Here is a 57671-nt window from a genome sequence, read left to right on the forward strand (position 1 = left end):
AAGGCATCGGTATTTTCTGGATTGCAGGTATATATTACATGATTTCCCAAACGTAGGCAGGTCACGGAACTTTCTTAAATAATAGCTATGAAGCTTCTTTGACGGACTTAGGCAATCCGGACAACGGCAGATCCTTTGTCTGCTCTGTACATAGATATTAACAAAGTCGGCCTGGTTATCCACTGAAACTACTTTAAAGGGATCAATTGATGAGAAAATCAGTTTGGTAAGATTCATTATTTCTTAACGAATAACAACCAGACTTATCATGGAAAACCACCAAAATTGGGGAAGAACCAGTTTAGAGCGAAACGGCTTGTTAGTTTAAACGCGGAACATGTGACCATTTTCGATGAAATACCCACTGAGAAAGTTTAATTAGGTCGTTCCGCACTTTCAGAGAGGTGGTCTGAGTGGCTCTAAACTGGACAGTGAAATGCTCGATTTCTTCTTTAGGTTTATCCAGAAATGTTTTCTTGTAAGTGAACCAGGCGATCAGCAGGCCAAGTATGCCAATGGTGATTTCTATCATGCAGGCGTTAGTTATCGTTCTTTATCAAAGATTTAATTTATGTTCAACTTTTCAAAGATAATTTTATCTCGATGAATAACGCAATCTACACATCGAAGCTTGTTGACCCGCGGATGAAGATCGTTTTAGTGCGGTCTATTAAGCACGCAATTAAACCCCAGCATTAAGGTGGTGAAACCGTTGGTTACCGTGGTGAAATGGGCAATAAGCACCGTAAAATAATGCAATAACCTAAAATCTACCTGATTATCTACCTGACCAAAATGTGCTTAGGGTGCCTCATTCCAGAGCTTTTTTCCACCAAAGTCTATATCATTAGATAAATGACAGTAGCCGAATTAACAGTTGAAGTTTTAGCTGAAAAGTTACTCACCCAGTTCGATAGCAAAAAGTTTGTTGAATGGGCAGTAAGCGCTTTACAGCTGGGCTGTGAAAGTGAACATCTTTTTGTTTTGGCAGGCCTGGATGGTGAGCCCACTGAGGAACGGGAAAAATATTTCTGGAAATCAGTGCAAGACCTCGATATTGAGGTAGCAAGAACCGAAGGCGAACTGAACTATTGTTATGCATTGATGATTGCAGATAAGGCCATTAAAAAAGAAATCGGTATTGATTATGCTTTCAGCGAGATGCTCAAAATCGTTTATGCTTCTGATTATGAACACCGCTACCTACCTTTTTTAATATTAATGAAGACCTGGATTATATAAAATATGATCATTCAATTTGGATAACCTCTGGGCTGACGGCTGAAAATTCAAATGAATTTATTTTAGAGGAATTTAAGATCTTCATTGAAATGGAACGCTTAATGATCCCATGCGGGGAGCGTGACAAATGTTATTGTGAGCGGTGTAAACAATTAAACACGCCATTAACCAAGACCAAATACCAATTGAGAAAGCCCTTTAAATACCTGGTTTGGAGCTGTGGTTTTTGCCGCTCAGATAAACTGATATTCAACAGCAGGCACGAGGTGAAAAGGATGATTATCGAAGTATTTAAGCACCAGGTAGCCCATTTATAGCCCACAAACACTAAAGCTTTAACTATCCTGCTTTTACCCTTAAAACTCTTTTCTTATACTGCCAATACACAATAAGGTTCGCAGCGCTGAGTAAAAACACAAGAACTGATGATAGTTCCAATAATTCACATTTGCTCAACGATTCTTTCCATTCTTTTATTTTCGGATCCCATAGCCTCCAATATTCTTGCTTAGTGATGGCATGGATTTGCAATTCAGCCCAGAGTTGTATCCTGTAAACATCGAGTTCCCTGTTCCTTTTATAGTAATGGTAATAAAACCCACATACCAATACGCATAGGGCAAAAAGGAATAACTGTATTTTACGATGAGTTGCTTTTGTCATTTGAGGTAGTTGATTTGCAAAGGTAAATTATTATTTATCTCTCCCATGATCAATCATCTCTGTCCCATTGCCTGGCCAGTTCCTCTACATAATCCACAAAACCTGCTATGCTAATCTAGATTTGTGTTTTGAACAAGGTTAGGTAATTCTCGATTTGAGATAGCTGATAACATTTGACAAATTTAATTGCAAAACTACTTGTTGTTACAAAATTAGGGTTAATTAGTGAATATTTCGTCACAGAATTAGGGTTAATTAATTACTTTTCTGTCACAGAATTGGGGTAAATGTAATTAATAATTGTAATAGAATTAGGGTAAATGGATGTGTTGTTGTTGCTGAAATGTTCGCGAAAATCATTTATTAATTTTCTTGATATTTTGTAGCTGGTTGTATTTAGATGATTTTTCTTGTGTTAAACGAATTCATTTTGTAAATTTGAGTGTTAACATTTGAGCCCAAAAACAGTCATTTTGACAGTTAGTGAGTTGGGATTGTATTTTGCAAGTAATTGCTAGTCAGAAGGTTATTTAAATAAAACTTGTTCTGGTTTCGTCGGATTGTTACATAATCTATTGATTTTTAGCTAATTGACGTCTTTGTCTCAGCAAAAAGATGATATCATTCGTTTTGGCACAATGACAAACTCTTCAATTGCTACATTTAGCTATATTTCAATAAATTTTAGCTATAAATTATTTCTATAGTTATTAGTAAGATTATAGATGAGCAATCTTCAATTGTAAAACACTTAATAACCATGACCTTCCAATACGCATCTGATTTACATTTAGAATTCCTTGAAAATTATGATTATCTGAATAAATTCCCAATTCAATTTAAGGCTGATGTATTGATTTTAGCTGGCGATGCAAAGACTTTAAGCTTCACAGGGCCTTTTAACACATTTCTTCTGCTAGTAAAAAAAGGTTAAATTCTGCTACATTTGCTTTATTAACAAACTGCGCCCTCACCATGTTTCGATTACTGTTCTTGTTGTTATTCTTATCAACCTTTGGCGTGGTCCATGCGGAGATATTTACGGTGAGCAGTCAACTCGACAGCGGGCCGGGCACGTTGAGAGAAGCTTTAGAAAAAGCGGGCGCCAATGGAAGTGCTGAAACTGACTATATACATTTTGCGGCTACAGCCAGACTCATTAGTTTGAAATCGCCACTAATACTTTCTTCTCATCTTGTTATTGACGGGACTACCCTACCGGGTGCGGCGCTTGGTTTATCTGATGCCAAAGTAACGATCGAAACCGTGATTCCCTATACCGATTATACGGACCGAACGGCGCTGAAAGGGACTGCTATTAACCATCTTGAAATTTATGGTTTAAGTTTTTCAAATTTTTCGGCTGGAGGCCGTGGCGCTAGCCCGATCTATATTGCACAATGCACCAATATTACCATTGGAGCTGTTGGAAAGGGTAATATTTTCTTAACCTGCGATTATGATGTTTACTTGTTTAAATGTAAAACCGTTAAAGTTTCGGCCAATTGGTTTGGTATTGCAGCAGATAAAAAAACAGCGGTTGGCCCTGCCTTTGGTGGTACGCTTAATTTTAGGTTATGTGATGATATAATGGTTGGAGGCGACACGAAGGAGGAAGGAAACCTCTGGGGTTTTCGAGATTATGGGGTGATGATATCGGGGATTAACCCCACTACACAAGCTGTAGAGGCTACCGGCGAGAAGTGTATCGTTAAAAACAACAGTTTTGGGGTAGAGAGCGTAAGTGTAGGTATTGGTGCCCGCGGATATATTCAGGATTTTAGAAATGTAGAACTCATCAATAATACCTTTTTGGGGAGTGGTGGTTTCGATTTCAAAAATATCTACAATTCTGGAAAGATACAGGGAAACCGGATGGGGATAGGAAGTGATGGAAGCAAATCGTATGTTTACAGTACAATAGACTTGGAAAACTGCTCCAATATGATCATTGGTGGGAAAAATCCTGGTGAAGAGAATGTAATGGCCAACCGGGTAAGCTTTGGTCCAGGAACACCTGGTGTAAGCGCAAATAACTGTGGCGACATATTATTGCAACGAAATGCGATTTATTGTATTTCATCCATGCCCATTACCTATAAATCAGAAAAATCGAAAGTAGAAATCCCGGTTATTAAAATTGATGAATACGATAATGGTACTTTAAAGGGAACCGCTACGCCTAATGCAGAGATTGAAGTGTTTTCGGATGGAGAATGTTACCAGTGTGATGCAAAGAAATATTTAGGGAGTACTTTTGCTGATGCGCAAGGAAACTGGAAGATGACCATTCCGCCCAATGTAGGCTTTACGGCATCGGCTACGTTAAACAACCGTACCTCAGAGTTTTTAGGGATGGGTTTACAAATGGGCAACTATATTATTAAACAGCCTACTTGCGGGCAGGCAAATGGTTCAATTACCGGAATTGTGGTACAGGGTGCTACAGCCATTGAATGGCGAAACGCAGAAAAAAAGTTAGTGGGTACCAATGCCGATTTAAAAGGCCTGCTGCCTGGAACCTATTCTTTTACTGCATTTTTGGGTACGGCCTGTAAAACACAAACTTTTACCTGGGAGCTAAAAGATATTACGCCCCAGTTGTATACCGCTTTGATGAAAACACAGCCTGCTACCTGTAGCCTGGAAAATGGTGGAATTAGCAATGTTTTTTTATCAAATTTGGAAACCGCAAAAACGAAGTCTATTAGCTGGTTAAATGATGCAGATGAGGTTAAGGGAACTGCGCTTGCTTTACAAAATGTTAAAGGGGGTAATTACAGGCTGAAAGTGGTTACCACCGACGACTGTACAGTTGTTTTTGGCCCCTTTAATATCCCTGCGGAAGGCGCTCCGGTTGCAGACCTTACAAAAATGCTGACTGAACATGCAGATTGTGATCGCAAAAATGGCAGCATAACGGGTTTGATTGGTTCGGGAAAAGGAGCCATAACCTTTATATGGAGAAATGAAAAGCAGGATATTGTGGGTGCTGAGGCAGATTTACGTGGAGTACCTGCTGGTAAATATACCGTTGAAGTTAAAGATCAGGGTACTTGCGGATCACTTTTTTATTCCTTTATCATCGAGGAAAAAAATGGAATAACGGTTGATGATTCGGCATACGATTTAAGAAATGCAGGATGTACAACCAATGATGGCTGGATAAAAAACCTGAAGATTAGTTCTTCTGATCGGTTAACCTACAAGTGGACAAATGATGCTGGATTGGATATTGGCCATCAAATAGATGTTGTAAACCTTTCGCCAGGTAAGTATAAATTAACCATTGCAAATACTTACTGTATCAAAACGCTAGAGTATAACATCATCAGGCAAAGTGCAAAGATTTTTCCAGAACTGACTTACAAGATTACAGATGCCGCATGTGGTGAAGATTCGGGTATGATCACGGTTCAAACTTCGGGTATTGATGCAGGAACAAAACTGCGGTGGACGGATGCAACAGGCGCTACCATTGGCCATACAAATACGATAATGGGATTGAAAACCGGTAAATACAGTTTGTTTTTAACGGATGAAAAAGAATGTGAACAGCACTTTAAAGACTACACAGTTTTGCGTATTGAACCCTTGGTGATGGATTTAGCTGAAGTAAATAACCAGGCCGACCATTGCGCCATGGGCCTTGGAGCGATTAGTAATATTATGATTAAGGGCGGGGTTGCGCCTTATCAGTACGAGTGGCTGAACGACCGAGAAGAGGTTGTGGGCAGGCTGCCAATATTAGCAAATATACCATACGGATTTTATAAACTCAGAGTAACTGATAACAGCGGTAGCATCTGTAATTTTGTAGAAAAAGGATTTGTAATAGAGAATATTGGAGAGGAGATTGAAGCACCAGCAGTAGCTGATGTTAAGCTGTGTAGCGAAGGCGAGGGAACTATAAGGGTGTTAAACCCTGTTGCAGGCAACTATAAACTTTATCAATTTGAAACTGGCGGCCAGGCATTGATGGAAAACAATACGGGTTTATTTACATTGGAAATGGTAAAATCTAAATCGTATTTCCTGAGTTTGGCTAATGGAAATTGTGAAAGCAAACGTACTGCAGTGCCGGTTACTTTTGCCGAGAAAGCGGTAGATGTTCCTTCATCATTTTCACCAAATGGTGATGGGGCGAATGATACCTGGATAATTAAGAATATTGAACAGTATCCTCAAGTCATAATAAAGGTTTTTAACCGTTTAGGCAATGTGGTATTTAATAGCAGGGGTTATGGAATCCCATTTGATGGGCAAAGTAATGGTAAAATCCTTCCTGTGGGGGTATATTACTATACTATTCATCTGGCGACAAACTGTAAAAGTATTTCTGGTAGTTTGATGTTGATGAGGTAGGCCTTGTTTTTATGGCTATCTATTATAAAATGATTGCATAAAATCTTAACATAAATTGTCTCTGTGCAGACCGTAAAGCAGTAGAAAATCTATAGGATGTTAGAATACTTTAAAGCTATATTTATATCTGTTTGGATGGTTTAAAGAATCTAGCTGTTGTGGTCTGTGAAACCTGCAAAGTGCTTTAAGATTCCCGCCTGTATGAGGATGATGGGATTTGGTTGGATGGGATTACATACGTAAACGAGCAGATTGTCGCAGTCAGCGGAAGGCGCTTCCTTCACAATGACGGCTTTAGGGTTAAGGATGACGGAGTGGGTGTTGAGGATGACAGATTGAATAAATCCTAAATGTTCTTGAGGCCTTAATGGTTAATTAAAGCTTTGGTTAATTTCCTTCTCCGTTTAAGATCCTCGCCTACACGAGGATGATGGAGTTGGTTTTGATGGAAGGAAAAAGAGAAACTTATATGTTCTATATGCAAATATGGTTTTTTAGTCTATTGGCTGCTTTTCGTAAAAGAACAGATTGCCGCATCGTTCCTCCTCGCCTGCCTGCGATAGGCAGGCAATGACAGACTTACTCTTTTGAAAAAATTCGTGCAAACTGCTAATCTAGATTTGTGTTTTGAACCAGGTTAGGTAATTCTCGATTTGAGATACCAGATAATAAGGGAGATTTAATAGTTTGTATTTCTTTCCGCCGGGGGTAACGGCATCAGTAATGTGCAACGAGCCTGCATAAAATCGGATGGCCATATTATGTGGGGACAGATCCATAAACATATGCAAAGATTTTAATTTACCTTCAGCTCCTGATTTCACTTCTACCGGAATTAGTTGCCCTTCAAAAGGTACAACGTAGTCCACCTCCGCACTTGAAGTAGTTTTCTCCCGTACCCAAAAATGGAGTGCACTTAAGGACTTAAACTGTGTGGCTAATAACTCCTGGCCAACCAAGTGCTCAATTAAGGTCCCTTGATAAACTTTATTTAAATCATCAGTTCCTAAAACCTCTGTCTGTATACCAGCAAAATAATTAAGCATTCCAGTATCCAGCACCTGAAGCCTTGGAGATTTCCGATAGTCTGGCAGCAAAGGCAATTTTACATCACTTGACGGGTAAATGAGCTCAATTAACAGCGCCTTTTCTACCGTTCTTAATGCTTCTCCCATATCCCTGGACCGGTAGGGCGAATTTCCGAAACCTTCAAACTTAATACGCTGACCGGCCTGTCCAAATGATGCCCTTATCGCATGACCTATATGTAATGCCTGTGCATTTGTGCCAGCATATTTCTCAACATCGTCCATATATGCCGTAATCAACGAATCGAAGATTGATGACAATTCCAGTAAATCTTTATTTTTACTATACGCTGCAATAACTTCCGGCATTCCCCCTATAAGTGCATAGGTATGAAATAGCTGCATGAGTTTATCATGTGTAAAGGATGGTGCGGGTACCTGTTGTAAATAATTTATCGCTTCCCGCTCATCCATAGCACTCAAAAACTCGGGAAAAGAAACAGGTCTTAAAACCATATATTCCACTCTACCAACCGGAAAGCTAATGTTTTTATCAAATAAAGTTTCGAGCATACTGCCCGCGGCTATTACCGCAATCCCTGGTTGGTCTTCATAAAAATAACGTAGAATGTTTAAAGCCTCAGGCACTTCCTGTATTTCATCAATAAACAAAAGTGTATCGTTTCTTTGGGTAAGTGACTGATTTTTAATAAAAAACAAAGACTGCACGAGTAATTCGATCGTTGTGAACTCTTCAAAAGGCTTTCTGTCAACAGCAAGCTCCAGATTGAGATAGATATACTGCTTAAATTTTTTTGAAAATTGCCCAACAACGGTCGTCTTACCTACCTGTCTAGCGCCTCTTATCACTAATGGCTTACGATTTGATTTGGTAAGCCATTTTTCTAACTCTGTAAATATTATCCTATCGAACATTTGACAAAAACTTTAATTGCAAAACTACTTGTTGTCACAAAATTAGGGTTAATTAGTGAATATTTTGTCACAGAAATAGGGTAAATTAATTACTTTTCTGTCACAGAATTAGGGTGAATTTTATTGATAATCGTAATAGAATTAGGGTAAATATATGTGTTGTTGTTACTGAAATGTTCGCGAAAATCATTTATTAATTTTCTTAATATTTTGTAACTGGTTGTATTTAGATGATTTTTCTTATGTTAAACGAATTCATTTCGTAAATTTGAGTGATAACATTTGAGCCCAATAACAGTCATTTTGGATCGTTAGTGAGTCGTAATTGTGTTTTGCAAGTAATTGTTAGTCAGTAGGTTGTTTAAATAAAACTTGCTCTGGCTTCATCGGGACCACTAAGTAAAATCGTAAACCCTTGTCAGTTAATTGCTTGCAAGGGTTTTGTGTTTGGTGATTTACACTTTTTTAGAACTATATATTCTTAAAGACTACACAAATTTCTAAAAGCTGTATTAAATAAATTATAATCAGATCATATTATTTGTCGCTATATCGCTCCATTGTACTTTTAATTGTTTTTACTTAATAAAGATCCTGCTTGCTTTTGCCCAATATCAAGTTTCCTAAAATAAAGTCGAACATATAATTTTCGGCTTTTTCCTCTTTGCATTCTATATTTGGTCCAAGTTCGGGATGCAATAAACTGATTTCATAGGAAGTCAATATTTTGTCGTCTTCTATTATTGTCCACTTCCAAAGCGGTGTATCATTAAATATTAATTTAAGTTCCCGATTTTGTTATTTAAATTTCTGGTTAAAACCAAGTTTTATATCTACAATCGTTTCGCCGCGATCATCAGATATCAGATTACTATTTTTACGGAATAGCCCGGAACGATTTTCAATTTTGTAGTGTTCTGAATATATATTAAAAGTTGTGGGTGGCTTGGCCCAATCATCTCCTCTAATTAAAGTTCCAATTTCCTTTTCGTTGTGGTAGAGCGAGAAAGAAATTTTGTCAAGTTGTATCCATATTTTGTTCATAAGGCCATCGATTATTTATACAAGTTATAAATTCCCTTTACTTAATATCTGTTCAAATATAGACGCTCCATTCTGCCAATTATTAAGATCCGTTATTGGATGAATTTCTCGATATAAGTTACATAGATTTCATCATCTTTAATTTTTCTATTATCTAAGATAAGATTTTCTTTCACCCAACTTTCATACTATTTTTCGAATTCATGTAGTTTTTCAACGGAATATTCATGCCCAGTTCGAGCAAGATAGTAAACGGGATAGTTGGCACTAGCGCAACAAGCTTAACGGTATTTACATTCAGGTGAAGACATAAATGTTTACACAAATGCTTTTTGCAGCTGCCTTACACCCTGTCCCTGTTCTACTCCGACTGGTATCTGGAAAGCTTTCTGATCTGGTAAAAAAAACGCTCAATTAACCGTAAGTCCTGTGTTACAATTTCGGCATTTCCCTTTAACTCATTATCGAAAGGAAGTGTTTTCTGATAAGAAGTTTTCAGGCCCCTAGGAAGTACAACATCTACATAATAATTGCCTTTTTCGTCGGGCGTGAAAGATATATTTTGCACCCTCCCCTCTATAATGCCATATTCCTGATAGCGGTAATTGTCGAGTTTGATTAAAACTTTTTCTCCCCTGGCAATTTTCCCCGAATTGGTTGCAGCCACAAACATTTTACCTATAAGCGCCTTTTTCTGGTCGGGTAAAATAGATAAAACAGGATCGCCACGTTTTACAATTTGATTTTCGCCCCAAAACTGCTGAAAACTGATTACCCCATCTGTAGAAGAAACCACCAGGTAGTTTTGTTCCCATGCCCTTAACGAACGCCTTAACTGCTCTAGCAGCTGTAAGGTTTGCGATGCGAAATTGATTTTATCTTTCTCTGCATTTATGGTTGTACCGCTTTTTGTTTTATTGAGGTTAAAAATGGCTTCATCTGTTTGCGATAAAGAGATATCGAGGTTTTCTAAGTTCTGTTGCGCCTGTAAAAATTTAATTTTTTCGTTTTCAAATTCCAAAGCCGAAATTACCTTTTGGTTTAGCAGCAGCTGGGCGCGCTGGTAATTCTTTTTTACCAGCTCAAATTTTAAACCTTCAAATGTTTTTTGCCTTTTTAACGCAATTATCCTGCTTTTATTTATCTGAATATTTTGAGCTGTCGCTACATTTTCAGGCGCATAGGGTTTAAGCCTGGCAAACAGCTGCTCATCCTGAAATGCTTTCGCAAAATTATTGTAATCGCCCTGTAGCTCACCTAATTTAAAACGCGAAACTTTATCAACCGGAAACGAAAATAGCTGATCGGGAGAAATGGAATCTATAATGCTTTTAAGCTGTAAAATGTCTTTATAACTTGCGGTAGATTGTAAAACCATTAATATTTCGCCTTTTTTTATCTTTTGATGATCGCTGATGAATATTTTTTCAATTTTAGAATCGGTTCTGATCTGTAATTTTTCTGGTGGATTCTGCGAGGTAACCACAATTGTTGCAGGTACAAACTCAGGATATTTAATGAAATAACTCATTAGTAAAATCATTAAAAGGATGGCCAGGATAACCACACTCCCCCAGCGGAACATCCAATGAGGCGGTTCTGATAAAATATCCTGCACACCTTCCGAGCGCAGTTGCACCTCGTCCAGTTTATCTTTTTTAGTTTCCAAGTTCGAGCTGGTTTTTTATTAATCTGTAATATTCTCCTTTTTTTGCCACCAGTTCACTGTGGTTGCCTTCTTCTACAACCATTCCCTTATCCAGTACAATAATTTTATCTGCATGTTTAACCGTAGATAACCTGTGGGCAATTACAATGGCCGTTTTACCCTTAAAAAACTGGTTCAGGTTTTCGATAATTATCTTTTCGTTGTTGGCATCTAATGCACTTGTGGCCTCATCGAAAAAGATGTATTCGGGCGATTTATACACGGCCCGGGCAATAAACAACCTTTGCTTCTGTCCACCGCTAACGCCCATACCCTCGTTACCAATTTTGGTGTTGTAACTTAAAGGCAGGCTTTCTATAAAATCCTGTATGTTGGCAATTTCTATGGCTTTTCTCAGTTTTTGTTTATCAATCGCATCTTCGCCAATGGCGATATTATTGGCAATACTATCGTTAAATACATAACTCTCCTGCATCACTACACCGCAATGGTCGCGCCAGTACCTGGGCGAAATATTTTTCATATCGGTGCTGCCAATTTTTATTTCGCCTCGATCGGGTTCGTAAAATTTGGTCAACAGCTTTAAAAGCGTTGTTTTTCCGCTACCGCTGGCCCCAACTATAGCCGTGGTTTTTTGAAAGGGGATAACAAGGTTTAAATCCTGAAAAACAGGCGAATCGGCCCCAGTATACCTGAACGATACAGCCTTTAGTTCGATGTCTTTCTGCGCAATTTCGGTAGCATATTGTTCTTCGCTGCCTTCTTCGTTGTCTTTATCATGAATTTCCTGTAACCTTTCGAGCGAAATTCTGGCATCCTGTGTTTGTTTGATAAATTCTATGAGCTGCATTAAGGGGCTGTTTAGCTGCCCGATGATATATTGTACCGAAAGCATCATGCCCAGGGTAAGGTTACCACTCAAAACCAGTTTTGCGGCAAGGAAACTAACCAGGATATCTTTTATCTGATTAATAAAACCACCACCTACAGATTGCCACTGCTCTAACGAGAGTGCCTTTATTTTTATCTTAAATAACTTTACCTGTAAAAATTCCCAGCCCCAGCGTTTCTGTTTTTCGGCATTATGCATTTTTATTTCCTGCATGCCATTAATCAGTTCTATCACCGTGCTCTGCTCTTGCGCAACCTGAGCAAACATTTTATAATCGAGTTCTTTTCTTCTTTTAAGGAAAAAAACTATCCACCCCACATACAAAAGCGCGCCCAGCAGGTACACGATAAATAAACGGTAATCGTAAATGAAGAGTATAATGCTAAAAATAAGTAGGTTTACCATCGAAAAGAGGGTATTGAGCGAGGAGCTGGTTAGCAATTGTTCTATCCGGTGGTGATCATTAATGCGCTGCATGATATCACCTGTCATCCTCGTATCAAAGAAACTGATCGGCAGTTTCATCAGCTTGATAAAAAAGTCGGAAATGATTGAAATGTTAATCCGGGTAGAAAGGTGTAGCAAGATCCAGCTCCTAATTATTTCAATGCCCATTTTACCCATAAAAAGCATCACCTGGGCCAGCAAAACCAGGTAAATAAAGTTAATGTCCTGGTTTTGTATGCCTACATCAACAATACTTTGGGTAAGGAAAGGAAAAATAAGCGATAATAAACTTCCGGCCAGTAAGCCAATGGCCAGCTGGATAACGAGCGATTTATATTTTAGTAAATACCTGGAGAGGAAAGAGAAGCTTGTTTTCTTTTCAGTGTCTTCAAAATCACTGGTGTAAAATGCAGGGCTTGTTTCTAAAATAAGGGCAATACCTTCTTCTGTATTTTCGTGGGCATTATCGCCGATCCAGTATTTTATAAATTCGGCTTTGGTATAGGTAATTAAGCCATAACCTGGATCTGAAACATAAACCTTACCGGCTCTGTCAATTTTATAAACTACAACATAGTGGTTTTTATTCCAGTGTACAATGCAGGGCAATGGTGCATCGGCCAACAGGGTATTAAAATTTATTTTAACACCTAGTGTTCTAAAGCCTAAAGCCTCTGCTGCATTACTAAGGCCAAGCAAACCACTCCCTTCCCTGGTGGTTTCCGCAAGGGTTCTGATTTGCTGCAACGCAATGCCCTTCTTATAGTGTTTAGCTATAATACGCAGGCAGGTTGGCCCGCAATCCTTATTGTCGGGCTGTTTATAAAAGGGGAAAGATTTCATGTTAAACAGACCAGGCTCTATTAAAATGATCTGATAATTTTTGCTGATTTATAACGCATCCCGTTGCGGAGATGGCAACACCAGAATCCTTTAGGTTAATATAATTTTCTTCATCATCCCATTTGGATAAATAAGGATTGTAAGCACATTCAGCTTGATGATACCATTTCTCATCACCCTTAACAGGCACCCGGCTATCAACACACATGTACCTAAATTCACAATCGCTGCAAACAAGTGTATTGTTTTTGTTGATATTTCCTAATTCGCGGAACTTATCCGAGCGGATGGTATTTAAAAACAGATCTTTGGTTAACAGTTTTACATTACCAAAGCTATACGTATTGTTTAAACCATTTTTAACGTTCCCTTCCCGATCTATGTATACTTTTCCGTAATAATAAGAATGAACGTTGTAGGCCTCTAAAAAATGTTCGTTATTTAACGACAGTTTATCTGTAGTTAGTTTGGTTTTATAGGTCGCAAATTCTTCTTCAAAAAAGTTAAAATAAACATTTTGATAGCGTTGTGTGGTTTCTGTTTGGCTGGTTGAATTGAAGAAATTAACTGAAAAAATTAAGCGGTGATTACTGATCAGCTGACGTGTTGTTTCATAACTTTCCTGATCAAAGTTTTCAATGTACAGGTAAACACTATCTATTTCGAGCGTATCTATTTTTGCTAAAAGTGTGAGCAGATGATCATCTATCTGAGGCGCTATAACTGATACGTTTAAAAGGTATTCATCTTTAATAAAATCAAAAAAAACAGGGTCTGTATCCGAATGCACAATTGCATTAGTGAGCAGGTTTGGTTGCGCAAGATTTCTGTTTAAACTTTTGAAACGGTTTTTCTGGTTACGGTCAGCTATTTCGAATATGATTTCTTCCCTAAGTAAAAAATCTACGAGCTCCTCTTTTTCCTTCTGATCGGTAATTTTATTAAAATTAATTACATCGTTGGTATCCAAAATAGCATAATGCGGGTTAGGGATAAAAAAATAATCTTTCCGAATAATATCATAAATAATTGCCCTATTGTAACCCATAACAGGAATGCACAATTGATTTCTTAAAAATAATTTATTCATAACGGCGATTTATAAAGTAGGTCTAACTGTAAACTTTTGGTGCAGAATAGTTTAGATTCTCTGGTTTTGATTAAATACTTCGGTTTTTCTTTTTTAACTAAAGATTTTAAATGAATGGGCGCATTTCCACTTTGAATTTCCTGGCTGATTTTTTTCATGTGATTATAGATTTAAAGCAATTTCCTTTTCCAGGTTGTAGTTGCAAGGGCTGGAAACCATTCCGAACTGACCAATAGGATTGAGGTCTAAAAAGTAATATTGCTGATCTTCTTTGGATAAAACGACATCAAAAGAAGCGCAATTCAATCCCATATTATCCAACAAGCCTTTAATTTTCCGCTCGTAATATTTTGGAAACAGGTAAGGTGTTATTCTATTGGGTTTCGATCTGTCGTAATTTCTAAAGTCGACCTTGGTTTTACTATTGTTTTGAGAAAAAATTGCCATCGCGTAAAAATTGCCATTGAGGTAGAAACACCTTATTTCATAGCTTTTTAAAATGTTTTTCTGGAAAAATGTAGGGACAAATTCATTTGGCAATGCTTCAATATCAGCTACTGTTATTTCGGTTGTATAGGTTAAATGAATAAAATCATCAGTATCAAAAATAGAAAGAGGTGCGTTTAAGGGTTTAGAAATGATATTTTTTTCCTGCTTATAAAATTCAAGTAAGGCTTCTTTATTCCCGGTAACAATAAAATTTGGTGCCGGTATTTTAAGTTTACTGCATAAATCCAACAAATGAAGTTTGTTTATATCTCTTGTTTTAAAATTATTTATGCCGTCTTTTTTATCGAAAGTGAAATGAATGTATTCCATTAAACTTGCATTTTCTGCCGATAGGTAATTACTGATATGTTGACTGTTAAAGTTTTTTACAAAGTCTATATCCCCCCGCCTGTACCATATTTTGGTTATTTCATTACTGTGAATGGTTTTTCCATTAATGTTGATTATAAAATCCTTTTCAGTAATCGAAATCAGTTTTGCATCTGTATCCTCATTAATGCGGATAAATTTCTTTTTCAGATGTAATAACCAGTTAATAACCATAGCGGTAGAGTAATCATCAGTAATGGAGAAAATCAGGATCATGCTTAATTGGGGTTAACTTATGTTTTGTTTAATTTGGTGAAAAAATGGAGGCTGTTAATCCTCCATTTTTTAATCAGAGCAGCTTTAATCAATAGAGCTGGAAAGGCCTTGTACTGTTCTTACACTTCTCACACTTCCATCATCATTGTAATAGGTATACTGGCCATCGGGCGAATTGGTTGTGCCGGTTCTTACCCAACATGAACTCATGCAGCCTGCGGCGAGTTTGCCTCCATTGATCTGACTATTTTTTAAATCAATTCTTTTTTCAAATAAACCTTTCATATTATTTATTTTATTGGTTAACAGATATTGTAATTTTTGTTTTTGGTATGATTAGCAATTGTAATCAGTACAAACCTGTATGGTTTTATAACTATCGTCTTTAACGGTATAACGTACATCGGAACAGCCGCCCGAGCAAGTTTCGGTACGGATGGTCGCTTGCGATTCAGCTAACCTTCCACCATTGATTTGACAATTTTTTAAATCAATTCGTTTTTCAAATAAACCTTTCATATTATTTGTTTTATTGGTTAACAGGTATTGTAATTTTTGTTTTTGGTGTTATTAGCAATTGTAATCAGTACAAACCTGTATGGTTGTTTTATTGTCGTCTTTAACGGTATAACGTACATCAGAACAGCCTTGTGTACAGGTTTCTGTACGAACTGTAGTGTTAGATTCGGCTAATCTCCCGCCATTGATTTGACAATTTTTTAAATCAATCCTTTTTTCGAATAACTTGTTGTTTGTTTTCATAATAAAATAATTTAATGTAATAGATAAACTTCGCCATCTTAACCCTGGCGTTTGGGTTTTTGCTGATCAGCTATTCATAATCACATTTCTTGCACGTCTACAAAAAACGTAATGGTATAAATCTTATTAGGCAGTTTATATTGGCTGCTTAGTGATTGCAACTGGTTAATTAATTTTAAAATTGGAAAGAAACTAAAGGCAATGCAAGGAGTAGTTGATATGTGGCAGGGTTGAGCCAATATTCGTAAAAGTTTGGTGCTTATGCGTTAAACGGCTGCCACCGCTTAGCACTTAATCATTTAATTTTGCGATGTATTATAAAATACTGCCTGATGGATGGAATGGGCTTTTTAGCTTAAATAGACTTATGTTTTAGGCCATTTAAGCAAGTTTTTAGTTGCTGCGCTATTTAAACAGAAAAATTGATTAGCTGTTTCCCAGATAATTGTTTAATTGATACAAATATGGAGCGAAAGCCTGCATATATTTACCAGTTGTTTTTTTTGAAACCGACTATTCATAAATTTAACCATTAAATAATTTACGCTTAAAGGGAATAAAATACATATAATTCAATTTCTGTTAATGAATACTATTGCGAAAACCCTGATTACCCTTTGTACCATTTGTTTTCTTATTATTCCCGCTTGTAGAAATAAGGAAAATACCACTAAGGTTGAACGTCAGCCTGTTAAAAAACCTGCTTTCCGGGATAACTTATCGCTTATCCTGTCTTTCGATACCTTATCAGCTGCTGCGGTAAAAAAAATAGTTTACCAGCAAGACAGCCTGTTGGGCGAGGATCCTGATAAAGAATCAAACCCTTATTATCATTATTTCCATGCCAGAAAATATGTCTTTCAAAAGCAAAGGGATAGTGGCTTAATTGCCTACCAAAAAATGAAAGGGCTAAACCCGGATGATGATATTGAGTTATTGAAAACCTCTCGTATTTTAACCCATAAAATGGCCGACGGATCGATGGTAACGCCTGCTTTAATGGGGCAGATTTTTGCGGCTTTGAAAATTTCCGAACAGCGGCATAGCCGGTTAACGCATTATTTTTATGATTTGCTGGCACAGGCCTATTTTCAGAACGGTAACGAAAAAAAATCAATTGAGTACGCTGCTATTTACTTTAAGCATAATCCGTTTAATACACATCTGGTAGTTAAACAGCGTTATTTTGATATTTCGTTCCTGCTGGCATCACGGTTGGGCGATTTTAAAAAAATGGCACATTATAACGCCCAGGCCCGGCGTTTGGCAGAACAGGTTGGCGATAGCCTGGCAATAGCCCGCACTTACGATAACGAAGCACAGGTTTACAGCCTGCAATTGCAAACTGCCAAAGCCCTGGCCTGCAGTAAAATTTATTTCAATTACCTTAAAAAAAGCAATAACCTGAATGGTATTGCCTACAACAACCTGGCTACCGCATTTTCTCAAAATAAACAGCCCGATTCGGCCATTAAGTATTATAAAGCAGGTATAGCTTTCGAAAAACGCGACACATCGGTAAGGCAAAAGGAAATCTATTACAACGGCCTCATCGAAGCCTATAAAATGAAGGGCGATTTTGCCCATGCGCTTCAGGCTGCAGATTCTGCCTATTCTATCGAACTGCGTAATTATAAAGCGATCGAAGCTGTTAAGGTTGCCGAAATTCATGAAAAATATCAGACAGAAAAGAAAGACCGTAATATAGCAGAGCTAAATAGCCGCAATAAACTGAACGAAACCATTATTAAACAGCAACGCTGGACACTTTTTTTAGCCCTGATCATTTTCCTTAGTTTAGTTTCTTTCTTTTACAGTTTCTACCGCCAGCAGCGTTTAAGAGAAAAGAATAAATTATTAAAGTCAGAAAACCAGCGACTAAGTGTGGAACAGAAAATGTTACAGGCACAATTAAACCCACATTTTATCTTCAATGCCATCGCCAATTTACAAAGCCTGATTGCTTCGGGGCATGCTGACGAGTCTGTGTGCTACCTCAGGTCATTTTCGGAGTTGTTGCGTAGCACGCTGGAGCAGAATAGAAAAGATTTTATCGAAATTGATGAAGAAATTGCTTCGCTAAACAATTATCTCCGGTTGCAGCAAATGCGTTATGCCGATGTTTTCGATTATAAAATTATAGTTGACGATCAATTGAATCTAAACGAGACACTGATTCCGCCCATGCTTGTTCAGCCCTTTGTAGAAAATGCAATTGAACATGGTTTTAGAAATATAGGGTATAAGGGTTTGCTAACCATATCTTTCAAAATTAAAGACGGTTTGCTGGCAATCGAAATAGATGATAACGGAAGTGGACTAGGCCCAAAGCCTAAAGAAAATCCAAAGAAACAATCGCTTGCCCAGGTGATTTTAAAAGAAAGAATCGATTTGCTTTTTACTGCCAACGGGCAGCAGGCCCAATTTAAAGTAAGTAATAAACGGACAAATGCTGTAACAGGTGTATTTGTTGAAATACTGATCCCAATAGTTAATGATTAAATAAGATGTTATGAAACTTTATATTTTAGAAGATGAGATCCGGATTTTACAGCACATCTTACAAATTGTTAAAAAAATCGACTACCTCGAAATTGTAGGCTTTGCCGGAGAAATCGCAATTGCAAAACAAGAAATTCTGACCTTAAAACCCGATATTATTCTGGCCGATATCCGTTTAAAGGATGGCGATAGTTTCCACCTGTTTGATGAAATGGGTGTTACCGATTTTCAGGTTATTTTTCTCACCGCCTACGATCAGTATGCCATACAGGCACTTAATTTAGGTGCCTTTGGGTATTTACTTAAACCAATTGATGAGGTAACATTAACCACGCATTTAAACAAATGTTATCATCACCGTGAGCAGGAAACTTTAGGACAGCAACAGCTTGCCATTGCCAAAGAACATTACCTTGCCCAGGGCGTAGCCGCCGCTAAACGAATTGCCTTAAAAAGCCTTGAATATATCGAGGTAGTAGCCATTGAAGATATTATGTACTGTAAAAGTGATAAGGGTTACACCACATTTTATTTAAATGGCGGCAGTGAGATCCTGGTTTCGAAGGGCTTAAAGGAATATGAAAGTTTGCTTACACCATTTGGTTTTTTAAGGTGCCACCAATCGTTTCTGGTTAATTTTAAATACGTTAAAAAATATTACCGCGAAGGGTATTTACAAATGGAAAACAAAGAAAACATATTGGTTTCGAGCAGAAAAAAAGAAGAGGTATTAAGATACCTTGAAAATATTGCATAGTACTTACATCTAATTCACATGTCCATCCTCCATATTTGTTATGCCAACCTGTTTGCCAAATAATTCAAGTACCTGATTTACCTTATCTAACCTTAAGCTCTGTTTTCCCTGTTCCGGTTCCCGGAGGAAACGAAGCTCTACGCCAGCCTTGAATGCCAATTCCTCCTATGAAAGTTTAACCAGCTTGCGTTGTGTTTGTACAAATGTTGATAATGGATCACTCATATTTATGCCCTATGGGGTATAAATAATGATTTGTTTTGCTCAAATATACCCTATTGGGTATAGCCTGCTGTGTTTAAAAATCGTCCTGTTCATAATATACAAATAAAATGGACTTCGCTATACTTTTAAATAGAGCCGCCAGCGAAGAATGAGTATAACCACAAACGCTGTGTTTAATGCAAGTCCGGATGGAAGTTGTAACGGGTTCGTCTAGAAATTACAGGCGTTGGTCTAGCGGTTACCAACGCTGGTATAATATCAGGTTTTTGCCTGCAACGTTTGGTGGGCCGTTGCGTCTTAATAACAAACAATAGCAAAAACCTAAAATATAAAAGATATGAAAACTTTAGCAAAAACAATATTCGCATCAGCATTAACAGCAGTATTATTTACTTCATCAGCCATGGCAACATTTGCCGCTGAGCCAGTTAAAGCAGAAACAAAAACTTCTTCATTATCAAAGTTCAACAGGATCTGGGTGAGCGGGAACGTGAAAATCATCTTAACACAAGGCAACAAGCAAAACGTAGCCGGTGCGAGCAACTATGATGCTGCAAAAACCTCCGTATCAACTGATGGACAAACCTTATTTATCAATTCATTAGAAACAAGCCAGGTAATACTGAATATTACCGTAAAAGATTTAGAAAGAATCGAAGCTTATGGTCAATCTGTTGTGGTTACCAGCAATAATTTCGATGTAAAATACCTTCAGTTATTTTTGGGTCAAAGTGCTACAGCGAAAATCAAAACTACAGCAGGCAGTTTATATACCATCGTTAAGGATGATGCGGTATTAAAATTAAATGGTACTGCCGATGAAAGTACAATGATTGCAAGCAACATAAAAAATGTAAAATTAGCTGACTTTGCCAGTTTTAAATCAGCATCATATGCTTCTGAAGCAATTATGGAAGCGGAACAAAATACAATGGTTTTAGCCAAATAAAAAATATCAATCAGATAAGTTGAAGCTGCCCATTTGGGCGGCTTTTTTTGTATTCAGCAAAAGTGATATTGGGCAATAATGATTTCCGTTCTGTTTTGCCCTTCAACTTTGATCTTTGCAAAAATCACCGTGAGCTAAAGGTTTAATCAAGCAAAACCCATATTTTTTACGCTTAATGATTAGCCATGATAATAAATATTCTCTTCAAATTGTGTTTCTTGTAAATCGAATATTAAGGCAATGCCTATTCGCATTTGTGGTAATTAACCCGCCTAGTAAAGCGAAAAAGCCAGCTTATTCGTTAGAGATGAACGCCTTAAGCTAAACGTTAGTGTAAAAAAAATTTGCCCTTATTGCCAGAACAGCTTTAAAAGAAAACGGGAACCATCAAATAGACGGTCCCCGTTTTAATCTAAATTAACGCTCTCGGTATATAATACGGATATTGGGATGAATTATTGCCCTACAGGTATAATAATTTAAAAATTTCCAGGTGTCAGGGTTCTTTTTCCAAATTAGCAACATAAAAACCGGGAGTATGCAAAGAAGTATCTGCTTTAACTTCTAATTTCCCTGCGCATAAAAAGGTAATAAGCAATGGCAAAACAACCTGTACTGGCGGCAATCATCCCGCTTAACTGGGGCCATACAATCATCAGGCTCTCTTTTACCGGCAGCGGACTGGGAATGGCACCTGCCATTTGCTCCATGCTCATGGGGCCGAGGCTCCGTACCGATGGCATCAATAATGTGGTGGCCGCATCAGTATAAAGCTGGTTGGGTGCTATCCGCAGCATATCTAAAATAAATTCATTGTAACCCATTACCTGTGCCTGCGTAAGGTAAGCAGGGTCGGGTAAAAAGGCCCTTATAACCAGGTTAACAATAATCTGATAAAAAACAGTAAAGAACAGCCACAGCCCCAGGGCGCTCAGCGCTGCAGTTGCCGGTTGCCTAAAAACAATAGAAAGCAGAATCGATAAACTTAAATAGAAAGCAACGTAAAGAAGGGTTACAAAAACAAAGCCCATTATCCTGATCAGTTCCTGAGCTTCTAACCTAACGCCTGTTAACACCAGCCCGCCACCAATCATCAGTAAGGTGAGCGAAAGAAAAAGCATGCCTACTATCAGTATTGCACTGCTAAACTTAGCCAGCAGCAGGTTATCCCTGTAAATCGGCTGAGCCAAAAGCCGGGTTAAAGTTCCGTTGTTCTGCTCCGAGTTAATGGCATCAAAACCCATGCTAATGCCAAGCAGCGGTGCAAGAAAGCTGAGCAGCACATGGAAAGGCGGCATCGAATTATCTGTTGATGTAAGTAGCTTTAGGTACATAAAAGCATGGTCGGGATCGTTTGTATTGGTAAAGGCCGTTCTAATATTGCTTACCGATACATATAAACAAGCCACAAAGGTTAACAGCACTAAACCAACCAATACCAAAAAGCGCCAGCTCCTGATGTGGTCTGCAATTTCTTTTCGGATGATTACCCCAAAGGCCCTGTTTGGCTGAGATGGACCTGTGTATTTCTTATCTTTTGTGCTGCCCGAAGAAAGCGCGCTTAAAGATACCGCTTGATTTTCCATGATTTAGATTTTCATTAAAACTACTTTCAAAATATTTCTGATAGATCTCGTCCAGGCCATACTCTTTACGGCTTACCTGTAAAATGCCGTAGTCCTTTTCCACCAAATGGCGAACAATGCGGGGGGTAATATCGTGTTGGGTGGTAAACTCCAGTGTATCAGCAGAAATGTCAATGTCTGTAACTTCTCCCCATTGCCTCATTTCCGCCTCCAAGGGCCATGGCTGCTCAATTAAGTGCGCTGTTTTAATCGTGGTAACCGCTCCTTCTTTGCCAAAAAGGTTAGCAGAAAGCGAGGCTATATCGCCCTGGGCCAACAGTTTCCCGCCAACAAATATGCCCACACGATCGCATACCTGTTGTACATGGTGCAGGTGGTGCGAAGAGAGCAGAACGGTGAGCCCCTGCTGCTGGCTCAGGGTTTTAATCAGGCTTAAAAATTCCTTTACCCCTGCCGGGTCTATGCCGAGCGTTGGCTCGTCGAGAATAATTACCTCAGGGTCTTTGATCAATACATCTGCCAGGCCCAGCCGCTGTTTCATGCCCCGCGAAAAAATGCCGGCTTTTTTATCCATGCTGCCCGCAAGCCCCACTATATTAAGCACTGCTTTGGCCCGGTCTTTTAATGTACTTTCGTCCAGGTTGTTCAGCCTGCCCAAATAAATTAAATTTTCTAGGGCCGTCATATGGTTATAAAAGCCCACACTATCGGGCATATAGCCCACCTTTTGTTTTACTGCAATGGGGTTTTTGGTGGCATCATATCCGCAAACATGCGCAGTACCGCTGTTGGGGTCGGTTAGCCCAAGCATCATTAATATGGAGGTGGTTTTGCCTGCGCCGTTTGGCCCTAGCAATCCAAAAATCTCACCCGGGTATACTTCCAGGTTCAGTCCGTCAACCGCCTTAAAGGTTCCGTAGCGTTTGCTTAGGTTCCTCAGTTGTATAATAGGTTCCATCTTGTTTCGTGCTGTTAAAGGATGGATTATCTTCTGCCGTACCTGCGTATAAGGTAGTATACACTGCCAATGGCGAGCACAATCACCATGATGCCGATCCAGCCAGAAAGCAATGAAGTTTTAACAAACATACGGAACGCCAGTTGTGTGTTGGCATTGGTACCCGAAAGGCTAAAGGTTGCAGCATAATCTCCGGCTATTGTTTTATCAGGAACTTTTAAAAAGGCGGTAACGGCTACGCTTTTTCCGGCCTCAAGTTTACTGATCTTGGCCGGCTCAAAACGCACTTCCCAGCCGCTCGGCAGCTGGCTGCTCAGCTCCAGATTGTTCAGCGCCAGTGTTCCGGAGTTTTTAACCTCCAGCTGTATGTCTTTATGCCCGCCAGAGCTTACCTCCTCACTAAGCCTCCCGCTCGGCGTACTCATGGCAACGCCGTATGAGCCTTTTACCACCGCTTCGAGGTTAAGTAAAAGGGTGTCATTGGCCGCAACGGCTTTAAGGGGGATATTGTATTTTTTAGGTGATGCATTTGCACTGGCATTAATCTCCACTGCAATTTCCTGGCTTTTGCCCGCATCCATATTAAGCGAGGTAACCTGGTTGCCCTCTACTTTGTAACTCACCACCCAGCCCTCGGGCAGGGCTGCCTTCAGCTCGTAAATGGCCTGCTTTTTGGTGCCGTTATGCAGGGTAGTGCTGTACCTAAAAACCTCATTCGTGGCCGCCTCAATATTAATCAGCTTCGCGGTAAAAGCCGATGGGCCAGCCTTGGCTTCGTTTAACGGTTGGGCAATAGCGGCCACTGATGGCGCAAAAAAGATGATGAAAAAAAACGCAAATCTTCCTGATAAGCGAAAACGGTTAAATGGTAATGCTGATAACATGATCTAAAATCAAAAAATAAATAATTGCTCTAAAAAATGCTTTCCTGTTTGTTTATCTGATTGGAGGCTCAAAAAAAAACAACAAAATAATATTTTCAAATTCCTTTAACATTTTTTAACAATTGGCCGGTTAAGGCAGGCCAGCGCTGTTGGCTTTTCCGCGTACGGCGTCCATCCATATTGATGGTTATGCAAGCAGTGATGGCCCCTTAGCAGTAAATCAACAGATATCGCAGTTGAGGGAGAAGCATTTAAAAATCATTTAACCTCACTGAATATTGAAGCAGCTCGGATAAGTACAACAGGAAAAGGCATTGAAAATCCGATTGCCTCAAATAACACCAATGCTGGAAGAAAAAAGAACAGGCGTGTTGAAATTACATTGCTATAAGTTAACCATTTAAGAAAAATCTGTGACAAAAAGACGCACAAAGAAAACAAAACAAAGGGGTTTTAAGGAAATCTTAATCTTATTGGGGATGCTGTTTAGCAGCATCCTTTTTATTATCAAAATAATTATCGGGCGTATTGGCTGGTTAGAAGTTTTTGCTCCGATAGTAACCATATTTTTTATCCTTTTTATTCTATCAGTATTAAAAACTGCATTGAGGAAGGTATAGCAAGATTTTTATAGGATGGGTGCCTGATAGATGGATATGCTATCAGGCATTTTTAGTTATAAGGAAGCAATGATCTATTTAATCTTCCATCCTTTATTTTTCAAGTGGTTGCACTTTTGGTTTCCGCCACTCCCAAGGCGCTATGGCATTACTATCCTGCCATAATCCTATTTTATGCTTCCTTGCTTCAACTTCCAGCTGAGCATATAATGGATCACTCGAATATTTTTTATAATGCCAGGCCATACCCTGTTTAATCATTTCCTGGTTCACCACCTGTTTGTTATGGTTAATCACTACAGCAATTAACCTTTTATAGCGGTCGTATTTTTGGCCTTGCACACTCACCATTTGCCCAAAACATAAATCGGATAAGGCTTTTTTAGCATGATTGCCAAAAGGTTGCGAGCCGCGTTTCTCAGGGCAGTCGATATGGGCCAGGCGGATTTTAACGGGCTGGTTTTGGTATAATGCCTCCATGGTATCGCCATCCATAATGCGGATTACCTTGGCCGTAAAAACAAGAGGGTTGTAGTTTATTAACGGTTTGCTTTCGCCCGGTGGGATGAAACAAGCCTGGAGCGTTAACAATAAAACCAATAAACTTACTTTTCCCAACCGCATAATGTTTTTCCGTCTTTTTTGGCTTTTTCTATATCCACCTTTATAATTTTATACGTGCAATTGCTTAAACCGCGGCAACTGGAGGTATAGTGGTATTTTTTAGCGCCAGCACTGTTGCAAATGTACACGGTTGTGTTTTCTTTACAAGTAATGTTGATAAAGAAAAGGATGAGCAGGGAGAGCGTTTTCATGATTGAGGGGCGGTATTGTTGAAAATTGTTTAATTAACAAGCTGTGTTATAGAAGATTATTGCTGGTTTAAAATTAGCGAATATATCCTCTCATTTTCCTGAAATAATTTTTTGAAGTACAGGTGCTAAATTGGCAGACAGATCGGTTGTGATTAAGTGGAATTTTTTTACGTTCATAGCAGTAAACCAATCTGTCCAGTATTGTTTAATCACATCTTCTTCGTATGGGTTTTGTTTTGATGGATTAATGCCTAAAACAATAATTTCCAGATCTTTTAAATTATAAGGAAAAGAGATAAAACCAAGATTATTCTTTTTCATGATTGCCCTATAATCAGAAGAAGTGAGCTTTTTTGATTGAATAAATGCCGGGGTGATGTAAGCGCTTTTACCTTTATCTAAAAACTTACTGTTTTGATGATACATATAACCATCGGTTAATATCACCAATATATTTCGTTGTTTGTCCTTAATGCAATAATTCTGAACATTATTTTTGAAAAACTTCCAGATATCGGAGCCAACATAATGATTGTCTTTAATGGTATGCAGGTAGATTTTTGAAGAGGTTTGCGTGTAAATGTTATCCACACTTAGAATGTCTTTTTTATTTGTTTTTGGATTAAAGCTTACTTTCAATTGTTGACTCAGTTGATCGATATTTGGGATTTTAGGAATGGGATCAAAGAAAACCTGCATCTGATCATTTAAAAGCATTATTTTTTTTCCTTTTACATGATTAACAAAGGCTGTTTCTATAGATTTTATGTATCCGAGATCTCTCTGAAAAAAATCGGGGTTCTTTTTGGGCGCTATCCGATCAGATAAATCGAGCAAAAAGCTGATGTTTAGGTTCTGCGTTTGCGCTTTAGTTTCTTTGGCAAAAGTAGCTGTAATGAAAAGGATCAGCAATGTGTTTAATAATTTGGATTTCATGGACCAAGGTTTATAAGGTAGATACATAAACAGAATTTTGAGCATCTTCGCTGGCGCCTACACTTTTAAGGTTTTCATCATAACAGGCCCTACATTCATTTTGAAGATCAAATTTTTCGTGTTGTGAAATGCGGAGTTTTTCGTTAATAAATGTAATCCAGCCTTGCATATATTCTGAAGCATACAATACATACTCTTTGGTGGGAATAATTACGGCATCGATAATTCTTTGCAGGCTAACGACGCGCCCTTGCGCTTCAAGCGAAAGTTTTTTGATATCGCTGAGTTCTGTGATCAGCTTTTCTTTTTGGATTTCGATATCCGTTATCCGGTCCTGATGGATCTGGATGTCCTTTTTTCTGCGGAGCTGCTCGTGTTTTATTTTGTCTTTTTCGCGGTGTTCTTTCATGATAAAATCGAACACTACTCCCCAGATGAGGTAGACTACAAAACCTGCGAATATGATTCCCCAGAACTGGATTTTGCCGAAGGCAATAGGGAGATTAAATGCAGGAGTATCGAAGGTTTTGGTTAGTTCATAAATCTTTTCTTCTATCTGATATGCCAGGATGGCATCGAAAACAAAAGTGGTAAGTAAAAGAAGACAGATTTTAATGTAGTTTACCACACTTTTAACTTCGCCAAACATGTGGATTAAATAGCCTAAGCCTAAAAATACGAATGGAATAAAGGTTACAAAAGCGCCTTCGAGTGATCCATCCTGCCAAGCTTTAGAAAAAGCTTTAGAATCGAGCACATTCATGATGATGGTGCTATTGGCATCAAAAGGTTTAAAGAAGGCTGAGTAAGAGGTTGAGATATAAAAGGTAAATAAATACAAGCTTAAAGGCATCAGTATGATCAGACCGATCCAGAATTTTGTTGAAGCACCTTTTGAAGCACTGATGTGGTATTTTTCAGGATCCCTGGCCAGTTCGTTGATTTCGAATTTTAACTCTTCGATATTGTCTTTTACCTTTCTGATATTGGTTTCAACCAGGGTGATTTGCTGTTTTTTGCTTTCTTCACTGATGGCAAGGGTTTTGATTTCCGTTTCCTTTGTTTTCTGCTCGTTGATATAGGGCTCTTTAGCCAATTGCTGTTTTTCCACCAATTCTTTTTCTTCATTTTGGAACTTGGCATAAATGGCATTCAGGCATATCGAAAGTGCCAAAGGGCTGCCGCTGTTTCGCGATCCATCTCTAAAGCCTGCTTCGTGGTAAGTTCTTTTTCTTACTTCCTCTGCTACTTCCGTAATAGGCTCCTTAATCTCCACATTTTCATCTTGAGGTGCTTCAGCTGTTTTTGGGTTAAAAAATTCTTCTATTTGGGCAATCATAACGTTAAGTTTTGAGTTTGATTTATTAATTCATGATTATATTTCTCGCTTTGCCGAAACAATCCGGTCTCTGGCGTATGTTTTTTGAACAGATAAAACTTCTACGGCTTTTTCTTCTTTTTTTGCGGGTTGTTTTTTGTTGTAAAAGGCGATCAGTAAAAAGAGCAAGCCTGTTATGATATCTATTGGAATCCAAATGCTTTTTCTGTGCAGGTAAATAGGTAATAAGGGGTTGAAAAGAATGAGTACGAGGATAAAAATAACTGTTAAAACGTAGTTTTTTTGTTTTGTCCAAACGTAAATAAGCAGCAAGGCACCCAGCGAAACTGTTGTTCTGAGAAAGGTGTAATATTCGATGGGCAATTTAAATATTGCTGCAAAACAGCAGATTGAACAAACGATCAGAAATGGTTTCATTGATGAAAAAGTATGGGAATTCAATTAATTTTAGACATTAAATCTTAGCTACAGGAGAAAAATCTAGCTGCAATCTCATTTTCTTGAAGCAATTGACCATCGGGTAATATCATCATCTTACTGCCATCGATATGATTTTCGAAAATATGAAAGCCAGTTCTGCAGTTTTGGTATCGATATTTTAATGCAATAAGCCCTTTCGATAGACCACCTTCATTGGTAATTTGATAAACATGTTTAGAGCAACTTACTTTGAAAATGCATTTACGTCTTTTATTTTGAGGAAATACTAACCAGTAAATCCTAATGGCTAATAGTAAAATTATTTTCATATTGCACCTTTGCTAAAAACAACCATTTGATAGGAAGCTAAATAACCAGGTTTTGCACCTAAACCAAAACACCCTGGATCAGGTTGCACATAAGTTGAAACACTTTCTAATCTGATGTATTCCCAACCTTGGTTAGTAAATTGCTTGATTAAATTTTCTAATTGACTAGCAATCGCAGCTGTAGTTTCATTTTTTTGATTCAATGTTGCGGTAAATGGCACTACTTTGTATTCCATGATAAGTTTGTTTTAAGTTTATAATTCAAAAGTATACAAGCCTAAACCCCAAACCTTACGGAAAACCGTAAAAAAACAAAGTATCTAAGAAAAGTTATATCTTGATTTACAGTTGATTATGAAGCAAAACTTGTAAATTTCTTTTTATCAGATTTCTCCTCCGAAGGAGTTCCTTTCGAACACTGCGGTAGAAATGAAGACCTGGCGAGACGTATAGCCCTACTCAAAATCGCCAATCGTTTATATGGATTTTTACGAAATGATTATTCCTTCGGCTTTACATAATCTTCTGATTTTTCTTTTTTCCACCAGCTATTATCGAGGCGTTTAATGGAATGGAAAGCGCGGTTTACACCAGGTTTCATGGTTGCGGTATCGAGGTGTTTGCGCCATACATGGATAATGGTATCGGTACCGATTACTACCCACCAGAAAGTTTTGCCATAACGTTTTGTAGCGTATACCTCGCTAATGCTTCCTTTAATTACTTTGGTGTTAAAACCCGGCTCCATTAATTGATAGGTGATCATTTTCTGTTTTTGTGCCTGGGCTTTGCCCATAGTGAATGTTAACAATAGGAGTGTAACGAGATGTTTCATGCCACTAAGATATTTCGGCAAAAAACGGATTCCTTACGGCTAACCCTAACGCGGGGCATGTTGGGTAAAACTTTAGATTGATCAGACGAGACTATTGGAGCAATGTATTTTTATAACCTGGAGCACCTTGGCTCAACCTAATCTTCACAACTTTCGAAACCTTTGCTTCGACTCCGCTCAGGATGACAAATCACTGAGGATTTTTCGTGTTTAAAATGAGAGATTGCCAAGTCTGCTCCCAACACAGACAATGAAGCAACCTCTACATTTTTTGAGAGATGAGCGGTATTAATTAATAATTTTCTATAGTCTGATGCAGCTGGTTTCTGTAATCGTAAAGTTCATCAAGATTGAATAACTGTTTTTTCTCGCCAGCATCTTTCCCTTTCTCGAAAGTTTCGATGTACCTGTTAATGGTATTAAAATGGAATCTGCAAATTGGTTTACGGTTATTGTCATCCAGCAATACACCAAAGTAAGATTGGGTATCTCGGGCAGCGATCCTGACAGATGGAATCTTCTCGCGCAAAATGGCCTTTACAATCTGGAAGGCTTCTAACTCCTCTTCAGTAGTTACGATTTTAGAAACATCGGGATCTTCATTAATGGGCATCACTTTGCCCTCTTCCTTTTTCTCAATTTTCTCGTTAATATTCAATGCCGATTTTAAGCGGTCGCTGATGGATTCGTTGATGGAAATGGTAAGTGCTTTTTTGGTATATTCTTTAAAAGCAATCATCCGGTTTGCGGTTAAGGGTTTATCGAAAAAACGGTTTACCAAGAGTTTCACCATTTCATCGGAAGGGCTGTCTATTTCTTTTTCAAATTCCTTTCTGATGGCTTTGATGTATTTTAAACCCTCGGCCGAATCGAGGATTGTTTCTAAATTATATTCGTTTTTGGTAAAACTTTCGAGAATTTTAATGGCGTTATCTTTCAGGTCTTCGATATCGATGGTTAAGAAAGGTTTCTCGTCCATAATATTTGGCTTTTCCAGATCGGCGTAAAAATTGTAAACCGTACCGTTGGTTAATACCCCAAACCGCGCTTTAGAAACATGGTAGTAGCGGTGCAATTGCGAATTATGTGCATCGGCACTTTCTTTCCAATGTTTACATTCGAAAATGAGTATAGGTTCGTTGTTTCTACGAATTACATAATCTACTTTTTCACCTTTTTTGGTGCCGATATCACAAATATGTTCAGGGATCACCTCTGTGGGATTAAAAATATCGTAACCGAGAATTTGAATAAAGGGCATTACAAATGCATTTTTTGTGGCCTCTTCGGTATTGATCTGATCTTTTAATCCGACCACCCGCTGATGAAGTTGTTCTAACTTTAGTTTAAGATCCATGTCTTTTTACATTAAATGGTTTCATCCACAACTGTTGCATGAGGTGCGTTTACTTTAACAGATTCGATTCCACCATCGCGTGCATCAGCTGTTGTATACATTTGGCTGGTACCGATAATTTCGCCATTAGCAGCTTTTAAATTAAAATAGTAGGCTCCGTTTTTGGCCTCTTTTCTGTCGTACCTGGCATCAGCTGGTGCATTTGTTTTTACCGATTCGATACCTTTGTTGCAGCCTGCTTTTGTGGTGTAGCCTTCGCTAGTGAGGATAACCCTGTCGTTTGCTGCTTCGAGATTAAACCGGTACTGGCCGTTTGTTCTTTTGGTAATGATAAATTTTCCCATAGTGATTTTTTTAGCTGCTCAAAAGTATGGGAGGAATATGGCGCATCCTTACGGGAAACCGTAGGTTGGTTCATTAGTCAATAGTTCATTGGTTGATAGTTTATCACTCTACACAAAATCGCTTGTTTTTAACCACAAAGTGCACAGAGAGAAGGCACAAAGATCGCAGAGTTGGGTGCTTGCCCCTGCGGAATGTAATTTCTTCACCCATGTTAAAGCCCCTTACCACGAAAGGGCTATTTGACCTTAAAAACAATGGGAACCCTTAATAAAAACAAGTTCAGAATGATGTATTTACGGGAGGACAGCCGCATGAGTTTCTAACTGAGATCGATCGACCCCTGAACTATGGACTGAAGACTTAGGACTAACCTCCCAGCTAAATTACCTTATTTGCGATGCAGTAAGCAATTAACTGGCCATTATTTGAAATATTTAGCGCGGTTTTAATATAATTTATCCGTTTTTCGATGCTGCTCAAACCGGATGGCTCCATCTTTTTCTGTTTCAAAATGCCCGACATTTCTTTTTGGGTTTTCCCATCTAAAATGAGCGAAACAATTGTTTTATCATAGGGCGTAAAATCGTGCAGGTACTCTTCTTTTTGCCTTAGGTTGGGTGAATGATATTTCTTGTTTTTATAGATGCTTTCTAAAGCCAGTTTAAGGTCTTTTGCATCATGGCGGGCTTTAGGTACATAAGCATCAATATTTAATTCTTTAAATAGTGTATTGGCAATCAGGGCCCTGTTTTCGATAGAGAATACCAGCACTTTTAAATCTGGCTGTATTTCTTTTAAAGCTTTGATCAGTTCTCTGCCTCCTGCTATTTTTTGTTTCGGGTAGTCTTCATCAAAAGAAAGATCGGTAATGATCAGTTCATAAGGGTCGCCATCGCGCAGTGCTTTTTGTACGCGTGTAAATGCATCATCACAATAAAATACATAATCTTTATCGGCTATGGTAATGCCAAGATCTGTAAGGGCGCTACGGAGCGATTTACTAACAATTTCATGATCTTCGGCGATGAGTACGTTTTTGAACATATTTATATTTTTATAAGGTTGGAAATGAAAATTCAACAAGAAGCCCTCCATCAGGCTTGGTATCAAAAGTAATATGGCCCGAAATACTTTCTATACGGGTTTCCGTATTTCTTAATCCATTTTTAGGGGTTAAAACCTCCATTCCCTTTCCATTATCTACATATAAAACAGTTATACGGTCATTTTCGCGTTTAAAATTTAAGGTAACGGTATTTGCGCCACTATGTTTTTTCATATTGATCATAAGCTCCTGCAAAATGCAAAACACTTCTGCTTTAGTGTCGTCTTTAATAGCTTCCCAAAGGTTTTCGCCACGACCTTCAATTATTATGTTAGTTTCTGCCGAGGCATAAGCGTATAACATTTTCGTCAGTTCAATCGAAAAACTTTCTTCATTATGGACATCTTTATTGTCGTAAGAAAGATCTCTCGATATTTTATAGATCACATCAAGTTTATCGGCCAGATCATTCTTATCTATTTCGGGCGTGTTCTCTACCTCCGACATTACCTGGTATACTCTATTGGCCACACGGTCGTGAATTTTTTTTACATATTTGAGCTCCGTTTTTTTAACTTCTATTTCTTTTTCCTGTTGTAGGCCCTTTTTCCGTTTCTGGTATAAAAAATAGCCCAATAGCAAACACAGGATCAAAGTACCAATCCCGATATTTCTAACGAGTATATCTTTTTGTTTTTCAACATTCTCTGCCTGTGCTTTTAGAAAGTTGGCTTTGTTCTTTTCCGAGTTATAGCGGATCACTGCAAATTGATTTTTGGCGGCGCTACGTGCGGTTTGAACGCTATCATTTAAATTTTGATAGACATTGAAAAAAAACTTCGTTTCTCTTGCCGGGCTTAGTTTTATGAGTTTTTGTAAGGCTTCAAGCTGATCATCTGCACTTTTTATTTCTTGAGCTACTAGATACATTTTATTGGCATAAAACAAAGCTGAATCTGATTGCTTTTGGATATAATAATCTGCAAGATGCGCGTAGCTCGAGTTTTGCCCCCATAAATCATTCTTTTTCTCGCGGATATACAAAGCTTTTAAAAAACTAGGGACAGGATTGTAATTGGGATTTTGACGCCACTTAGTCAAAGACATATTAGTTAATACGCGAGGGAATGAAGAACTATCATTTGTAAGACTTTTGTTCCTTATTATTTTTTCAAAATATGATAATGCTTCACTATATCTTTTTTGGTCAGATAAATTTATCGCCAAATTACTAATATATATCATTCTAGATTTTTCTTTATTTGCCAGTTTGATAGATTGAATATAAAACTGATCCGCATCATCATATCTTTTTAAATGATGTGCGACTTTACCTAGATTGTTATAATTAGATGATAATATCTCTCTTTGATTTTCATTATTAATACTGAGATATTTTATTGCTGATAACGATATTTCTTGACTTCCAAAATAATCATTTTGATCTCCACTGATGATAGCCATATTTATTAAACTTTTGGCTATGCCAACACTATCATTATGATTAAGAAATTCGTCTTTGGCTTTATTAAAATAAATAAAGCTGCTATCAGGAATGTTGTGATCTGAAAAATACCACGCTTTGTCATAGTATTGATTATTACCATTGGTAGGATTTGCAGGCTTATGCTTATTGCAGGATAAAAGCAATAGAAAGAGAAGAAGCGTTAGATAGTTTTTCAATGTATTTTATTTAATCCTCTAATTTAAAAAAAATACGGGCAAATTTTGCCCGTATTTCTATCCTTTATCTTGGAGGATTATTACCAGTGTCGCCACCAGTATCTTCACCTGGGTCAGTATCTCCAGGGTCATCTGGATCGGTATCGCCTGGATCGGTATCAGTAGTGTTTACTGTTGTTGTTCCGCCACAAGATGCAGAATGGTTTGTATTGGATGGAGTAGCTAATCCCAATAGGATAGCGATAAATAATGGTAAAAACATGATTCAAAAATTTAGAAATGATTAACTCAGTAGTTCCCCGCGACCATTCGCGGGGTTTGCTACGATTTGTAAATCAGAAGGCCTTCTGAAATTTTTGGGAAGTGGTGAGTGTCTGTCGCGGGAGCCAATAACTGCTTCCCAAACCGGCTAATAACTACCGCGATTTCTACTCTTTTATTAATCAGTTTTTTATTTTAGTTTTGATAATGAATCGCCGCCTGTGCTGATCAACGATACAAATATGGGGGCTTCAAATCGCTAGTTATCAAAAGATTCCGTTCGTTCCTGTCATTCCGTTAGAATTCCGGTTAACCGTAAAAATTCCGGAAATTCCGTCTTATTTTTACGACTAAATTTTAGAAAAATGCCCGAAGAATATAGAAAAGTTGTCTTAGACACTTATAAAAAGAAGAAGTTAGATGGGAGTCTTTCGCCAAATTTATCGGCTCCCACACCAGGGGATTTACGTGAAGAATGTTTAATAGTTTATCGTGAGAGACAACTTAACTCTAATGACGATGAAATACTTAGACAGTTTTTTGGACCTAAAGATCAAGAGAAAGGATATTTTACCTTAATAGAAAATTCTCCAGCTGAGAAATTTAAACAAATGCCCAAAATTTTAAAGGGTAAAGTAACAAATCCTGGTATAAAATTTATTGAACTTCTAGCTTGGTTAATAGATTTTCAGCCAAGAACAAGTATATCTTATTATAATAGTTTTGATAAACGATCCGATGTAAAGACACAAGGATTCATCAATACACCTGAAGTTAGAATAAATGAAACACAGTCTGATACGACCGGTGGAAATAATAGTAATGATCAGAATTCTGAGAATGATGTAATAGTTATAGATGAACAAGTAGATAATCAAGGCGACCTAGTTAAGGAAGAAAAAGAACCAATGGTTGAGACAACTGAGGTAGCTGAAGAAGAAGAGACCACTAAGGTCGATTATATTGAAACAGAATATGTCCGTATCTTCTCAACAAGTTTCATCATTATTACTTGCATCATTTCGCTCTTTATTGGTAGTGCCTCTTTTGTTTTATGGGAGAATAGTCCAACTATGGTTAGAACGCCTAACCCTGATGAGAAATTTATGTATTGGGATGAGGATCACTACGAGCCGGTTAAAGATGAAAAACAAAATGTTGGTGCTGCAATCATTCCTTTAAATATTAAAACCCTAACACAGCAAAGGAAAATTAATTTACCCGATACTATGACTACTTATTCGTTGGGTAAAGTGTGGTATAAAGGTCATGGAAAGGATCATGAATTTTTTACCGATAGTGGTGCTTATCCTTTAGATTTACAAAGAATGCTGAAACCACTTTCGAGTACTATCTTAACAAAATACACTTCTAATTATCGGTATTTGCTTACACGGTTAGTATGGTTTTTATGTGCGGCTATTTTTGTAAGCCTTTGTGGTTTTGCTATGAGTAAGCTCCAGAAAGAAGTGAAATCGGAAGATAAATTGCAAGAAGATGATAGTGAGGTTAAATTATCTATTGAACCAATGCTTAACGGAACGGAAGTAAATACTGCAGTTTAGTAGGGTAAAAAGATATTTACCATTGAGAAGTTAAGATATTAAGGAAGTAGATCTTAATACTGTTTTCAAACTCTGCGCACTCGGTGTCTTTTTCAGGGCTCTGTTGTAAAGATGCAATGGGTCCGGAAGGCTAAGAACAGGGGTTTGGAAGTTAAGAGGTGCAAAAATAGCCGAATGGCTTTGCGTTCTCTGCGGCTCTTCTCCGTGAACTCTTTGCGGTTAAACAGGCTAAAATCAGCAATCTATCGGGCAACCATCTTTACAGCCAAAATATGTTTACAGATGCCTCTTTTTCCCTGATAGGCCGTAAACCATTCGCAGGTACAGCGATAGTCCTGCTGATTAATGACCACCTTATGCAGTACGCCCGTCCCCTTAACCTGAGCTTCTATATAATCTTTTTCTTTTTTTAATACCTGCACCTGCTCTTCATCAACCAGTTTTTTGGCATTTTTAAGGCGGGGGTTCAAACTTAAAATCCTTTCGGTTTTAAAAGGAAGCTGACGGTAAAAATGGCTTCTGCCCGTTAAATCATAACCGAGTAAGCCGATTGATGATAAGCTTGAGGTGAGCTGGCTCATGGTGCCAAAATCAATATCGTGCTCGATGGAGAGTAAAGTAGGGTCGAAATTTTCGTTTGCTTTAAGCAGACTGTTTAAACCGTAAACCCACTCTATTGGCAGGTTTTCCGTCATCTGATCAAGTGCTTTGCCCTCACCAGAAAATCCGCGGTAGGCATCGGGAGAAAAAGCCATTAGCAATTGCATTTTACCAAATTCGTACACAAAGGCCACTGTCTGTTTATCGGCAGATTCGTAAATGTAAACCTTATCGGCAATAGCTAAAATACCATCTAATAAGCGGAGCCTGTGTAAGCCCCCTACACGAACTGCATCGGCGGTGGCAAGGGTAGAAAACATAAATTTGCCTGCCCTTTTCGAAATAAAGAAATCGCCTTTAATTGTTCCCTTTGGTAGGTTTTGGAAAAGTTGTATGGTTTGTATTTTATTCAGCTCGAATTTTAGGTCCATATCAGCAAGATAAAGCTGTACACTGGTTAAGCCCTTAATCCAACGGGTGGGTAAGGTTACCTTTTTTTCTGTCACTTTAGTTTTGCTGGTAATTACCTGTACTTCTTGCTGGCCCACCGCCAGGGTTACTTTTTCATTTTTTTGAATGCTGTTTAAGGCATTGAGCATGGGGTCGTTAAAATCTACATTGGTGGTACCACTGGCCATAAATTCGCCATCAATAGATGCTGGTTTCATATCAAGCCGAACATAAACGCCATTACAGGAAGAAAAACCTTCAAACCTGATGCGTTCGGTACCGGCAGTAACAATGGGATCTCGTAAACTTGGGGGGATTGGCCCGAAGCTAGAACGCACTACTTTTGCTATGGTGCTCCAGCATTTAGCGGTAACATAAGGGTCGGTTAAGCTGCCCCAAAAAAAGCAGGGGATATTGTTTACGGCTTCTATTTCGGTTTGGTGGGCCAAAACTAAACTATTAATTCCTTTAGTTTTGGTAAAGGTAGAAACGCCACTGTAGTGATATTGTAGGTCGGTCATGTTAAGCTGTAATAATTTGTTTAATTAAACCCTTAAGGGAAGCATTGTCTTTCCATCTTTCAAAAAAAGCAATGGCTGCAGGTGCAGGTTTTTGATTGGTTTTGTAAAGCACATCCACATAATGTTCAACCAGTTTTTTAAAGTTTACAGGAAGCTTTTCTGCAATAACCAGGTGTTTTAACAAGTTTTCGAGCAGTTGTAGAAAGGCAGAATTGTGCAAGGCGGAAATACCTTTTAATGCCCCAATGCTTTCTACCAGACGTAAAAATGCGCCATATTTATTTGAGGCTAAATAAGCAAGCTTTGTGGCCAAAAGATCCAGATCGATAATCCGTTTTTCGACCAGGTTGATCAATACTTCTGAAGCCATTAAACGGACTTCTTTTTTATCCGTAAAAAACATACAGGCAAAAACCAACATCGAGACATCCGAAAAACGGAATCCTGTACGGTTGATTACATGGAGAAAACCTTTAAGTTCTGATGCACCCCCGCTGGCATGCAAACATGATGAACGCAGTATAAACCAGGCCAGGGCATCATTATGCTGCGGCATCAGGCCGTTCCAATAATAAACATTGCCTTCGCCGCTCATCATATACTCCCAACTGTTTTTTCTGCCATATAAATCTAAAGCAGGCAAGAAAAAACCGTGTACTGTAGTATATGGGGGTAAATCGAAGCTTAACTCGTACCACGATGCTGATTTTTCCATTTTCTTGGTCTGATAATTCATATACTCGTTCCACTTTTCTTTAATCCTTATTTCGGGCTTAAACGGAGATACAACCATCGGATAATCTTTGAGGTAAGTGTTGTTAAATACAGGAAAGGTTTCATCAGGATAATGCGTTCTGGCAGCCATTGCCCACACGCTTTTTAAGCCGGCATCTGTTGCGCCTCCAATTTTCGTAAACAGTTTATTAAATATACTATCGCTTTTAATCACAATATCATTTGTAGTACCCAAACAAAAGGCCATGAGTTGTTTAAGCTCGCCGTTAAGCTTTTCTAAAAGCGGGGTCGCTTCGTCTACCTGTTCGCGTGGCATGCGGCCAATGGCGATGGTTAAATCGAGTGCATTGATTTCTGCCTCATTCTCCTGATAGGCAATTAACCTTTCTAAAAGTACTTTTGGAACCACCCAATATGGATAGTGTGTAGGGAAAGAAAGCATGGGCAGGCGGAGGTTGCCAGCCATTCTTTTTTGCACGATATCTAAATAAGGTCTGATGAGCAGGAGCGTTTTTATTTTGTGATAGGTGTTTTGTGTTATGGTAAACACATAATCGATATTTTTTATTTTTTCGCGCAGAAATGTGGCGATATAATTTTTATGAACACTCTCGAAATATTTTTTTTCAACCTGTTGTCCATAAGGGGCTAATTGTTTAGCATAATCAGCAGGGAATAAATGTTGTTGGGTGATGTAGGTATTTAGGAGTATCTCGGCATCGGCTATTTCTTCTGAAGCAATAAATTTGCCGAATAAATATACCACATCATTCCAATCCTTTGGTAGCACAATTGGTTCATTTAGTACCTTTTCCTGTTTAGGTTTAAAATGATAGCTTTCTAAAGCGTCATCAGCAACAAGAAGGTCTTCGGCCGCGAGCAAACTGCCTAAGCCCGAGCGTACATTTCCCAACATCAGTGCCGAATAACCTGATAATTTTTCGTGTAATGCAGTATCTTTTGGTGCGGCTATTTTTAACAGCAGTTTACTCGCCCTTTCTTGCAGGTTAAGATCGGGCACCACATAAATATCAGCAATCAGGGAAGTGATCCTTTTGTTTAATTTGGGTTGCGATTTATTCAGTTTCTCCAGAACGGGCAGCATGTTCTTAATGGCTGTTTTGTTATCGTTGCTCATCATTAGCGGCTCGAGCCAATCGAGAAAAGAATTTACATTAAATTTTTTCTCCCCAGAAATCTGTTTAATCAGTTCCACAGCACCGTTAACAACAGGTGCGTAGGCATATTGCAAACAGGTAAAAATATATTCCTGATTAGCAAGAAGTTCTTCAGTGTTTGGGTTTAAATCGCTTAATCTTTTCCGGTAAAAAGATTTAAGGTTGTTGTTCCATTCCTTAGTCTGGATTAAAATGGCCTGTTCTATAAACTGTTGCCGATCTAGTTTCCCATCCTGCAATAGGGCGTTGTAGATAATCTCCCATATAGAAAATTCGTTATATGCCTGGGTATCGTTATCTCTGAAGTAATTGTTCTGTATCCCAGTTTCGTAGTAGTATAAATTGGGTACATCGCGTGTATAGGCCAACTCATCATTCAGTATATATTTGATAAAATCTCTTGGTTTCACCTTGGTTCTCCATTCGTTAAAGCTAGCCAAACATAAAGCATAAAGCTCAGCATGTACCATTATTAAACCATTGCTTTCGAGAAAACGCAAGGTTTGGTAACTGAAATTCTGCCACTCATTCTTTTTTACTTTATCGAGCAAATAATCAGTAATCCAATCGGGCTGTGCCCATTGTAGTACACTTAAAATACTTTTTCTTTTTTCTGCCTGAGCCAATATATCGAAGGCTTCATCCCAAGGTATAATGTCGGTTTTGCTCAAAATGCCGATTGCGGTAAGGGTGATTATCTCCTTCAATTTTTCATCGCCCCTGGTACCCCAACTATAATTGTTTGTTTTAAACTGTGGTTCGTTGGTAAGATCAACAAACGACATCCAATAGCGCTTTTTAGCTTTGATATGCTTTTTAAGTGCTTCTATATTTCCTTTGGCGTTTTGTTGCAGAAATGGTAATAATGCTGCCAGATTTTTCTCCTTCAAAATGGCGTCGTAAGCATTTAATATTTGGGTTACATCTTTACCCCCACTTTTTTTAGGTGTAGATAGCACCTGACTGATAATCACTTCGCCCGTTTCGGAATAACCTTTCTTTGTTTTTTCGCTCAACAGCTTTTCCGAGGCTTTTAAACATTGGTCAGCATCGTCAAAAGTTTTAGTCTGTGAAATACCGCTGGTTCCATTTCGGCCATAAGTAACGGTGTAACTATTGTTGAGTACTTCGATCTGCCAGAATTTGTCAGAGCTGCCATCAATATATTTAAGGTGTTTTTTCATGCTGAGCGCACTTTTAGCATTAGAGATTCCGTTAATTTATGAATAGCTAAACTATTCAATTTTTTCTAAAAAGAGAAGGTTAGTTGGATGTTGATTATTAGTGATTTGTCATCCTGATCAGATACCTATCAGATGAAATGAAAGCGCTTTAAAGCGCGTGGATGATGGGCTTTTAGCCCAAGCCGGGTATTATGGAGTAATTGATGCGTCATTCCCTGTGTCGTAATTCCCAACCCAATAGCTATAGGGTTGATTGATAATCGTAATGTATTGAGCTTTAAGGTTCGCGCCTGCGCGGGAATAACGGTCGCTTTTCCCGTTTTGTCATCTTAAGTGAGCTGTACTAGGCGTAGTTGAATGTGAATGATCTTTTTGATTGAACCACATAAGACATAAGATCATATAAGCCCGATGGCACTATTTTTACGTCCAGCTCTGCGACCTTTGTGCCTTATCTCTGGGCCCTCTGTGGTTAAATGACGAGCGATGTTTTTCGGAACTTTTGCAGGTAGCATGATAGATACTAACCACGTAGTAGCTACAAGACAATTGAAAATAATATTTCTATTTGTAAAACAAGTTCAGTATGATGGAATGCGCTCAATCAACTCACAGTTAACTGATTTAAACAATTAACCAGTTAACCAAATGAACTAAATCCCATCCTTCAAACTATAAACCTCCCCTTCATAAACTCCGTTCAACAACTGTACGGCCATTTTGCTTCTTTGCCCAGTTTGGCAATAACACACTACTTTTTTGTTCTTTGGGATAGCAGTAAGCAAGTTCGTTAGTTCGTACAATGGGAGGTTGATGCCTCCAATATTGTCGTCTTCGTGTTCGTAGCTTTCGCGAACATCAATTAAAAAAACTTCATCAGGGGATTCAGAAAGCCATTGATCTAAAGTTGCTTTGTCGAGTTCTTTTATTGGTTCAATGTTAGCTTCTGTTTTAGTGGTCTCTGCTTGTTTTTCCTGCGTAATTTTAAATACCAGCACGGCATTGTTCAATGCATTAACAGTCATCAGTTTGCCCGAAAGTGTTTCGCCAATGCCGCAGATTAATTTTAGGGCTTCATTGGCCATGTACAAGCCTATTATGCCAGGCAAAATGCCAATTACACCTCCTTCTATACAGTTAATATTTTCAGTTGGTGGTGCCGGATAGAGGTCTCTATAGTTTGTGCTACCCTGCTGGTTAAATACCGCAACCTGACCTTCGAACTGTAAAATAGAGCCAAAAATAAGTGTTTTGCCTAAAGTTACGCATGTATCGTTCACTAAGTAACGGGTGGTAAAATTATCCGAACAATCGATAACCAGATCATAATCCTGGCAAATGTTTGCCGCATTATCTGCGCTTAAACGTTCGTTATAGGCACTGAGACCTACATGCGGATTAAGCAATTGGAGTTTTGCTGCAGCAGTTTTTGCCTTAGGTTGTCCAATATCAGTATGGTTATATAAAATTTGCCGGTGCAGGTTGCTCAATGCTACCACATCATCATCTACAATTCCAATTCTTCCTATGCCTGCTGCGGCCAAATATTGCAATACCGGGCAGCCCAAGCCGCCTGCGCCGATAACCAATACCTTGGCGGCTTTTAGCTTTTCCTGTCCGGCGGGGCCCAATTCAGGCAAGATCATTTGCCTGTTGTAACGGTTCAGTTCTTCTTTTACTAACATGATTTTTGGATCAAACTCATATCCCAATCTTTCCAGATAGGCTCGTAACCCTGTTTTCTGATCATGGCCGCAATTTCCTGTGCCGAGCGTTCATCAGATATTTCGAACTGCTCTAACGATTGCGGTTCTACCTGGTAACCGCCCGGATTGGTTTTAGAACCCGCACTAATGGCGGTAATGCCCAACTTAATCACCTGGTTGCGGAAAGCTACGGTTTCGCGGGTAGAAATAGACAGCTCTACTTCGCTGTTAAATAAGCGGTAGGCACAGATCAGTTGTACCAATTCTTTATCGTTCATCACCACTTTAGGCTCTAAACCACCGCTAAAAGGCCGTAGCCTGGGGAAAGAAATACTGAATTTGCTTTGCCAATATTGTTTTTCGAGGTAAGAGAGATGCAGGGCGGTAAAAAATGAATCTGTACGCCAGTCTTCCAGGCCAATCAATACGCCAAGACCCATTTTATGGATACCTGCCTGCCCCAAACGGTCAGGGGTTTCTAAGCGGTACAGAAAGTTTGATTTTTTGCCTTTTGGATGGTGCTTGCGGTAATCGTCCTGGTGGTAGGTCTCCTGGTAAACCAGTACCGTATTTAGCCCGTGCGGAATAAGGGTTTCGTAGTCGGCTACATCCAAAGGCTGCACCTCCATGGAGATATGCGCAAAATGTGGACTAATGAGATCTAATACTTTTTTAAAATAATCGGTGTGTACACTTTGGTTGGCTTCGCCCGTTACCAGCAGCACATGGTCGTAGCCCATACCCTTAATTACCGCAACTTCTTGCATAATTTCCATTGGGGTGAGCGTTCTCCGCCTTACCTTGTTATCATAACTGAAACCACAATAGGTACAGATGTTATTGCATTCGTTGGAGAGGTAAAGCGGTATATACATTTGTATTACCCGACCGAAACGATCTAAAGTTAATCGCTGACTAACCTGCGCCATATCTTCGAGATAAGGCAGCGCTGCTGGAGAAATAAGCGCTTTGAAATCTTCCAGATCGCGCTGTTTATTGCGCAATGCCCGCTCTACATCTGCAGCTGTTTTATCGTAAATACTGGCCTTGGTATCGTCCCAATTGTAAGATTCGAATACCCCGTTAAAACTCTTCATCTAAAAATGCGGTTAGTGGGCTGCTTGCTGCAGCATAGTTTGTTTGAGCGCCTAATTTAGATTCGAAAGCCATTCTGCCGGCTTCTACAGCTATTTTAAAGGCAATAGCCATATTGGTCGGATCTTTGGCTATGGCAATGGCGGTGTTCACCAAAACAGCATCGGCACCAATTTCCATGGCTTTTGCCGCATCAGACGGTGCACCTATACCGGCATCAATAATTACCGGGACCCTGCTCTGGCTGATGATGATCTCTAAAAAATCGATGGTTCTTAATCCCTTGTTACTGCCAATTGGGGAGCCCAGCGGCATTACAGCCGCCGTGCCCACATCTTCCAAACGTTTACATAAAACCGGGTCGGCATGGATATAAGGCAAAACCACAAAACCGAGTTTAACCAGTTCTTCGGTGGCTTTTAATGTTTCGATCGGATCGGGCATAAGGTATTTCGGATCTGGGTGGATTTCCAGTTTGATCCAATTGGTTTCTAAGGCTTCACGTGCCAGCTGAGCCGCAAAAACGGCTTCTTTTGCATTGCGCACACCAGAGGTATTGGGCAATAAATTAATGTGCGGGTATTTAAGGTGATGAAGGATATCGTCATCCTTGCCTCTTAAATCTACACGTTTGAGCGCCACGGTAACCAGTTCGGAGGCCGAGGCAATTAAGGCACTTTCCATCTCTTTGGCAGAACTGAATTTTCCGGTGCCGGTAAAGAGGCGAGAGCTAAAGGTTTGATCTGCTATGGTTAACATATCTGTAATTTTTAAATCGAATGAATACTGAACTTGCTGTTGATTTCTTCAAGAACCGCAGCTGTTTGTGTTTGGTTGGTGAGCGCCGCCGAGATGGCAATTCCGTAAATTCCGGTTTCGAGTATAGCCGGAATATCAGCGGCTTCAATACCACCAATGGCAATAATTGGGGTATTAATGCCAGCACTTCTTACTTTTTCCATTAATTTGTGGTAGCCTTCCAAGCCCACAATCGGGCTCAGGTTTTCTTTTGTCCGGGTAAACCTGAATGGACCCAAGCCGATATAGTCAGCACCTTCGGCTACCCTTTGTTGGATATGTTCGAAAGTATTCGCTGTGCCGCCGATGATCTGGTTTTTCCCGATAATTTTTCTGGCTTCGAGAATGGGCATATCCTGTAGGCCCAGGTGTACACCATAACTGTTTACGGCTTTTGCCAGGTGCGGAAAATCGTTTACGATAAGCTTGGCGCCATACTTTTCGCATAAGGCCTGCGCGGCTTTTGCAAAAGGCAGGATTTCGGCTTCGGCCAGGTTTTTAATGCGGAGCTGGATCCATTTTCCACCCGCTTGGAGCACTTGTTCAATGGCATCGATATGGGTGCCTGTTTTAGGTGCTTGCGAGATATATTGTAAGGGCTGAATCATATTGATATTTTTAAAACGGTTGATGCTAAGCAAGGCAATGTTGCTGTGCTTTTTTAAAATTGATTAAAGCCTGAGCAGGATCGTTCCAGATACTGCCCAGTAGCGCAATACCATCGAAATTCATTGCTTTTACCTGATCGATCTGGTTGAGGCCAATGCCGCCCAAAGCGATTAATTTTGTTTTAGCGTTATACTTGTTTAGCCGAAAACCGGGAGGGATAAACCCCATGTAACCTGGTTTGGAAAGGCTGTTGAATACCGGGCCGTAAAAACAGTAATGGTATGGCCTAATGCGATCTATATCTGATAGCTGATGAATAGATGTGCTCCATATATGCTTTTGAGGTGGCAGGGTATTGAGCGTAATACTTTTTCTAAAGCTTTCGGTATGGTGGATTCTATTAATGTTATAATCGTTGGCCAGTGTATGGAAGTGGTGTAAAGCAATACGTGGATGATATTCCGGTAAAATCCCTTCCACAATTTTACGGTAATCGGCCTCATCTGCATTTTCCTTACGCAAATGAAAAATCTGTAAACCAGCTTCGAAAAGCTGGTTGATCAGGTTACTTTCTTCCTTAAAAACGGTTGGCTTGGCAATTACAATCAGTTCCATAGTGGTTTAAGAATAAATTTCGCTTCCTTTTTGGGTAAACTCTTTCGATTTTTCCTGCATGCCCTGCGCTAAAGCCTCTTCTGCTTCCACACCTTGTTTTGCGGCATACTCCCTCACGTCCTGCGTAATTTTCATAGAGCAGAAATTCGGGCCGCACATGGAGCAGAAGTGTGCAATCTTGGCACCCTCTGCAGGTAAGGTTTCATCATGGAATTCTTTTGCGGTATCCGGGTCGAGTGAGAGGTTAAACTGATCTTCCCATCTAAATTCGAACCTGGCCTTACTTAAAGCATTATCGCGGTATTGTGCACCTGGGTGGCCTTTGGCTAAATCGGCCGCATGGGCGGCAATTTTATAGGTAATTACACCGTCTTTAACATCTTTTTTATTTGGCAGGCCTAAATGTTCTTTCGGGGTTACATAACAGAGCATGGCTGTGCCGAACCAGCCGATCATGGCTGCGCCAATGGCTGAGGTAATGTGGTCGTAACCAGGCGCAATATCAATCGTTAAAGGGCCTAAAGTATAAAATGGCGCTTCGCCGCAATGGTCGAGCTGTTTTTCCATATTGGCTTTAATCAGGTGCATGGGTACATGTCCTGGGCCTTCTATAATCGTTTGTACATCGTGTTTCCAGGCTATTTTAGTGAGTTCGCCAAGCGTTTCGAGCTCCGAAAACTGTGCAGCATCGTTCGCATCGGCAATACAGCCGGGCCTTAAGCCATCGCCTAATGAAAAGGCCACATCATAAGCTTTCATAATTTCGCAGATTTCTTCAAAATGGGTATACAGGAAGTTTTCTTTGTGATGGGCCAGGCACCATTTGGCCATAATGGATCCGCCACGCGAAACAATACCTGTAATCCTTTTAGCGGTTAAAGGCACATAACGGAGCAGTACACCGGCATGGATGGTAAAATAATCTACGCCCTGTTCAGCCTGCTCAATTAAAGTATCGCGGAAGATTTCCCAGGTGAGGTCTTCGGCTTTTCCATTTACTTTTTCTAAAGCCTGATAAATGGGAACGGTACCAATGGGCACAGGCGAATTGCGGATAATCCATTCGCGGGTTTCGTGGATATTTTTTCCTGTTGATAAATCCATAATGGTATCGGCTCCCCAACGGCAGGCCCAAACGGCTTTTTCTACTTCTTCTTCGATGGTAGAGGTTACGGCCGAGTTACCGATATTGGCGTTAATTTTTACCAGAAAGTTTCGGCCAATAATCATGGGTTCGAGTTCGGGATGATTGATATTGCAGGGAATTACCGCCCTGCCGGCTGCTACCTCTGCCCTTACAAATTCGGGTGTGATGTAGCCTTTTGGTGTATTTGCGCCAAAGCTATTGCCCTGATGCTGGTGGTTCATTATATCGTGCTGATCGCCCAATTGCACATTTAACAGTTCTATCTGTTGGTTTTCCCTAATGGCAATATATTCCATTTCGGCCGTAATAATGCCTTTTTTTGCATAATGCATTTGAGATACATTGGCACCGGCTTGCGCTTTGTAGGGTTTGTTGATGAAATTAAAGCGTAAGGCATCAAGCTTTTCATCCGCCAGGCGCTGTTGCCCGTAAGCAGAAGATGGCTGAGGGAGTTCTACCACATCAAGTCTGTCTTTTATCCATCGCTCCCTGATCCGCGGCAAGCCTTTTTTTACATCAATAACAGCATTAGGATCGGTATATGGGCCACTGGTATCGTAAACGGTTACAGGCGGATTAGGTTCGGTTAGGCCAAAGCCATTATGGATTTTGGTTTCCGATAAACTGATTTCGCGCATGGCCACCTGGATATTGTGGATTTTTCCAGGTACAAAGATCTTGCGTGAGGCCGGAAATGGACTGCGGCTGATCACCTCTTGGTTCGGTGTTTTTTCTTGTTTCATATTAGTAGCTGTTTTATCCGCCTTGAGTGGCTTTTATGAGTATAACTTGATCAGCTGGATTTAATAGATGAGTTGCCCAGTCTGATTTGGGGATAATGGTTTGGTTTACCGCAATGGCAAGGCCATTTGTTTCCGTTAAAATGACAGCAGCAAGCATCTGTTCGATGGAACAGGCCTCGTTAAGAAGATAGTTTTGATTGTTTATAGTTACTTCCATATTTTAAAGAATTGGAAAAACTATAGAGATTGCCCCAAAATGGAGATTGAAAAGACAGCAATGTAAGATTGCTTTCACTTTTCCCTTCGGCAGTACTAACTGCATCAGGTTCAAAGGGTATTTCTCAGCACGTAGGCACCCCTAAAGTTTTTTGTAAATATATGCGATTAAATTTCTAATGCAAATAAAAAAAATAAATTGGGCTATGTTGTTAGAAAAGATGCACTGGGTTTTATTGCCTCGTATCGGTTTTTAAGGTTGTGCAAGAAGATAGATATAGATGAAATCTATTCGGTTTTGTTTTAATATAGAGCTTGTTTTGGTTAATTGATAGTAAGGCGGAATCAATTCCAGCAGCCTTACATTTCCATCTTTTTAACCACAAAGTGCACAGAGAGAAGGCACAAAGGCCGCAGAGCTGGGTGTAAAGTTCTTAACCATTTAAGGAATGTAAGAAAATATAAGATCCTTGAGCTTATATGAACCTTCTATGTCTTATATGGTTAATCAAAAAGATCCTTCACTTCCGACTCCACTCAGTACAAGCTCGCCCAAAGGTTCCGTCGTTTCGTGTTTCCGAGGCAAAATGTCTTGCAGATTTCATTAATTCATAATGATGTTGCGCTAGGAATAATGCGTTGATCGCCTCACGCCTCAAGACTAAAAGCCTCTATCTTGAGGCAGTAATTGCTTTACTTAAATCCATTGCTTTTTGCATATTGGCAATGCCATAGCCATAAGGAACTTCTGGTTTTGCTGCACGATCGGCAGACTGTCTAATTACCTGAATGAGCTCGGCATTAGTGAGTTTTGGATATGCTTGCCATAAACAGGCTGCCAGACCGCACATAATGGGGCTGGCATAAGAGGTTCCACTGCGTGTTTCACTGTTTCCACTCTCGTTAATTACACTTGCACTGCCACCTAAAGCTACCACATCAGGTTTCATTCTGCCATCTACTGTGATACCCCAGGATGTGAAAGCACTTATAGCTAGGTTACTATAAATAGCTCCTATAGCGAGTGCATGGGGAGAATCGGCCGGTGTTCCTACCCATGAACTTTCATTCCCGGCGCAATTAACAATCAAGATTCCTTTACTTGCTGCTATATTAGCTCCCCGTGTTGCTAAAGCAGTTTTTCCATCCATATCTTCAAACTTATATTTCGTATATGGGAAATAATAGCCTGCAGTATAATAAAGAGATGAGTTTATAATATTCACCCCAACACTATCTGCATATTCTACCGCATTTACCCAGTAATCTTCTTCTATGGGATATTCGGTAGCTTCATCTTCGGTGCGCAGAAGCCAATAATTTGCTTCTGGGGCAGTACCTACGTAAGTGCCAGGCAAGTTAGTGGCCATACATGAGGTTACCCAAATGCCGTGATTATCTTTACTATATGGGTTGTCGTTTTCGTAAACAAAAGATTTTGCGCCTTTTACATTAACATTTTTGAAGGCTGGGTTTGTTTTAAAATTAATGAAACCTGCGTCGATTACAGCAATATCAATCCCTTCGCCTCTAAAACCTTTATTGTGCAGCGCCTGGCCATTATTTATATTAATATTGTTAAATGCCGTGCCATAATCTAACGGAACATCTGGGGTATGGTTAGCGCCAATTTGTGGTACATCTATATATTTTGGGGCAGTGCTTATTTCTTTTCGCTTTCCTTCCCATACCAAAATTACATCTTTTACAAAAGGCAAAGCTTTGTACTTGTCAATTAAGAATTCGTCTGTGCAGTTTACACTTACGGTATTTAACCACTTGCTTTTAGCAACGATAGTACCTCCAACCTGTTGAATAGCTTTAAGGTATTCGGGAGAAATAGGTAAATCTGAGGCGTCAATGGGTATATTTTGCTTATGTCTTCGCTCAATTGCTTTTGGGGAAAGAAACGATTCGGGGTTACTGATCGATAAATTCGATTGCCCTTTATCTTTTAATACTAAACGGAATTTATAGTCATTACCATCGGTAACCACAACCTTGCATTTGGCTACCCCTTTTCCATTAACCATTGTGGCTAAAACATAGGTTTCTCCAGCAGCATCGGGCCAAACTATTCCTTCTTCAGTTACCCGGGCTATTCGAGGGTTTTCTGAACTCCATATTACAGAAGAAGATTCTCCTGGTTGTAAATTTTGAATTTTTACTTCTAATCTGGCTCCGAAGAAACTATCATTTGCAAGTTTTACCTCTCCTGGTACAATGGATATGGTGGTAACAGGTGTTTCGGGTGCTTCAGGTGTTTCTGTTTTTTTACAGGCAGAGAAAAAAAGGCAAAATACAATAGAGGTAAGGTAAAGGTGGTGAGCGTGTAATTTCATGTTAATCTTAAATGGTAGTGTCTTTTAAAAGAAAGAGGAACTCACATATAAGGCTACATCCTTTTTCACAGGCGATGCAAAAGTAAGATAATTAAGGCAGATTGCATTAATATATGGGGTCACATCTTTAAAGCCTCATCAATCGACTTCGCCTGGTGCAGTTCTGCTCGGGGGGATAAGTACATAATCTATTGTTTTTTGACTGCAAAGCATACAGGATGACCAACGCTGGATTACAGTTAATCGACTCATGATTTCAGACCAACTAACTAATCCACGCCAACCGCCTTTCGTAAAAAGTAAAAATTCCTTACCTTTGCATCATCACCAATCACCCCATACATGTAAAATTCGTTTCTTTTCAGAAAATAGATAACAAGCTGAGCGGTTCCGTTCCTGCAATTATTTACAATAAAAAAAGAAATTTATGCTTATTCTACAAGGGGCTAACTATATCCATCCCAATGGGGATTTACTGCTTTCAGACTTAAATCTTACCATCAACAAATACGAAAAAATTGCACTCATTGGCCATAATGGGGCGGGGAAATCGACACTTTTAAAAATTTTATCAGGTAAACTCAGGGCAACTGCCGGATATGTTAAAACGGAATCGGTGCCTTATTATGTGCCACAGCTTTTTGGTCAATTTAATGATTTTACTGTTGCGCAGGCACTCAGGATTGAAGATAAACTAAAAGCGCTGAACGAAATCCTTAACGGAGAAGTGACAGACAAAAATTTGACTATACTCAACGATGACTGGACCATTGAGGAACGTTGCGCGGAAGCTTTGAGTTATTGGCGATTGGAGGGTTTAGACTTAAACCAAAAAATGGAAAGTTTAAGCGGGGGACAAAAAACCAGCGTATTTTTGGCTGGCATCGCGATACACCGCCCGGATATTGTTTTGATGGATGAACCGACCAATCATTTGGATCTGGAAGGCAGAAACAGGTTATACGATTATATCCGATCGACCAGAAATACTTTGGTGGTGGTGAGCCACGACCGTACTTTATTGAACCAAATTGAGAAAGTTTGCGAATTAAGTAAACGGGGAATAACCATTTATGGCGGAAATTATGATTTCTATACTGCGCAAAAGAAAATTGAAAATAATGCTTTGAACAATGATTTAAAAGCAAAGGAAAAATCATTGCGCAAGGCCAAAGAAGTGGAACGGGAATCGATAGAGCGGCAACAGAAACTTGATGCCAAAGGGAAGAAAAAACAGGAAAAGGCTGGATTGCCGACCATTTCGATGAATACGTTAAAAAATAATGCAGAAAAAAGTACGGCAAAATTAAAGGCTGTGCATACCGAAAAGCTCGATCATATTTCTTCTGAATTAAACCAGCTTAGGTCTGCGCTGCCAGATGCAGACAAAATGAAAATCGGTTTCAACCAAGCCAGGTTGCACAAAGGAAAAAGTATTGTTGAGGCTAAGGAGGTCAATTTTGCTTTTCATGATCAGGTACTTTGGAAGGAGCCGCTTAGTTTTCAGATTTTTAGTGCGGAGCGTTACGTGATAAAAGGCCGGAATGGATCGGGCAAAACCACCTTGATTAAGCTTATTTTGAGGCAGCTCCAGCCCTCGACAGGAAGTTTAAACAAGGCAGACGTTAGTTCCATGTACATTGATCAGGATTATTCGTTGGTCGGTGATCAACTTACAGTTTACGAACAGGCCCAGCAATACAATTCGGGTGCATTGCAGGAGCATGAAATAAAAATCCGTTTAAACCGGTTTTTGTTTGGCAAAACCGATTGGGACAAACCTTGTTCGGCCTTAAGTGGCGGTGAGAAAATGCGGTTGATCCTTTGTTCGTTAACCATCAGCAACCAATCGCCCGACCTGATTATATTGGATGAGCCTACCAATAACCTCGATATCCAGAATATAGAAATTTTAACGGCAGCCATTAACGAATATCAGGGAACACTTCTGGTCGTATCGCACGACGAATATTTTCTTAAGCAAATCTATGTGGAACATACCATTGATCTTTAAAATAAATATATAGCCTTATCTTCGTTCCAAATTATAAAACCAGTACACCTATGCAAAACCTGTTGGCACTACAAAGCGGCGAACTTAAAGGAGCAGTATCGTTAAAACTTTCTGAAAACCTAACCGAGTTTCCAAACGAAATATTCGAGTTGGCCGATACTTTGGAAGTGCTGGATTTATCTTTTAATAAATTAAGTGCATTACCAGCAGATTTTGGCCGTTTAAAGAAACTGAAGATTTTCTTCTGTTCAGAAAACCTTTTCACGGTTATGCCTGAGCAATTGGCCGACTGCCCTTTGTTGGATATTGCAGGTTTTAAATCTAACCAGATTAAAACGGTGCCTGCAAAATCGCTGAATCCTAATCTGCGCTGGCTGATTTTAACAAACAACAACATTGCCGAATTACCAAAAGAGATCGGGCAGTGTACGCGGATGCAAAAGCTGATGTTATCGGGTAACCGTTTGGTGCAATTGCCCAATGAATTAAGCAATTGCCAAAATTTATCGTTACTGCGGATTGCTGCTAATAAACTGCATGAGCTGCCACAATGGATGGCCATGATGCCTAAACTTTCGTGGATTGCATTTTCGGGGAACAACTTTAGTAAAACACCTGCTGTAGAAACACTTTCGTTAATTAATTGGCACGATTTAGAGATTAACCATTTGTTGGGCGAAGGCGCATCGGGTATCATCTCAAAAGCAAACAGGACCATTGGTGATGAAACCCAGGAGGTAGCCGTTAAAATATTTAAGGGCAATGTAACCAGTGATGGCTTGCCGGAAGATGAAATGACGGCCTACATTGCTGCGGGTTACCACCCCGGCTTGGTTAATTTAATTGGACAGATTGCCCTGCACCCAGAAGATAAAAAAGGACTGGTGATGGACCTCATCCCTCATCATTTTTATAACCTGGGTAATCCGCCGAGTTTAGAGAGCTGTACCAGGGATGTTTTTCCTGAAGGTATGCAGCTGTCGGAAAAACAGTTGCTGAGTATTGCCAAAGCCATTGCCTCCTTAGCCGCGCAATTGCACGAGGCTGGGATTATGCATGGCGATTTATATGCACACAATATCGTGATTGATGATGAGGGCAGTACGTTGTTTGGTGATTTTGGTGCTGCAAGTTTTTATGATCAGGCTGATGATGCGCTCGCCTTTGCGCTGGAGCGAATAGAAGTTAGTGCTTATGGTTACCTGCTCGATGATTTACTTTCTTTAAAAAACGAAACAGTAAGCGAAAAGTGTTCGAATGCTTTGGGTATCTTAAGAGATGTCTGTTTAGTTGCACCGCCATTAAACAGGCCCGGTTTTCAGGATTTGGTTAAGGCATTAGCTAATATTTAACTGCAAAAATAGCCCCCAATTTTCATTGGAGGCTATCAATGCCATATTCCAATAGAAGGGTCGTCATTGTAAGGCACGAAGCAATCTTTCTAACTTGCGATAAAGATTGCTTCAGCCGATGAAAAATCGGCTTCGCAATGACGATGCGCCTATATGGGCCTTAGCGGCTATCAAATTATTGAGCATTACTAAAATTAATCATCCATTGGATACCGAACCTGTCTTTAAAGCTACCGAAGTAATCGCCCCAGAACATATCGTCCATTGGCATTTCGATTGTACCACCTGTTGAAAGGCCGTTAAATAGGCGATCGGCATCTTCGCGGCTCTCGGTATTGAGGTTAATGTACATGTTGTTACCTTCTTTAAGTACATGCCCTGCAGAAGGTACACAGTCTGACGCCATTAAAACCGTATGCTCATTAATGGGTAGGGCTACGTGCATTACACGGTTTTTTTCCTCTTCGGTTAATTTATCCGATTCAGGTGTATCGCCCATTTTTGCAAAGAAGGTAAATTCTCCTCCGAAAACCGATTTATAAAAATTAAAAGCTTCTTCGGCCTTGCCGTCGAAGTTTAAGTAAGGGTGCATGCTTGCCATAATCTTATTTATTTTGTTTACAACTAAGTTACTGCACCTTTTAATGATAAAACGGGTGTACTTGAGACAAATGTAAGGGCGTTTTCGACATCGTCAAATTATAACTTTGTATGGTTCTATCTTGTTGTGATGGCCTTAATTTGGGTGCCGAGCCTGAGAAAATATTGTTTTTAAATAGGCTGAAATGTTTTATTCATTTTACAATAGCTTTTAATTAAGTTATTCTTTTACAGATGAATAAAACTGAACGGAAATAAATACTTTATCTTTTTCATATTTGTGTCAGGGTATTAAACATTTAATGAAATAATTCTCAATCGTCCCAAAATAATTTTAGATTTGAGTAAACACGTCCGCTTTTGGGGGCGTGTTTTTTTTGCAAAAAAAAACCTTTCATTGCTGAAAGGTTTCGCGTTTTAATCTAAATCGTCCCGTTGATTTAATTTTAACGTTATAAATATAGTTATCAACATGTTAACATCAAACTAAAAGGTAAAAATACCCCTTTGTGGGTAGTGGTTTTCACTACACCGCGATAAAGAAAACTTTTAATGTGCATAATTATTTGTTGCTTCAATACTCCATTTATAGGCCGGTAACGTTGCCAACAACAAGCTGGAGTCGCTTACTACGAAAATAGAATAATTAAAATGGGCCCTATAATTTGCAAAGATGAACATAGAGAGGGCAAAGGCAAGTGTTAGCGAAAAACTACTGATAGCCGCCAACTTAATCTTGTATCCAACGATAAGCATTACCGTAAAAACTTAGGTCGGTAACCCCCTCTAGAAACACTCTACTTCCCAAAACCGTGACCAGTTTTCGCCTATATCAAGCTTTATTATGCCCTCTTTGTGTGTTAATTCCTGATCGTGGTTAATATCATCGGCCACTCCGCACCAGGGCTCTAAACAAACAAAAGGGGCATCAGTAGCAGCCCAAATGCCAAAGAAAGGAAAATCTTCGAAATGGAAGTGCAGGCCATAATCGTTTTTGTTGTTGAGCAAGCTGATGCAATTGCTCTGCAGGGTTTTAAAAACCAGCGCATCGTTATAAAACAAATCATGTTTAAGGTTTAACCTGTGGCCGCCCAGTTCAATGAGCGCTGTTTGGTCGGATACTAAGCCATCTTCGAGTTTCCAGAAAGTTAATTTCTCATCGGCATTAAAGGCCAGATAGTAATCTTCGTAAACGGTGTTGGGGGTATTGGGCACCGCAAATGCCGGGTGTGCACCAATTGAAAATAAAAGCTCGGCAGTACCTGTGTTTATTACCTTGTAAGTTAAATTCAGTTTTCTGTCGATTAGCCGGTACCTTAGTTTCAGCTCGAAATAAAAAGGATATCCTTTTAAGGTATCTTCATTTTGAGTTAAAGTAAAAACAGCTTCGGTTTCACTTATTTTTTCGAAATTAAAAACATGATCGCGGGCGAAACCATGGCGTGGTAGCTCATAACTTTTACCTTGGTAGGTAAAACTGTTGTTTTTTAATGAGCCAACAATAGGAAATAAAACCGGACTGTGTTTTGCCCAATATTTAGGGTTGGCATTCCATAGATATTCCAGCTTGGTTTCTTTACTAAATAAACCTTGAAGTTCTGCGCCTTTAGCCGCCAGGCTAACTTTTATATAATCGTTCTCGAGAGTTATCATTTGCGATCTAAATTAACAAAAAGATGTACTTTAAAAATATCTTTTTTATTAATTTTGATCACTACTTAAAGCTTAAGCAAATGAAAAGCTTAAAGCGCTATTTATTTTATTACCCGCGCATTTACTTCCGCTTAAAATAAAACCAGAAACCCATGGCGATAGATTTAACAAAATTATCAAATGCAAAAGTAAGGGCTGCTATTACCGCGTTGCAAAAAGGCGATGAAAAAACATGGTTTCCTTTATTTGCTATTGATGTTGCCTTTTACGATGACGGAAACCAGATGAAATTTAATAACTTCTTTAAGAAAGCGCTGGGACATGAGCATTTTACCAGTATAGATAAAGTTGAAAACAACGGATTGGAGGTTTATGGCCATTTCCACTCCGACCAATGGGGTGATTTTAAGACCTGTTTTAAATTTAAGGTAAACAAAGAAGGAAAAATAGCGAGGTTGGATATTGGGCAAGCCTCTTATTGATTTTGGAGTTTGGGGTTGGGAGTTTTGAGTCGGATATAACTCCCAACTCAAAACTCTCCTCCCCAAACTGTTACCCTCGCTCTTCCCAGATACAGGCAATGTTAATAATGGTTTGTACAGCTTTTTTCATGTCCTGTACACTTACCCATTCTTGTTTGCTATGAAAAGCATGTTCTCCGGCAAAAATATTGGGGCAAGGTAAACCCATGTAAGAAAGTCGCGAGCCATCGGTTCCGCCACGGATACTTTGTTGTTTGGCCACCACACCTACTCGTTCAATGGCTTCAATTCCGTATTGAACAATTTTAGGATGCTGATCTAAAACCTGTTTCATGTTGCGGTACTGTGCTTTAATATTAATTTTATAGGTAGATTTTGGATATTTAGTCATCACCTTTTTTACGGTTTCTTCTAAAAACTGCCCATGTTCAGCTAGTTTTTCATCGGTAAAATCTCTGATGATAAACTGTGCTTCTGCCTCTTCTACCTGCCCGTTCATACTCACCGGGTGGATAAATCCTTCTTTTTGATGTGTAGCTTCTGGTGTGAGTGTATCTTTTGGCAGCGAATCTAAAATTTCAGCAAGGATCTTAATGGCGCTTTCCATTTTTCCTTTTGCAAAGCCTGGGTGAGTGCTTACACCATAAATTTTAAGGGCGGCACCATCGGCAGAAAAAGTTTCATCTTCGATTGAGCCCAATGTTTCCCCATCTATTGTATAGCCAAAATCGGCACCTAATTTCTTTAAATCGGCTTTGTCTACGCCGCGGCCTATTTCTTCATCAGGGGTAAAAAGTAGCTTTATGGTTCCGTGTTTTACATCAGGATTTCTCATTAAAAAGGCAGCTGCTTCCATAATTTCTGCTAGCCCTGCTTTATTATCGGCACCTAATAAAGTTGTTCCACTTGCCGTGATAATATCGTTACCAATCTGGTGTTTTAGGTCTTTGTGTTCAGACAGTTTTATTACAATATTGTTGTCATCTGGTAGAATTAAGTCTTGTCCTTGATAATTGTCATGAATAATCGGTTTAACATTTTCACCGCTACAATCTGGCGAGGTATCCATGTGCGAACAGAAGAAAATTACAGGTAACGGCTTGTTTGTGTTTGATGGGATTGTACCATATACATAGCCGTTATCGTCCATTTCGGCATCAGTAACGCCAATTTCTAACAATTCCTGAACCAGTTCTTTACCTAAGTTTTTTTGTTTTAAGGTTGATGGGCAAGTTGGAGAATTTGGATCAGATTGGGTGTCAATCTTCGCATATTTTATAAACCGTTGCTCTAGAGATTTGTTAAAGTTGGTGTATGTGCTCATAATTCAAAGGTAAAAGTTATAGATATTCGATAAACATATTATTTTTGTAAAAAAACGATATGATCTTTAATCTGCTGAGAGCTACTTACATAACCCTTCTGCTTGTTTTTATAGGAAGTTTTTCTTTTGCCCAATCTAATTATTTTAAAATGTCGTATGGTTTTGGTGGAGGAATAAACAAATCTTATACGGATGTGTATAAAGGGAGTTTTGGCTACACAGCCTATGGCGTATTCGATTATCATATCACGCCGTTTGTAACCCTGGGCTTAGAAGGGCAGTATGGCATGGTTCAGGGTGGAGATATTGAAACCGATCCGCACAACCGTCAGTTTGTAAACCAATATACCGCCATTACAGCCAATGTAAAGCTAATGCTTGGTGAGGTGGTGAACTACAATAAAAGCGAGTTTTTATATAATTTGAGGGGTTTATATGTGGGTTTGGGTATAGGGGTAGTTAACAACAAGATTACCGATATTGTGCGGTATAAGCCAAGCTGGGCTGCAGTGGATCCTGGATACGGTCCTTTCCCAGGAAAAGATAAAAGCCTTAATATGACGGTACCGTTAAACTTTGGTTTTAACTATTACATTAACGATGGTTATGGCTATATGAGGTACGTTATCAACATTAATGCACAATCGAACTATACTTTTGGCGAAGGTTTGGATGGTTATAACGATTCGAGTACCAAGTTCGCAAACTATTCGCCGGATGTTTACAACGTTTATACCATAGGCTTTAAATATATGTTCGGAACGATTAAATCTTATCGTAAAACACTTTAATAACATCATTTCATTTCTTAGATTTAAGG

Annotated in this window: 52 protein-coding genes and 1 riboswitch; of the genes, 10 read left to right on the forward strand and 42 right to left on the reverse strand. The window is 39.1% G+C overall.

Going from position 1 to position 57671, the window contains the following annotated elements:
- On the reverse strand, nt 1-237 hold a 237-nt coding region (locus EYS08_RS07030), incomplete at its 3' end, for a transposase family protein (protein WP_131029355.1).
- Between the two features lie 82 nt (nt 238-319).
- Nucleotides 320-532 carry a hypothetical protein gene (locus EYS08_RS07035; RefSeq protein ID WP_131029356.1) on the reverse strand — a complete coding sequence of 71 codons (213 nt, stop codon included), beginning with the start codon at nt 530-532 and terminating at the stop codon, nt 320-322.
- A gap of 323 nt (nt 533-855) precedes the next feature.
- Between EYS08_RS07035 and EYS08_RS07040 the strand changes: the two genes are divergently transcribed.
- Entirely contained in the window at nt 856-1242 is a 387-nt protein-coding gene (locus EYS08_RS07040) for a hypothetical protein (RefSeq protein ID WP_131029357.1), read from the forward strand.
- A gap of 339 nt (nt 1243-1581) precedes the next feature.
- Here the strand turns inward: EYS08_RS07040 and EYS08_RS07045 are convergent, their stop codons facing one another.
- Nucleotides 1582-1905, reverse strand: coding sequence for a hypothetical protein (locus EYS08_RS07045; protein WP_131029358.1), 324 nt, complete (start codon nt 1903-1905; stop codon nt 1582-1584).
- A 975-nt stretch (nt 1906-2880) separates the two neighbouring features.
- Here EYS08_RS07045 and EYS08_RS07050 point away from each other — a divergent pair.
- Nucleotides 2881-6270, forward strand: a complete 3390-nt coding sequence (locus tag EYS08_RS07050) for a gliding motility-associated C-terminal domain-containing protein (RefSeq protein ID WP_131029359.1) — start codon at nt 2881-2883, stop codon at nt 6268-6270.
- A 614-nt stretch (nt 6271-6884) separates the two neighbouring features.
- On the opposite strand, the gene EYS08_RS07055 is transcribed toward EYS08_RS07050, so the two are convergent.
- The 10 genes from EYS08_RS07055 to EYS08_RS07095 all read right to left on the reverse strand — a co-directional run bounded on the left by EYS08_RS07055 (nt 6885) and on the right by EYS08_RS07095 (nt 16076).
- The gene (locus tag EYS08_RS07055; RefSeq protein ID WP_131029360.1) at nt 6885-8234 is read right to left on the reverse strand and encodes an ATP-binding protein; all 1350 of its coding nucleotides are present in this window, start codon (nt 8232-8234) and stop codon (nt 6885-6887) included.
- A gap of 798 nt (nt 8235-9032) precedes the next feature.
- Nucleotides 9033-9278: a hypothetical protein gene (locus EYS08_RS07060; RefSeq protein ID WP_131029361.1), complete on the reverse strand. Its 246-nt coding sequence runs from the start codon at nt 9276-9278 to the stop codon at nt 9033-9035.
- A gap of 361 nt (nt 9279-9639) precedes the next feature.
- On the reverse strand, nt 9640-10947 hold the full coding sequence (locus tag EYS08_RS07065) for an HlyD family secretion protein (RefSeq protein WP_131029362.1): 1308 nt from the start codon (nt 10945-10947) through the stop codon (nt 9640-9642).
- Nucleotides 10937-13129 carry a peptidase domain-containing ABC transporter gene (locus tag EYS08_RS07070; protein WP_131029363.1) on the reverse strand — a complete coding sequence of 731 codons (2193 nt, stop codon included), beginning with the start codon at nt 13127-13129 and terminating at the stop codon, nt 10937-10939. The genes EYS08_RS07065 and EYS08_RS07070 overlap by 11 nt, the downstream gene beginning before the upstream one ends.
- Before the next feature lies 1 nt (nt 13130).
- The gene (locus tag EYS08_RS07075; protein ID WP_131029364.1) at nt 13131-14219 is read right to left on the reverse strand and encodes a hypothetical protein; all 1089 of its coding nucleotides are present in this window, start codon (nt 14217-14219) and stop codon (nt 13131-13133) included.
- Nucleotides 14216-14377, reverse strand: coding sequence for a hypothetical protein (locus EYS08_RS25680; protein WP_165456400.1), 162 nt, complete (start codon nt 14375-14377; stop codon nt 14216-14218). The genes EYS08_RS07075 and EYS08_RS25680 overlap by 4 nt, the downstream gene beginning before the upstream one ends.
- A 4-nt stretch (nt 14378-14381) precedes the next feature.
- The gene (gwsG, locus tag EYS08_RS07080) at nt 14382-15314 is read right to left on the reverse strand and encodes a grasp-with-spasm system ATP-grasp peptide maturase (RefSeq protein WP_131029365.1); all 933 of its coding nucleotides are present in this window, start codon (nt 15312-15314) and stop codon (nt 14382-14384) included.
- A gap of 84 nt (nt 15315-15398) precedes the next feature.
- Nucleotides 15399-15599: a hypothetical protein gene (locus tag EYS08_RS07085; RefSeq protein WP_131029366.1), complete on the reverse strand. Its 201-nt coding sequence runs from the start codon at nt 15597-15599 to the stop codon at nt 15399-15401.
- Nucleotides 15600-15650: 51 nt separating this feature from the next.
- A complete protein-coding gene (locus EYS08_RS07090) occupies nt 15651-15833 on the reverse strand; it encodes a hypothetical protein (RefSeq protein ID WP_131029367.1) in 183 nt (60 codons plus the stop codon).
- Between the two features lie 51 nt (nt 15834-15884).
- Entirely contained in the window at nt 15885-16076 is a 192-nt protein-coding gene (locus EYS08_RS07095; protein ID WP_131029368.1) for a hypothetical protein, read from the reverse strand.
- Between the two features lie 585 nt (nt 16077-16661).
- Here EYS08_RS07095 and EYS08_RS07100 point away from each other — a divergent pair.
- The 3 genes from EYS08_RS07100 to EYS08_RS07115 all read left to right on the forward strand — a co-directional run bounded on the left by EYS08_RS07100 (nt 16662) and on the right by EYS08_RS07115 (nt 20509).
- A complete protein-coding gene (locus EYS08_RS07100; protein WP_131029369.1) occupies nt 16662-18578 on the forward strand; it encodes a tetratricopeptide repeat-containing sensor histidine kinase in 1917 nt (638 codons plus the stop codon).
- Between the two features lie 10 nt (nt 18579-18588).
- On the forward strand, nt 18589-19335 hold the full coding sequence (locus EYS08_RS07105; protein WP_131029370.1) for a LytR/AlgR family response regulator transcription factor: 747 nt from the start codon (nt 18589-18591) through the stop codon (nt 19333-19335).
- A gap of 562 nt (nt 19336-19897) precedes the next feature.
- Nucleotides 19898-20509 carry a GIN domain-containing protein gene (locus tag EYS08_RS07115; RefSeq protein WP_131029371.1) on the forward strand — a complete coding sequence of 204 codons (612 nt, stop codon included), beginning with the start codon at nt 19898-19900 and terminating at the stop codon, nt 20507-20509.
- A gap of 557 nt (nt 20510-21066) precedes the next feature.
- Here EYS08_RS07115 and EYS08_RS07120 read toward each other — a convergent pair.
- The 16 genes from EYS08_RS07120 to EYS08_RS07200 all read right to left on the reverse strand — a co-directional run bounded on the left by EYS08_RS07120 (nt 21067) and on the right by EYS08_RS07200 (nt 33923).
- Entirely contained in the window at nt 21067-22095 is a 1029-nt protein-coding gene (locus EYS08_RS07120; protein ID WP_131029372.1) for an ABC transporter permease, read from the reverse strand.
- Nucleotides 22040-23053 (reverse strand): ABC transporter ATP-binding protein, encoded by a 1014-nt coding sequence (locus EYS08_RS07125; RefSeq protein ID WP_131029373.1) that lies wholly within the window; start codon nt 23051-23053, stop codon nt 22040-22042. The genes EYS08_RS07120 and EYS08_RS07125 overlap by 56 nt, the downstream gene beginning before the upstream one ends.
- A 26-nt stretch (nt 23054-23079) precedes the next feature.
- Nucleotides 23080-23937 (reverse strand): COG1470 family protein, encoded by an 858-nt coding sequence (locus EYS08_RS07130; RefSeq protein WP_131029374.1) that lies wholly within the window; start codon nt 23935-23937, stop codon nt 23080-23082.
- A 713-nt stretch (nt 23938-24650) separates the two neighbouring features.
- Entirely contained in the window at nt 24651-25181 is a 531-nt protein-coding gene (locus EYS08_RS07140) for a thermonuclease family protein (RefSeq protein WP_131029375.1), read from the reverse strand.
- A complete protein-coding gene (locus tag EYS08_RS07145) occupies nt 25163-25372 on the reverse strand; it encodes a hypothetical protein (protein ID WP_131029376.1) in 210 nt (69 codons plus the stop codon). Before EYS08_RS07145 ends, EYS08_RS07140 begins: the two co-directional genes overlap by 19 nt.
- Nucleotides 25373-25462: 90 nt before the next feature.
- On the reverse strand, nt 25463-26308 hold the full coding sequence (locus EYS08_RS07150; RefSeq protein WP_131029377.1) for a hypothetical protein: 846 nt from the start codon (nt 26306-26308) through the stop codon (nt 25463-25465).
- Nucleotides 26309-26318: 10 nt separating this feature from the next.
- On the reverse strand, nt 26319-27647 hold the full coding sequence (locus EYS08_RS07155; protein WP_208745812.1) for a hypothetical protein: 1329 nt from the start codon (nt 27645-27647) through the stop codon (nt 26319-26321).
- A 36-nt stretch (nt 27648-27683) separates the two neighbouring features.
- Nucleotides 27684-28064 carry a DUF6804 family protein gene (locus tag EYS08_RS07160; protein WP_131029378.1) on the reverse strand — a complete coding sequence of 127 codons (381 nt, stop codon included), beginning with the start codon at nt 28062-28064 and terminating at the stop codon, nt 27684-27686.
- 44 nt (nt 28065-28108) lie between these two features.
- On the reverse strand, nt 28109-28396 hold the full coding sequence (yidD, locus tag EYS08_RS07165; protein ID WP_131029379.1) for a membrane protein insertion efficiency factor YidD: 288 nt from the start codon (nt 28394-28396) through the stop codon (nt 28109-28111).
- Nucleotides 28393-28632 carry a hypothetical protein gene (locus EYS08_RS07170; protein ID WP_131029380.1) on the reverse strand — a complete coding sequence of 80 codons (240 nt, stop codon included), beginning with the start codon at nt 28630-28632 and terminating at the stop codon, nt 28393-28395. Before EYS08_RS07170 ends, yidD begins: the two co-directional genes overlap by 4 nt.
- Nucleotides 28633-28895: 263 nt before the next feature.
- Nucleotides 28896-29231 carry a hypothetical protein gene (locus EYS08_RS07175; protein ID WP_131029381.1) on the reverse strand — a complete coding sequence of 112 codons (336 nt, stop codon included), beginning with the start codon at nt 29229-29231 and terminating at the stop codon, nt 28896-28898.
- Nucleotides 29232-29523: 292 nt separating this feature from the next.
- A complete protein-coding gene (locus EYS08_RS07180; protein WP_131029382.1) occupies nt 29524-30588 on the reverse strand; it encodes a type I restriction endonuclease in 1065 nt (354 codons plus the stop codon).
- Nucleotides 30589-30599: 11 nt separating this feature from the next.
- Complete coding sequence (locus EYS08_RS07185) at nt 30600-30932, reverse strand: YegP family protein (protein ID WP_131029383.1); 333 nt, start codon at nt 30930-30932, stop codon at nt 30600-30602.
- Between the two features lie 379 nt (nt 30933-31311).
- Complete coding sequence (locus tag EYS08_RS07190) at nt 31312-31977, reverse strand: DNA-binding response regulator (protein ID WP_131029384.1); 666 nt, start codon at nt 31975-31977, stop codon at nt 31312-31314.
- A 10-nt stretch (nt 31978-31987) separates the two neighbouring features.
- On the reverse strand, nt 31988-33661 hold the full coding sequence (locus EYS08_RS07195) for an ATP-binding protein (protein ID WP_131029385.1): 1674 nt from the start codon (nt 33659-33661) through the stop codon (nt 31988-31990).
- Between the two features lie 64 nt (nt 33662-33725).
- A complete protein-coding gene (locus tag EYS08_RS07200) occupies nt 33726-33923 on the reverse strand; it encodes a hypothetical protein (RefSeq protein ID WP_131029386.1) in 198 nt (65 codons plus the stop codon).
- Nucleotides 33924-34287: 364 nt separating this feature from the next.
- On the opposite strand from EYS08_RS07200, the gene EYS08_RS07205 reads away from it, so the two are divergent.
- Nucleotides 34288-35487 carry a hypothetical protein gene (locus tag EYS08_RS07205; protein ID WP_131029387.1) on the forward strand — a complete coding sequence of 400 codons (1200 nt, stop codon included), beginning with the start codon at nt 34288-34290 and terminating at the stop codon, nt 35485-35487.
- 242 nt (nt 35488-35729) lie between these two features.
- On the opposite strand, the gene EYS08_RS07210 is transcribed toward EYS08_RS07205, so the two are convergent.
- The 10 genes from EYS08_RS07210 to EYS08_RS07255 all read right to left on the reverse strand — a co-directional run bounded on the left by EYS08_RS07210 (nt 35730) and on the right by EYS08_RS07255 (nt 49426).
- A complete protein-coding gene (locus EYS08_RS07210) occupies nt 35730-37058 on the reverse strand; it encodes an SWIM zinc finger family protein (RefSeq protein WP_131029388.1) in 1329 nt (442 codons plus the stop codon).
- A gap of 1 nt (nt 37059) precedes the next feature.
- Nucleotides 37060-40155, reverse strand: coding sequence for a DUF6493 family protein (locus tag EYS08_RS07215; RefSeq protein ID WP_131029389.1), 3096 nt, complete (start codon nt 40153-40155; stop codon nt 37060-37062).
- Between the two features lie 653 nt (nt 40156-40808).
- Nucleotides 40809-41840: a HesA/MoeB/ThiF family protein gene (gene moeB, locus EYS08_RS07220; RefSeq protein WP_131029390.1), complete on the reverse strand. Its 1032-nt coding sequence runs from the start codon at nt 41838-41840 to the stop codon at nt 40809-40811.
- The gene (gene thiH, locus EYS08_RS07225; RefSeq protein WP_131029391.1) at nt 41834-42958 is read right to left on the reverse strand and encodes a 2-iminoacetate synthase ThiH; all 1125 of its coding nucleotides are present in this window, start codon (nt 42956-42958) and stop codon (nt 41834-41836) included. The genes moeB and thiH overlap by 7 nt, the downstream gene beginning before the upstream one ends.
- Nucleotides 42945-43715, reverse strand: coding sequence for a thiazole synthase (locus EYS08_RS07230; RefSeq protein ID WP_131029392.1), 771 nt, complete (start codon nt 43713-43715; stop codon nt 42945-42947). Before EYS08_RS07230 ends, thiH begins: the two co-directional genes overlap by 14 nt.
- An 11-nt stretch (nt 43716-43726) precedes the next feature.
- Nucleotides 43727-44362 carry a thiamine phosphate synthase gene (locus tag EYS08_RS07235; protein ID WP_131029393.1) on the reverse strand — a complete coding sequence of 212 codons (636 nt, stop codon included), beginning with the start codon at nt 44360-44362 and terminating at the stop codon, nt 43727-43729.
- 25 nt (nt 44363-44387) lie between these two features.
- Nucleotides 44388-44978 carry a thiamine phosphate synthase gene (locus EYS08_RS07240; RefSeq protein ID WP_131029394.1) on the reverse strand — a complete coding sequence of 197 codons (591 nt, stop codon included), beginning with the start codon at nt 44976-44978 and terminating at the stop codon, nt 44388-44390.
- Nucleotides 44979-44984: 6 nt separating this feature from the next.
- Nucleotides 44985-46868 (reverse strand): phosphomethylpyrimidine synthase ThiC, encoded by a 1884-nt coding sequence (gene thiC / locus EYS08_RS07245; RefSeq protein ID WP_131029395.1) that lies wholly within the window; start codon nt 46866-46868, stop codon nt 44985-44987.
- 13 nt (nt 46869-46881) lie between these two features.
- On the reverse strand, nt 46882-47085 hold the full coding sequence (gene thiS / locus EYS08_RS07250) for a sulfur carrier protein ThiS (RefSeq protein WP_131029396.1): 204 nt from the start codon (nt 47083-47085) through the stop codon (nt 46882-46884).
- A 64-nt stretch (nt 47086-47149) separates the two neighbouring features.
- Nucleotides 47150-47238, reverse strand: a riboswitch (TPP riboswitch).
- Nucleotides 47239-47755: 517 nt separating this feature from the next.
- Nucleotides 47756-49426: a S8 family peptidase gene (locus tag EYS08_RS07255; RefSeq protein ID WP_208745813.1), complete on the reverse strand. Its 1671-nt coding sequence runs from the start codon at nt 49424-49426 to the stop codon at nt 47756-47758.
- 427 nt (nt 49427-49853) lie between these two features.
- Here EYS08_RS07255 and abc-f point away from each other — a divergent pair, with 427 nt between their 5' ends.
- Both abc-f and EYS08_RS07265 read left to right on the forward strand, forming a co-directional pair.
- On the forward strand, nt 49854-51440 hold the full coding sequence (abc-f, locus tag EYS08_RS07260) for a ribosomal protection-like ABC-F family protein (protein WP_131029397.1): 1587 nt from the start codon (nt 49854-49856) through the stop codon (nt 51438-51440).
- 50 nt (nt 51441-51490) lie between these two features.
- A complete protein-coding gene (locus tag EYS08_RS07265) occupies nt 51491-52792 on the forward strand; it encodes a leucine-rich repeat-containing protein kinase family protein (RefSeq protein ID WP_131029398.1) in 1302 nt (433 codons plus the stop codon).
- 175 nt (nt 52793-52967) lie between these two features.
- Here EYS08_RS07265 and EYS08_RS07270 read toward each other — a convergent pair whose 3' ends face one another.
- Together EYS08_RS07270 and EYS08_RS07275 are read right to left on the reverse strand one after the other, a co-directional pair.
- Nucleotides 52968-53393, reverse strand: coding sequence for a VOC family protein (locus EYS08_RS07270; RefSeq protein WP_131029399.1), 426 nt, complete (start codon nt 53391-53393; stop codon nt 52968-52970).
- 785 nt (nt 53394-54178) lie between these two features.
- Nucleotides 54179-55045, reverse strand: a complete 867-nt coding sequence (locus EYS08_RS07275) for an aldose 1-epimerase family protein (RefSeq protein ID WP_131029400.1) — start codon at nt 55043-55045, stop codon at nt 54179-54181.
- A 152-nt stretch (nt 55046-55197) separates the two neighbouring features.
- Here EYS08_RS07275 and EYS08_RS07280 point away from each other — a divergent pair, with 152 nt between their 5' ends.
- Nucleotides 55198-55527, forward strand: coding sequence for a hypothetical protein (locus EYS08_RS07280; RefSeq protein ID WP_131029401.1), 330 nt, complete (start codon nt 55198-55200; stop codon nt 55525-55527).
- Nucleotides 55528-55597: 70 nt separating this feature from the next.
- Here EYS08_RS07280 and pepT read toward each other — a convergent pair whose 3' ends face one another.
- Complete coding sequence (gene pepT / locus EYS08_RS07285) at nt 55598-56851, reverse strand: peptidase T (RefSeq protein WP_131029402.1); 1254 nt, start codon at nt 56849-56851, stop codon at nt 55598-55600.
- Nucleotides 56852-56910: 59 nt separating this feature from the next.
- Between pepT and EYS08_RS07290 the strand changes: the two genes are divergently transcribed.
- Nucleotides 56911-57642, forward strand: coding sequence for a hypothetical protein (locus EYS08_RS07290; protein ID WP_244215881.1), 732 nt, complete (start codon nt 56911-56913; stop codon nt 57640-57642).
- Nucleotides 57643-57671: the final 29 nt, after the last annotated feature.

Source organism: Pedobacter kyonggii, assembly GCF_004310665.1.
In the GTDB taxonomy this organism is placed as follows: Bacteria; Bacteroidota; Bacteroidia; order Sphingobacteriales; family Sphingobacteriaceae; genus Pedobacter; species Pedobacter kyonggii.

Excerpts from the sequence above, each read along its gene's own strand:
- EYS08_RS07035 (WP_131029356.1), bottom strand. The coding sequence starts at position 532 with ATGATAGAAATCACCATTGGCATACTTGGCCTGCTGATCGCCTGGTTC.
- EYS08_RS07040 (WP_131029357.1), top strand. The coding sequence starts at position 856 with ATGACAGTAGCCGAATTAACAGTTGAAGTTTTAGCTGAAAAGTTACTC.
- EYS08_RS07045 (WP_131029358.1), bottom strand. The coding sequence starts at position 1,905 with ATGACAAAAGCAACTCATCGTAAAATACAGTTATTCCTTTTTGCCCTA.
- EYS08_RS07050 (WP_131029359.1), top strand. The coding sequence starts at position 2,881 with ATGTTTCGATTACTGTTCTTGTTGTTATTCTTATCAACCTTTGGCGTG.
- EYS08_RS07055 (WP_131029360.1), bottom strand. The coding sequence starts at position 8,234 with ATGTTCGATAGGATAATATTTACAGAGTTAGAAAAATGGCTTACCAAA.
- EYS08_RS07060 (WP_131029361.1), bottom strand. The coding sequence starts at position 9,278 with ATGAACAAAATATGGATACAACTTGACAAAATTTCTTTCTCGCTCTAC.
- EYS08_RS07070 (WP_131029363.1), bottom strand. The coding sequence starts at position 13,129 with ATGAAATCTTTCCCCTTTTATAAACAGCCCGACAATAAGGATTGCGGG.
- EYS08_RS07075 (WP_131029364.1), bottom strand. The coding sequence starts at position 14,219 with ATGAATAAATTATTTTTAAGAAATCAATTGTGCATTCCTGTTATGGGT.
- EYS08_RS25680 (WP_165456400.1), bottom strand. The coding sequence starts at position 14,377 with ATGAAAAAAATCAGCCAGGAAATTCAAAGTGGAAATGCGCCCATTCAT.
- gwsG (WP_131029365.1), bottom strand. The coding sequence starts at position 15,314 with ATGATCCTGATTTTCTCCATTACTGATGATTACTCTACCGCTATGGTT.
- EYS08_RS07085 (WP_131029366.1), bottom strand. The coding sequence starts at position 15,599 with ATGAAAGGTTTATTTGAAAAAAGAATTGATTTAAAAAATAGTCAGATC.
- EYS08_RS07090 (WP_131029367.1), bottom strand. The coding sequence starts at position 15,833 with ATGAAAGGTTTATTTGAAAAACGAATTGATTTAAAAAATTGTCAAATC.
- EYS08_RS07095 (WP_131029368.1), bottom strand. The coding sequence starts at position 16,076 with ATGAAAACAAACAACAAGTTATTCGAAAAAAGGATTGATTTAAAAAAT.
- EYS08_RS07100 (WP_131029369.1), top strand. The coding sequence starts at position 16,662 with ATGAATACTATTGCGAAAACCCTGATTACCCTTTGTACCATTTGTTTT.
- EYS08_RS07105 (WP_131029370.1), top strand. The coding sequence starts at position 18,589 with ATGAAACTTTATATTTTAGAAGATGAGATCCGGATTTTACAGCACATC.
- EYS08_RS07115 (WP_131029371.1), top strand. The coding sequence starts at position 19,898 with ATGAAAACTTTAGCAAAAACAATATTCGCATCAGCATTAACAGCAGTA.
- EYS08_RS07120 (WP_131029372.1), bottom strand. The coding sequence starts at position 22,095 with ATGGAAAATCAAGCGGTATCTTTAAGCGCGCTTTCTTCGGGCAGCACA.
- EYS08_RS07125 (WP_131029373.1), bottom strand. The coding sequence starts at position 23,053 with ATGGAACCTATTATACAACTGAGGAACCTAAGCAAACGCTACGGAACC.
- EYS08_RS07130 (WP_131029374.1), bottom strand. The coding sequence starts at position 23,937 with ATGTTATCAGCATTACCATTTAACCGTTTTCGCTTATCAGGAAGATTT.
- EYS08_RS07140 (WP_131029375.1), bottom strand. The coding sequence starts at position 25,181 with ATGCGGTTGGGAAAAGTAAGTTTATTGGTTTTATTGTTAACGCTCCAG.
- EYS08_RS07145 (WP_131029376.1), bottom strand. The coding sequence starts at position 25,372 with ATGAAAACGCTCTCCCTGCTCATCCTTTTCTTTATCAACATTACTTGT.
- EYS08_RS07150 (WP_131029377.1), bottom strand. The coding sequence starts at position 26,308 with ATGAAATCCAAATTATTAAACACATTGCTGATCCTTTTCATTACAGCT.
- EYS08_RS07155 (WP_208745812.1), bottom strand. The coding sequence starts at position 27,647 with ATGATTGCCCAAATAGAAGAATTTTTTAACCCAAAAACAGCTGAAGCA.
- EYS08_RS07160 (WP_131029378.1), bottom strand. The coding sequence starts at position 28,064 with ATGAAACCATTTCTGATCGTTTGTTCAATCTGCTGTTTTGCAGCAATA.
- yidD (WP_131029379.1), bottom strand. The coding sequence starts at position 28,396 with ATGAAAATAATTTTACTATTAGCCATTAGGATTTACTGGTTAGTATTT.
- EYS08_RS07170 (WP_131029380.1), bottom strand. The coding sequence starts at position 28,632 with ATGGAATACAAAGTAGTGCCATTTACCGCAACATTGAATCAAAAAAAT.
- EYS08_RS07175 (WP_131029381.1), bottom strand. The coding sequence starts at position 29,231 with ATGAAACATCTCGTTACACTCCTATTGTTAACATTCACTATGGGCAAA.
- EYS08_RS07180 (WP_131029382.1), bottom strand. The coding sequence starts at position 30,588 with ATGGATCTTAAACTAAAGTTAGAACAACTTCATCAGCGGGTGGTCGGA.
- EYS08_RS07185 (WP_131029383.1), bottom strand. The coding sequence starts at position 30,932 with ATGGGAAAATTTATCATTACCAAAAGAACAAACGGCCAGTACCGGTTT.
- EYS08_RS07190 (WP_131029384.1), bottom strand. The coding sequence starts at position 31,977 with ATGTTCAAAAACGTACTCATCGCCGAAGATCATGAAATTGTTAGTAAA.
- EYS08_RS07200 (WP_131029386.1), bottom strand. The coding sequence starts at position 33,923 with ATGTTTTTACCATTATTTATCGCTATCCTATTGGGATTAGCTACTCCA.
- EYS08_RS07205 (WP_131029387.1), top strand. The coding sequence starts at position 34,288 with ATGCCCGAAGAATATAGAAAAGTTGTCTTAGACACTTATAAAAAGAAG.
- EYS08_RS07210 (WP_131029388.1), bottom strand. The coding sequence starts at position 37,058 with ATGACCGACCTACAATATCACTACAGTGGCGTTTCTACCTTTACCAAA.
- EYS08_RS07215 (WP_131029389.1), bottom strand. The coding sequence starts at position 40,155 with ATGAAAAAACACCTTAAATATATTGATGGCAGCTCTGACAAATTCTGG.
- moeB (WP_131029390.1), bottom strand. The coding sequence starts at position 41,840 with ATGTTAGTAAAAGAAGAACTGAACCGTTACAACAGGCAAATGATCTTG.
- thiH (WP_131029391.1), bottom strand. The coding sequence starts at position 42,958 with ATGAAGAGTTTTAACGGGGTATTCGAATCTTACAATTGGGACGATACC.
- EYS08_RS07230 (WP_131029392.1), bottom strand. The coding sequence starts at position 43,715 with ATGTTAACCATAGCAGATCAAACCTTTAGCTCTCGCCTCTTTACCGGC.
- EYS08_RS07235 (WP_131029393.1), bottom strand. The coding sequence starts at position 44,362 with ATGATTCAGCCCTTACAATATATCTCGCAAGCACCTAAAACAGGCACC.
- EYS08_RS07240 (WP_131029394.1), bottom strand. The coding sequence starts at position 44,978 with ATGGAACTGATTGTAATTGCCAAGCCAACCGTTTTTAAGGAAGAAAGT.
- thiC (WP_131029395.1), bottom strand. The coding sequence starts at position 46,868 with ATGAAACAAGAAAAAACACCGAACCAAGAGGTGATCAGCCGCAGTCCA.
- thiS (WP_131029396.1), bottom strand. The coding sequence starts at position 47,085 with ATGGAAGTAACTATAAACAATCAAAACTATCTTCTTAACGAGGCCTGT.
- EYS08_RS07255 (WP_208745813.1), bottom strand. The coding sequence starts at position 49,426 with ATGAAATTACACGCTCACCACCTTTACCTTACCTCTATTGTATTTTGC.
- abc-f (WP_131029397.1), top strand. The coding sequence starts at position 49,854 with ATGCTTATTCTACAAGGGGCTAACTATATCCATCCCAATGGGGATTTA.
- EYS08_RS07265 (WP_131029398.1), top strand. The coding sequence starts at position 51,491 with ATGCAAAACCTGTTGGCACTACAAAGCGGCGAACTTAAAGGAGCAGTA.
- EYS08_RS07270 (WP_131029399.1), bottom strand. The coding sequence starts at position 53,393 with ATGGCAAGCATGCACCCTTACTTAAACTTCGACGGCAAGGCCGAAGAA.
- EYS08_RS07275 (WP_131029400.1), bottom strand. The coding sequence starts at position 55,045 with ATGATAACTCTCGAGAACGATTATATAAAAGTTAGCCTGGCGGCTAAA.
- EYS08_RS07280 (WP_131029401.1), top strand. The coding sequence starts at position 55,198 with ATGGCGATAGATTTAACAAAATTATCAAATGCAAAAGTAAGGGCTGCT.
- pepT (WP_131029402.1), bottom strand. The coding sequence starts at position 56,851 with ATGAGCACATACACCAACTTTAACAAATCTCTAGAGCAACGGTTTATA.
- EYS08_RS07290 (WP_244215881.1), top strand. The coding sequence starts at position 56,911 with ATGATCTTTAATCTGCTGAGAGCTACTTACATAACCCTTCTGCTTGTT.